General features: G+C 50.0%; 51 protein-coding genes, 1 tRNA gene and 2 pseudogenes (2 of these 54 running past the window's edge). 22 read left to right on the top strand and 32 right to left on the bottom strand.

The genetic code is table 11. The features are described 5' to 3' along the window. From Q320_RS0106245 to Q320_RS20660, 5 genes are all read left to right on the top strand, one after another. A protein-coding gene (locus Q320_RS0106245; protein WP_027468293.1) for a c-type cytochrome crosses the window boundary here: on the top strand, positions 1 to 456 show its 3' portion. The gene continues 159 nt to the left of window position 1, outside the view; 456 of the gene's 615 nt are visible here — the last part of the coding sequence; the start codon falls outside the window, past its left edge; its stop codon occupies positions 454 to 456. Positions 457 to 542: 86 nt separating this feature from the next. Next, positions 543 to 2,573, top strand: coding sequence for a cytochrome c biogenesis protein ResB (locus Q320_RS0106240; RefSeq protein ID WP_027468292.1), 2,031 nt, complete (start codon positions 543 to 545; stop codon positions 2,571 to 2,573). A gap of 1 nt (position 2,574) precedes the next feature. Then, the gene (gene ccsB / locus Q320_RS0106235) at positions 2,575 to 3,702 is read left to right on the top strand and encodes a c-type cytochrome biogenesis protein CcsB (protein ID WP_027468291.1); all 1,128 of its coding nucleotides are present in this window, start codon (positions 2,575 to 2,577) and stop codon (positions 3,700 to 3,702) included. Between the two features lie 103 nt (positions 3,703 to 3,805). After that, the gene (locus Q320_RS20665; protein WP_027468290.1) at positions 3,806 to 4,285 is read left to right on the top strand and encodes a hypothetical protein; all 480 of its coding nucleotides are present in this window, start codon (positions 3,806 to 3,808) and stop codon (positions 4,283 to 4,285) included. Positions 4,286 to 4,384: 99 nt separating this feature from the next. Continuing rightward, complete coding sequence (locus Q320_RS20660; RefSeq protein ID WP_027468289.1) at positions 4,385 to 4,945, top strand: hypothetical protein; 561 nt, start codon at positions 4,385 to 4,387, stop codon at positions 4,943 to 4,945. Between the two features lie 55 nt (positions 4,946 to 5,000). Here Q320_RS20660 and Q320_RS0106220 read toward each other — a convergent pair whose 3' ends face one another. Both Q320_RS0106220 and pth read right to left on the bottom strand, forming a co-directional pair. Continuing rightward, the gene (locus Q320_RS0106220) at positions 5,001 to 6,077 is read right to left on the bottom strand and encodes a CobW family GTP-binding protein (RefSeq protein ID WP_027468288.1); all 1,077 of its coding nucleotides are present in this window, start codon (positions 6,075 to 6,077) and stop codon (positions 5,001 to 5,003) included. A 61-nt stretch (positions 6,078 to 6,138) separates the two neighbouring features. Beyond that, positions 6,139 to 6,753 (bottom strand): aminoacyl-tRNA hydrolase, encoded by a 615-nt coding sequence (gene pth, locus Q320_RS0106215; protein WP_027468287.1) that lies wholly within the window; start codon positions 6,751 to 6,753, stop codon positions 6,139 to 6,141. A gap of 373 nt (positions 6,754 to 7,126) precedes the next feature. Between pth and Q320_RS20655 the strand changes: the two genes are divergently transcribed. Continuing rightward, positions 7,127 to 9,445 (top strand): extracellular solute-binding protein, encoded by a 2,319-nt coding sequence (locus Q320_RS20655; protein ID WP_051534523.1) that lies wholly within the window; start codon positions 7,127 to 7,129, stop codon positions 9,443 to 9,445. Between the two features lie 174 nt (positions 9,446 to 9,619). Here the strand turns inward: Q320_RS20655 and Q320_RS0106200 are convergent, their stop codons facing one another. From Q320_RS0106200 to Q320_RS0106175, 6 genes are all read right to left on the bottom strand, one after another. Beyond that, positions 9,620 to 10,198 (bottom strand): 50S ribosomal protein L25/general stress protein Ctc, encoded by a 579-nt coding sequence (locus Q320_RS0106200; protein ID WP_027468286.1) that lies wholly within the window; start codon positions 10,196 to 10,198, stop codon positions 9,620 to 9,622. 126 nt (positions 10,199 to 10,324) lie between these two features. After that, complete coding sequence (locus Q320_RS0106195) at positions 10,325 to 11,275, bottom strand: ribose-phosphate pyrophosphokinase (protein ID WP_027468285.1); 951 nt, start codon at positions 11,273 to 11,275, stop codon at positions 10,325 to 10,327. A gap of 63 nt (positions 11,276 to 11,338) precedes the next feature. Then, a tRNA-Gln gene (locus tag Q320_RS0106190) sits at positions 11,339 to 11,415 on the bottom strand. Between the two features lie 20 nt (positions 11,416 to 11,435). After that, positions 11,436 to 12,296 (bottom strand): 4-(cytidine 5'-diphospho)-2-C-methyl-D-erythritol kinase, encoded by an 861-nt coding sequence (gene ispE / locus Q320_RS0106185; RefSeq protein ID WP_051534522.1) that lies wholly within the window; start codon positions 12,294 to 12,296, stop codon positions 11,436 to 11,438. Continuing rightward, positions 12,293 to 12,826 carry a lipoprotein insertase outer membrane protein LolB gene (gene lolB / locus Q320_RS0106180; RefSeq protein ID WP_027468283.1) on the bottom strand — a complete coding sequence of 178 codons (534 nt, stop codon included), beginning with the start codon at positions 12,824 to 12,826 and terminating at the stop codon, positions 12,293 to 12,295. Before lolB ends, ispE begins: the two co-directional genes overlap by 4 nt. Then, entirely contained in the window at positions 12,827 to 14,569 is a 1,743-nt protein-coding gene (locus Q320_RS0106175; RefSeq protein ID WP_027468282.1) for a tetratricopeptide repeat protein, read from the bottom strand. A 199-nt stretch (positions 14,570 to 14,768) separates the two neighbouring features. On the opposite strand from Q320_RS0106175, the gene mutM reads away from it, so the two are divergent. Beyond that, positions 14,769 to 15,584: a bifunctional DNA-formamidopyrimidine glycosylase/DNA-(apurinic or apyrimidinic site) lyase gene (gene mutM, locus Q320_RS0106170; RefSeq protein WP_027468281.1), complete on the top strand. Its 816-nt coding sequence runs from the start codon at positions 14,769 to 14,771 to the stop codon at positions 15,582 to 15,584. A 78-nt stretch (positions 15,585 to 15,662) separates the two neighbouring features. Then, entirely contained in the window at positions 15,663 to 17,666 is a 2,004-nt protein-coding gene (locus tag Q320_RS0106165; RefSeq protein WP_051534521.1) for a dynamin family protein, read from the top strand. A 98-nt stretch (positions 17,667 to 17,764) separates the two neighbouring features. Here Q320_RS0106165 and Q320_RS18720 read toward each other — a convergent pair whose 3' ends face one another. The 5 genes from Q320_RS18720 to Q320_RS0106140 form a co-directional block, all read right to left on the bottom strand. After that, a complete protein-coding gene (locus Q320_RS18720) occupies positions 17,765 to 18,790 on the bottom strand; it encodes an alpha/beta hydrolase family protein (RefSeq protein WP_051534520.1) in 1,026 nt (341 codons plus the stop codon). 1 nt (position 18,791) lies between these two features. Beyond that, positions 18,792 to 19,640, bottom strand: a complete 849-nt coding sequence (locus Q320_RS0106155; protein WP_027468279.1) for an AraC family transcriptional regulator — start codon at positions 19,638 to 19,640, stop codon at positions 18,792 to 18,794. A 272-nt stretch (positions 19,641 to 19,912) separates the two neighbouring features. Continuing rightward, entirely contained in the window at positions 19,913 to 20,263 is a 351-nt protein-coding gene (locus tag Q320_RS18715) for a VOC family protein (protein ID WP_035852724.1), read from the bottom strand. 816 nt (positions 20,264 to 21,079) lie between these two features. Then, positions 21,080 to 22,249 (bottom strand): PIN domain-containing protein, encoded by a 1,170-nt coding sequence (locus Q320_RS0106145; protein ID WP_027468278.1) that lies wholly within the window; start codon positions 22,247 to 22,249, stop codon positions 21,080 to 21,082. Positions 22,250 to 22,320: 71 nt separating this feature from the next. Continuing rightward, positions 22,321 to 23,616 carry a tryptophan--tRNA ligase gene (locus tag Q320_RS0106140; RefSeq protein WP_211251188.1) on the bottom strand — a complete coding sequence of 432 codons (1,296 nt, stop codon included), beginning with the start codon at positions 23,614 to 23,616 and terminating at the stop codon, positions 22,321 to 22,323. A gap of 264 nt (positions 23,617 to 23,880) precedes the next feature. Between Q320_RS0106140 and Q320_RS0106130 the strand changes: the two genes are divergently transcribed. From Q320_RS0106130 to Q320_RS0106120, 3 genes are all read left to right on the top strand, one after another. Next, positions 23,881 to 24,654, top strand: a complete 774-nt coding sequence (locus Q320_RS0106130) for a copper homeostasis protein CutC (RefSeq protein WP_035852722.1) — start codon at positions 23,881 to 23,883, stop codon at positions 24,652 to 24,654. A 109-nt stretch (positions 24,655 to 24,763) separates the two neighbouring features. Beyond that, entirely contained in the window at positions 24,764 to 25,549 is a 786-nt protein-coding gene (locus Q320_RS0106125; RefSeq protein WP_027468275.1) for a 3-hydroxybutyrate dehydrogenase, read from the top strand. Between the two features lie 141 nt (positions 25,550 to 25,690). Further along, the gene (locus tag Q320_RS0106120) at positions 25,691 to 26,797 is read left to right on the top strand and encodes a patatin-like phospholipase family protein (protein WP_035852715.1); all 1,107 of its coding nucleotides are present in this window, start codon (positions 25,691 to 25,693) and stop codon (positions 26,795 to 26,797) included. A gap of 40 nt (positions 26,798 to 26,837) precedes the next feature. Here the strand turns inward: Q320_RS0106120 and Q320_RS0106115 are convergent, their stop codons facing one another. The 9 genes from Q320_RS0106115 to Q320_RS0106070 form a co-directional block, all read right to left on the bottom strand. Then, positions 26,838 to 27,884 (bottom strand): oxidoreductase, encoded by a 1,047-nt coding sequence (locus tag Q320_RS0106115; protein ID WP_035852711.1) that lies wholly within the window; start codon positions 27,882 to 27,884, stop codon positions 26,838 to 26,840. Positions 27,885 to 28,134: 250 nt separating this feature from the next. Then, positions 28,135 to 28,605, bottom strand: coding sequence for a GNAT family N-acetyltransferase (locus Q320_RS0106110; RefSeq protein WP_027468272.1), 471 nt, complete (start codon positions 28,603 to 28,605; stop codon positions 28,135 to 28,137). A gap of 57 nt (positions 28,606 to 28,662) precedes the next feature. Continuing rightward, complete coding sequence (locus Q320_RS20650) at positions 28,663 to 30,879, bottom strand: sensor histidine kinase (protein ID WP_051534519.1); 2,217 nt, start codon at positions 30,877 to 30,879, stop codon at positions 28,663 to 28,665. 110 nt (positions 30,880 to 30,989) lie between these two features. Further along, entirely contained in the window at positions 30,990 to 32,378 is a 1,389-nt protein-coding gene (gene argH, locus Q320_RS0106100; protein WP_027468271.1) for an argininosuccinate lyase, read from the bottom strand. Between the two features lie 355 nt (positions 32,379 to 32,733). Next, positions 32,734 to 33,198, bottom strand: a complete 465-nt coding sequence (locus tag Q320_RS0106090) for a YehS family protein (RefSeq protein WP_027468269.1) — start codon at positions 33,196 to 33,198, stop codon at positions 32,734 to 32,736. 82 nt (positions 33,199 to 33,280) lie between these two features. Beyond that, the gene (locus tag Q320_RS20645) at positions 33,281 to 34,357 is read right to left on the bottom strand and encodes a DUF1513 domain-containing protein (RefSeq protein ID WP_051534518.1); all 1,077 of its coding nucleotides are present in this window, start codon (positions 34,355 to 34,357) and stop codon (positions 33,281 to 33,283) included. Continuing rightward, the gene (locus Q320_RS0106080) at positions 34,357 to 35,322 is read right to left on the bottom strand and encodes an imelysin family protein (RefSeq protein WP_027468268.1); all 966 of its coding nucleotides are present in this window, start codon (positions 35,320 to 35,322) and stop codon (positions 34,357 to 34,359) included. Before Q320_RS0106080 ends, Q320_RS20645 begins: the two co-directional genes overlap by 1 nt. Positions 35,323 to 35,481: 159 nt before the next feature. Further along, positions 35,482 to 36,888 carry a di-heme oxidoreductase family protein gene (locus Q320_RS0106075; RefSeq protein WP_027468267.1) on the bottom strand — a complete coding sequence of 469 codons (1,407 nt, stop codon included), beginning with the start codon at positions 36,886 to 36,888 and terminating at the stop codon, positions 35,482 to 35,484. 85 nt (positions 36,889 to 36,973) lie between these two features. Beyond that, positions 36,974 to 38,044, bottom strand: a complete 1,071-nt coding sequence (locus tag Q320_RS0106070; protein ID WP_245590974.1) for an imelysin family protein — start codon at positions 38,042 to 38,044, stop codon at positions 36,974 to 36,976. A gap of 389 nt (positions 38,045 to 38,433) precedes the next feature. On the opposite strand from Q320_RS0106070, the gene Q320_RS0106065 reads away from it, so the two are divergent. From Q320_RS0106065 to Q320_RS22215, 7 genes and pseudogenes are all read left to right on the top strand, one after another. Further along, complete coding sequence (locus Q320_RS0106065) at positions 38,434 to 39,153, top strand: SPOR domain-containing protein (RefSeq protein ID WP_051534517.1); 720 nt, start codon at positions 38,434 to 38,436, stop codon at positions 39,151 to 39,153. A gap of 14 nt (positions 39,154 to 39,167) precedes the next feature. Continuing rightward, positions 39,168 to 39,818, top strand: a complete 651-nt coding sequence (locus Q320_RS0106060) for a thiol:disulfide interchange protein DsbA/DsbL (protein ID WP_027468264.1) — start codon at positions 39,168 to 39,170, stop codon at positions 39,816 to 39,818. 376 nt (positions 39,819 to 40,194) lie between these two features. Then, on the top strand, positions 40,195 to 42,126 hold the full coding sequence (locus Q320_RS0106055) for a RecQ family ATP-dependent DNA helicase (RefSeq protein WP_027468263.1): 1,932 nt from the start codon (positions 40,195 to 40,197) through the stop codon (positions 42,124 to 42,126). 699 nt (positions 42,127 to 42,825) lie between these two features. Next, entirely contained in the window at positions 42,826 to 44,454 is a 1,629-nt protein-coding gene (locus Q320_RS0106050) for an NAD(P)/FAD-dependent oxidoreductase (RefSeq protein WP_027468262.1), read from the top strand. A gap of 196 nt (positions 44,455 to 44,650) precedes the next feature. Beyond that, positions 44,651 to 45,055, top strand: coding sequence for a DUF3597 domain-containing protein (locus tag Q320_RS0106045; RefSeq protein ID WP_027468261.1), 405 nt, complete (start codon positions 44,651 to 44,653; stop codon positions 45,053 to 45,055). A gap of 205 nt (positions 45,056 to 45,260) precedes the next feature. Then, positions 45,261 to 46,151: pseudogene (locus Q320_RS21940) on the top strand (collagen-binding domain-containing protein); the annotation flags it as partial. A 24-nt stretch (positions 46,152 to 46,175) separates the two neighbouring features. Further along, positions 46,176 to 46,268, top strand: a pseudogene (locus tag Q320_RS22215) (PEP-CTERM sorting domain-containing protein); the annotation flags it as partial. 113 nt (positions 46,269 to 46,381) lie between these two features. On the opposite strand, the gene Q320_RS0106035 reads toward Q320_RS22215, so the two are convergent. The 6 genes from Q320_RS0106035 to Q320_RS20640 all read right to left on the bottom strand — a co-directional run bounded on the left by Q320_RS0106035 (position 46,382) and on the right by Q320_RS20640 (position 51,571). Continuing rightward, positions 46,382 to 46,786, bottom strand: coding sequence for a hypothetical protein (locus Q320_RS0106035; protein ID WP_027468259.1), 405 nt, complete (start codon positions 46,784 to 46,786; stop codon positions 46,382 to 46,384). Positions 46,787 to 46,984: 198 nt separating this feature from the next. Next, positions 46,985 to 47,683, bottom strand: a complete 699-nt coding sequence (aqpZ, locus tag Q320_RS0106030) for an aquaporin Z (protein ID WP_027468258.1) — start codon at positions 47,681 to 47,683, stop codon at positions 46,985 to 46,987. 123 nt (positions 47,684 to 47,806) lie between these two features. After that, positions 47,807 to 49,066, bottom strand: coding sequence for an ABC transporter permease (locus tag Q320_RS0106025; RefSeq protein ID WP_027468257.1), 1,260 nt, complete (start codon positions 49,064 to 49,066; stop codon positions 47,807 to 47,809). 317 nt (positions 49,067 to 49,383) lie between these two features. Then, a complete protein-coding gene (locus Q320_RS0106020; protein ID WP_211251181.1) occupies positions 49,384 to 50,199 on the bottom strand; it encodes an ABC transporter ATP-binding protein in 816 nt (271 codons plus the stop codon). Between the two features lie 26 nt (positions 50,200 to 50,225). After that, complete coding sequence (locus Q320_RS0106015; RefSeq protein WP_169734437.1) at positions 50,226 to 50,690, bottom strand: ZrgA family zinc uptake protein; 465 nt, start codon at positions 50,688 to 50,690, stop codon at positions 50,226 to 50,228. A gap of 227 nt (positions 50,691 to 50,917) precedes the next feature. After that, positions 50,918 to 51,571 (bottom strand): DUF3299 domain-containing protein, encoded by a 654-nt coding sequence (locus Q320_RS20640; protein WP_156938998.1) that lies wholly within the window; start codon positions 51,569 to 51,571, stop codon positions 50,918 to 50,920. A gap of 334 nt (positions 51,572 to 51,905) precedes the next feature. Here Q320_RS20640 and Q320_RS21505 point away from each other — a divergent pair, with 334 nt between their 5' ends. After that, on the top strand, positions 51,906 to 52,052 hold the full coding sequence (locus Q320_RS21505; protein WP_156938997.1) for a hypothetical protein: 147 nt from the start codon (positions 51,906 to 51,908) through the stop codon (positions 52,050 to 52,052). Positions 52,053 to 52,176: 124 nt separating this feature from the next. On the opposite strand, the gene Q320_RS0106000 is transcribed toward Q320_RS21505, so the two are convergent. Together Q320_RS0106000 and Q320_RS0105995 are read right to left on the bottom strand one after the other, a co-directional pair. Beyond that, positions 52,177 to 52,998 (bottom strand): DsbA family protein, encoded by an 822-nt coding sequence (locus Q320_RS0106000; protein ID WP_245590973.1) that lies wholly within the window; start codon positions 52,996 to 52,998, stop codon positions 52,177 to 52,179. Beyond that, positions 52,992 to 53,864 carry an MBL fold metallo-hydrolase gene (locus Q320_RS0105995; protein WP_027468253.1) on the bottom strand — a complete coding sequence of 291 codons (873 nt, stop codon included), beginning with the start codon at positions 53,862 to 53,864 and terminating at the stop codon, positions 52,992 to 52,994. The genes Q320_RS0106000 and Q320_RS0105995 overlap by 7 nt, the downstream gene beginning before the upstream one ends. Before the next feature lie 385 nt (positions 53,865 to 54,249). On the opposite strand from Q320_RS0105995, the gene Q320_RS0105990 reads away from it, so the two are divergent. Continuing rightward, on the top strand, positions 54,250 to 55,140 hold the full coding sequence (locus Q320_RS0105990; RefSeq protein ID WP_027468252.1) for a LysR family transcriptional regulator: 891 nt from the start codon (positions 54,250 to 54,252) through the stop codon (positions 55,138 to 55,140). Positions 55,141 to 55,183: 43 nt separating this feature from the next. Here Q320_RS0105990 and Q320_RS0105985 read toward each other — a convergent pair whose 3' ends face one another. Continuing rightward, entirely contained in the window at positions 55,184 to 56,131 is a 948-nt protein-coding gene (locus Q320_RS0105985) for a hypothetical protein (RefSeq protein WP_027468251.1), read from the bottom strand. 424 nt (positions 56,132 to 56,555) lie between these two features. Between Q320_RS0105985 and Q320_RS0105980 the strand changes: the two genes are divergently transcribed. Both Q320_RS0105980 and Q320_RS18690 read left to right on the top strand, forming a co-directional pair. Continuing rightward, complete coding sequence (locus tag Q320_RS0105980) at positions 56,556 to 56,798, top strand: type II toxin-antitoxin system Phd/YefM family antitoxin (protein WP_027468250.1); 243 nt, start codon at positions 56,556 to 56,558, stop codon at positions 56,796 to 56,798. After that, positions 56,795 to 57,154, top strand: coding sequence for a type II toxin-antitoxin system RelE/ParE family toxin (locus Q320_RS18690; RefSeq protein WP_211251180.1), 360 nt, complete (start codon positions 56,795 to 56,797; stop codon positions 57,152 to 57,154). Before Q320_RS0105980 ends, Q320_RS18690 begins: the two co-directional genes overlap by 4 nt. Here the strand turns inward: Q320_RS18690 and Q320_RS0105970 are convergent. Then, positions 57,151 to 57,671, bottom strand: the end of a protein-coding gene (locus Q320_RS0105970; RefSeq protein WP_027468249.1) for an acetate/propionate family kinase. 667 nt of this gene lie beyond the right edge of the window; 521 of the gene's 1,188 nt are visible here — the last part of the coding sequence; its start codon lies beyond the right edge, outside the window; its stop codon occupies positions 57,151 to 57,153. The genes Q320_RS18690 and Q320_RS0105970 overlap by 4 nt on opposite strands.

Genomic DNA, 57,671 nt, shown 5'->3' with positions numbered 1-57,671 from the left:
GCAAACCCGAGCTTAGCTGGACAACACCCAGAATATATTGTTAAGCAATTGCAAGAATTCAAGAGTCAAAAACGTAAAAACCCAATCATGCTCGGAATGGCAACGCCTTTGACCGATGCAGATATGGCCAATGTAGCCGCTTTCTTTAGCCAGCAAACGCCGAAACAGCGTGGCGCGTCAGACAAAGCCCTGATCGAAGCCGGTAAGAAAATCTATCGCGGCGGTATTGCAGCCAAGAGCGTTCCCGCCTGTATGGCCTGTCACGGCCCAGCTGGCGCAGGGATTCCGACGCAATACCCACTAATGAGCGGCCAACACGGTGCCTATACGATTGCTCAACTCAAAGCCTTCCGCGATGGCGAACGTACTAACAATCAACCGATGATGGATATCGCTGCGAAACTATCCGACGCTGAAATTAAAGCTGTCGCTGAATTTATCCAATCGATTCACTAATCTAATCGATTCACCAAGTGTCAACCGGAACTCATTCCGGTTTTCGCGTACTAAAGGGGGCGATTCGCCCCTTTTTTGATTTTAAAATGACCTCACACACTGTTCCATTTCGCCGCGCTGTATACGATTTATTATCGTCGATGCGCTTTGCGATTAGTTTACTGACGCTGCTTGCGATCGCCTCCATCATCGGCACTGTGCTCAAACAAAATGAGCCTTACGTCAATTATCGTGTTGAGTTTGGTGATTTCTGGTTTAGCATTTTTCAGCCACTCGGTCTTTTTGACGTCTATCACGCCATTTGGTTTTTGCTGATCCTCGCCTTTTTGGTTGCTTCGACCTGTTTGTGCATTTGGCGTCACTTTCCCGGCGTCATTCGCGAAATTCGCGGCTACCGTGAAAAAGCCAGTCAAAACTCGCTACGCCTCATGTCGCATCACCATGAAACCAGCGCCCCACTCGATCAAAGCCAAGTTCTGACGCACCTGACTGAACACGGCTATCGCTATCGCTTGCGTACTGACGGCGATGCAACCGTAGTCGCAGCCAAGAAAGGTAGTTGGCAGCGTCTCGGTTATTTATTCACGCACTCGGCGATTGTGGTGATCTGTATTGGCGGCCTGATGGATGGCAATTTGCCACTCAAAGTTATGGAGATGCTGAATATCAAAACCTCGGAAACACGCAATATTCCGCAAAGCCAAATTCCAGCGCAATCTCGTTTAAGCTCAAATAATTTATCGTTTCGTGGCAATGTCAATTTAAGCGAAGGCAGCTCGGCCAGCGTCGTGTTCCTCAATTCGGGTAATGGTTATTTTGTCCAAGAACTGCCTTTCGTACTCAAACTCAAAAAATTCCATATCGAGCACTATTCGACTGGAATGCCCAAGCTTTTCGCCAGCGATGTAGATGTGCTGGATATTAAAACCGGCGCCTTGTTGCAAAGTGGTACGGTGAAAGTAAACCATCCTCTAGTCGTTAACGGCATGGCAATTTATCAAGCCAGCTTTGGCGATGGCGGCTCAGGTTTAGACTTTATTCAATGGGATCTCAACACTCACACGCAATCGAAATTAGCCGCACAATCGCAAAGTGAACTCGATTTGCAAGCCAGCACAGAGCGCTATCGCCTCGAAATTGGCGATTTACGTCCATTCAATATTGAAACCATAGCCAAGCCAGCCGGTGACACCTCGGCGGTGGCAGTCAATCAATTCCAAACCGCACTCGCGTCGGCACAATCAGTAAAAAGCGAGCGCAATTTACGCAATTTAGGGCCGATGATTCAATTCAAAGTGCGTGATAACACCGGCCAAGCGGTTGAATATCAAAACTATATGCAACCCTTTGTTGAAGGCGATGCAAGTTACTTCATAACAGGTATGCGCCGAGAAGTAGCTACACCTTTTGCTTTCACGCGAATACCCCTTAATGAAGATATGCAGCTCGATACTTATATGCGCTTTAGAGCCGCAATTCTTGATCCTAAATTGCATGCTGAAATCGCCAAAAATACGGCAGCCAAAGCACTCAAAGCAGGAGGCGTTTCCAAAGGCGGCGAAGCGCAGTTTGCTGAAATTACCCAAGGTGTGCTGAGTCAATTCAGCCAAGGTGGCTTCCCGGCGATTGAGCGTTTTCTGGATGAAAAAGTCCCGAAAGAGCAGCGCCAAACCGTCGCGCAGACTTATCTGAAAGTGCTGCAAAGCGCCGCAATTGATGTGATGGATGTCGCGCAAACTCAAGCGGGCTTAGCGCCGATTCCTGTTAGCGACACCCAATATCGCTTTTTAATGGATAGTTTGGTCGCGACCAGCAGCTTATTTGACTATGGTTCGCCCAAGCTTTTGGTGCTTAATGGCTTCTCAGAAGTAAAATCGAGCGGTTTCCAACTGACGCGCTCGCCGGGTAAAAATATTGTCTATCTCGGCTCTTTGTTGCTGATTATGGGAATTTTCTGCATGTTTTATATTCGTGAAAATCGAATCTGGGTGCGTCTCGCACCGAACAAAACTTTAATTGCGATGAGCAGCAACCGAAAAACCGCTGATTTAGACCGTGAGTTTGACGCACATATTGCTGCACTCACCCAGCCCATCACCCCTGAAGAGCCGCGCTAAAATGAATACGCTGAGTTTGAAAAATCGCCGCTTTAATTTACTCGACTGGCTCTTTGCCATCGTGATTTGCGGCTCTGCGCTGTTTGCATGGCAGCAATATCACAATTACCTCGATTATTACGAGCAAGGCATTCTGATCGGCACCGTCGCCGGTTTATGTTGGTTCGGTTGGTTTTGGCCAGCGATGCGCGTGTTCTTTCCTGTGTGCGCAGCCATTTCGCTATTGGCGATCAATCTGTATGCAGGCGATCTGAGCCGAGGGCAAAGCGCATTTTGGCTCAAATACGTGCTCGCCAGCCAATCGGCGGTCATGTGGATGTGCGTGCTATTTTTCCTCGCTACGCTGATGTACTGGGTCGGTTTATTACGTAAATCAGCAAGTGCGCTCAGCATTGCATCGGGCTTAACTTGGGCAGCTGCGGGCGCCGCAATGATTTCCAAATTGGTTCGCTGGTATGAAAGCTATCTGATCGGTACAGACGTTGGGCATATTCCGGTGTCGAATCTGTATGAAGTCTTTATTTTATTCTGCCTGATCACCGCTTTAATGTATCTGTATTACGAAGGCCGCTTTGCCGCCAAGCAAATGGGCGCTTTTGTCTTGCTAGTCATTTCTGCTGCGGTGGGTTTTATTCTTTGGTATTCGCTGGATAAGCAAGCGCATGAAATCCAGCCGCTGATTCCGGCCTTGCAATCGTGGTGGATGAAGATCCACGTACCGGCTAACTTTGTCGGTTATGGTAGTTTTGCGATTGCCTCTATGCTCGGTATCGCACAGCTTTTATCAGCACGCGGCATTTTGACAGACAAACTGCCCAGCTACGACACACTGGGCGAAGTGATGTACAAGGCCATCGCAGTTGGCTTTTTGTTCTTCACGATTGCGACGGTACTCGGTGCAATGTGGGCCGCCGATGCTTGGGGCGGTTACTGGAGCTGGGATCCAAAAGAAACTTGGGCTCTAATTGTGTGGCTTAACTATGCCGCTTGGCTGCATGTGCGCCTCATTAAAGGCTGGCGCGGCGATATTCTGGCGTGGTGGGCGGTGATTGGCTTGTTGGTCACAACGTTCGCCTTTATCGGCGTGAATATGTTTTTATCTGGTCTACACTCCTACGGCGGCCTGTAAGTGTCGCAGCCCCAAAGAAAGCCGCTCATCTTAATGAGCGGCTTTTTTATTGTGCCAATGCTGCGCCAGAGTCTTGAATAAAGAAACTCTAAGCGAGAACATCATGGACTCCACCTATTTCGCAAAAACTACGGCAGGATTCAAAGAAATTACGGCGCGCAGTGCCAATCTCAGTTTTCGTGAGCGGCAACTCTTAATTGTAATTGATGGGCAAATGAGCGTAGAAGCGCTGACTCAGCTGATGCCGCTCGCTGATCTACTCATTCGTCTGGAAAAACTCCAAGCCGCAGGGCTGATCCATGCCGTGGATACAAACTTAAACCCCACACTCTCCAATCTTCAGCCACTCCCCGCCGCAGAAGCGCTGGCGGAGATTCGTAGCATATTACAGCAAGGCAACATGCTGTATTTAGGTGGTAGTTTTACAACAATTTTACAAGCGCAATTCGATCATGCACAAACACCGCAAGAGCTAGAAGATGTGATTGAGACTTGGCACACAGAGCTACTAAACCAAGGAAAAATGCGCTATGCCGAGCAACAAGCTGCGCAGATCAAGTTGCTTTTTGCGATGAGAACCTAGTGCACTGCAACATATTTTTACATTACATAAGGAATAAGCCCGATACTATCAAACGCTTATTTTATGTACGCTGAATCAAAGATGTTTAGAAGGCAGGTCATGAATCAAAATACCATTTTTAGCAAAACTGAAGCTGGGCTTCGTGAAGTCCAAACCCGTAGTGCCGGATTTCCGATTCGACTACGCCAAATTCTCATCATGATTGATGGGCACAAACGCTTTGATGACTTACTCGCCTTGCAGCCAGATGCGACCGAGCTAGAAAAACAACTCAATCAATTGATGGAATTACTGCTGATTATTGATAGTGGCGCAGATGACTTACGCCCGCCCGTAGCACGGCCAGCGCCCGCTCCAATCTCCGTGGCACCGACAATTGCCACGGCTACCGCACCCGTTGCTGCCGCGACGAGCAATGGCACTCGCCCTATGCCCAGCGCTAATGCACGACAAAAAATTCGCCGCATTATCGCGATGACCGATCAAGCCTACTTATCGAATAAATTAGAATTTATGCTGACCGATGTGTTCGATGCGATGTCGAGTGCTGAAGATCTGAGCTTTTGTATTGATCGCTGGCAAAAAGCGATGAAAGACGCCGGCCATGGCGATATGGTCGACGCCTATCTATTTCAAATCAAATCGGCGATGGCGGGTTAAACACCAAAAATTCCCGCGCAGCCTTGCTTTGGCTTGCGTGAGAACTTTTGCCCCATTACTTAATCTGCGTAGCCAACAAAACCTCAGTCAGCAAGCGCCAATCAGGAGCTTGCTCAGCCTCAACAATCACCTCAAAACGACTATCGCGCCGATATGCAGCAGGCGCGGCACTCGTCATACCATCGACCCAATCAAAACGATACCAATCGCGTTCGGTATTGAAAATTCCCTTCCCGCGCGAAATCCCCTGTACGCCTAAGGTTTCAGCTTGCGACATCGCGGCAAATAAATCCGCCACTTTGCTGCTGCTAAACAAAGTCTCTGGCGAGAAAATCCAGCCACAGCTGTGCGAGCCCAAGCTCGATTGCGTTTTGCAAATCGGCCACACGACGGGTTCAGATTCCCGCGCGGCAGCTGCGCTTTGCAGCATCGGACTGCGCTGCGCGGTTGGCGAATACGCGCCATGCGCACGGGCATGCGTGTTTTCTAGCGCGGCAGAGTCAATTGTCGGCCAGCGTTCGGGATGCAATTCCAGTTCTAGAAGTTCTGGCGCAAAGCGCCCTTTAATCGCGCGGACCACGGCGAGCTTGGGCGGAAATAGCGCCACGCCCATTGCTTCTGCGCGAGCGATTTGCTCTTCATCGGCAATATCGCATTTATTAATCACCAACACATCGGCCAATTGCAGCTGATCGCGCCAGGTTTCATGCAAGGTATAGCGCTGATCTTCTAAATGGCGCGGATCGAGCAAACTCACCACAGCACGCACATCAAACGCACTCGCCAACATCGGATCACGCAGCAAATCGACAATACCTGCTGGGTGTCCCAAGCCAGAAGGCTCGATTAATAAGCGATCTGGGCGTATACCCCTTGCTAATTTCCCCAGCGTAACGCGCAACATCGGGCTGGTCGTACAGCAAATACAACCGCCGGGCACTTCAGCCACTTGCAAGCCATCACCGGCAGACGCCAAGGTCGCACCATCAATGCCCACTTCACCAAATTCATTGACGACAATCGCCCAGTATTCATCGGCGGGTTTATCTGCCAATAAATTCATCAAGGCGGTAGTTTTCCCTACGCCTAAAAAGCCAGTAATCAGATTGACTGGGATTACTTTTTTATTCATTCATCATCTCAATGGGTATATAACGCTAGGTCATATTAATAAATATCTAGATGGCAATACCCTATGCTTTATTCGGATCAGGTTTATGCTCACGTTTTTTAGAATCATCGGTATGCAATAAGCTCATCGCAGCGCCTGTTTCGCCAGCGATAATTTTTGGTATAACGACTAGCGATTTCAAAATGGCATCGTCAATCAGCTCTTGCTCTTCACGCCGTGGCGGTTTGAGTACGAAGTTGGCGACTTCATTTTTATTACCCGGATGACCAATTCCCAACCGCAAACGCCAAAAATTCGGCGTCGATAAATGCGCTTGAATGTCTTTCAAGCCATTGTGCCCACCATTACCGCCGCCTTGCTTAAGCTTCACTAAGCCCGGCGCAATATCCAGCTCATCGTGCACGACCAAAATCTCATCCGGCAGAATTTTATAAAATTGTGCCAAAGCTACGACCGACAAGCCGCTGCGATTCATAAACGTTTGCGGCTGCAAAAGCCACACATCCTGCCCAGCGATTTTCACCTTGCCGCAAAGCCCATGAAATTTACTGTCGTGACGCAGAAAAATTTGCCCATCGCGCGCCAAATGATCGACTAGCCAAAATCCAGCGTTATGCCGCGTTGCTTCATACTCGGCACCGGGATTACCCAAGCCCACAATCAATTTAATTGCCATCGTTCTCTCGTCTGTCGTTCACAAACATTTTATTGCATCGTCCTACCGTATGAATCGGGGCTGACTGCCGCTTCGACGATTTACCATAAAACATTTATCTCAAAATAAGATCGCTATGATACCCGTGACCGCACTCTTTCTGCATTGCAATACCACGCACGTTCATCCACGCCAAACAGACTTATCCGCACAGATTGTGCAATGCATGCAAAACCATCCAAACTCACGCCATTTTTAACCCAATTTTTCAACCAAAAACGAATAATTACAGCGTATCCCTAGTTATGTACGATACTGAGTGAGGCTATATTTTCTACTCAACTCACACAGCTTTAACGCGCTCAAATTCCATGAGCGGGTCTAGGAGATCGGCATGTCGCTCAGTCAGCGCTTATTATCCCTCTGCATTGCCATCAATATCATCTGCCTAGTGGCTATCCTCAGCGCCAGCCAATTTTTCGCTTCAATCTGGCTGCCTTGCCTGCTTGGAATCCCAATCACCGCAGCGCTACTCTATTTTGCCGTGCAATCACAATTAGCTCCGTTGCAAAAACTCCGCAACACGATGCAAGCCCTTGCGGCCAGCGGAGGGGACCTTAATACGCGGATTGAAATCAACACACAGGATGAATTCGGCGACATTGCACGTGGGTTTAACCAATACAGCCAAAATTTACAAAGCACTTTTCGCGAAGTGCAGCGTGATATGGAAGGGCTCTCATTGGGGCTGCGTGAACTCAGCTCAGTGACTGGGCAGCTAGTCAAAGACAGTCACACACAATCAGATTACGCCGCAGCCACTGCCGCGGCCGTGGAAGAAATCACCGTCAGCATCACGCATATTGCCGACAATGCCAACGATGTCGATCAAACCGTCGGCGAAACACAGAACTTATCCAGCATCAGCGCAACGGCGGTGCAAGGCGTTGCCGATGAAGTTGGGCAGATGACTGAATCATTCCAATTGCTCGGCGTCACGATGGATACGTTGAGCAAACATTCACAAGAAATCGGCACCATTGTTAGCGTCATTAAAGACATAGCGCAGCAAACTAACTTATTGGCACTCAATGCCGCGATTGAAGCTGCGCGCGCCGGTGAACAAGGCCGTGGCTTTGCAGTTGTTGCTGATGAAGTTCGCAAACTCGCCGAGCGTAGCGCCAATGCCACCGTCGAAATTACGCAGCGCATTGAAACTGTGGATCGCGAAACGCAAAATGTGGTCACCTCAATGAATAGCACCGCAGGGCGGATTGCCGGTAGTGCCGAACGCGCCGAAGATGCACGCCAACAAATGCTCACGATTGGCGAACGGATGGCGACTGTTGTGAGCGTCGTTAAAGAAATTGCCGATTCAACGCGCGAACAAACCGCAGCCAGCAGCACGATGGCACGCTCAGTTGAGCAAATTAATACGATGAGCCAATCCAGCGATTCGGCTTTGCAGCAAGCCAAACGCGCACTCGAACAGCTCGATGGCCGCGCTCGCGATTTGATGGAAGCAGTGGGTAAATTTCAGCTGGGCGATATTGAAGTGCTGCATAGCTGGTTTGCCGCCAGCGGCTTTCGCGCCGTGGCCGATATCAAAGCGCGCCTAAATAAAATTAACCATCATTGGTCGGATAATCACAGCGGTAAAGACGTGCCCGGCATGCTCAAAAAAGCCGTTGAAGCAGGTAAATTACCCACTGCGGTGGCGATTGGTGGCGTAAAAATCCAAAACTGGACAGGGCGCGATATTTTCGCCAATCTGGATTCCTTAGCGCACGCTCAGCAATGGAATCAAATTCTACCCAAAGTGCTGGACGATCAAATGCACGCTGAAGGGCATTATGTCGCCGTGCCGCTCGGCGTTGCTCGTGTCAACGTCTTGTGGGTGAATGCCAATATCATGCGCCGTGTCAGCCAAACTCGCGCGCCTGCAACATGGGATGAATTCTTCAACCTGTGTGATCGCCTCGTTGCCGCAGGCATTACGCCCTTGGCGCACAGTGAAGTGAAATGGCAAGTGGCGACGCTGTTTGAAGCTGTCACGCTGGGTGTCTGCGGTGCGAGCCATTATCTCAACGCCTTTAGCAAACTCGATCAGGCAGCGCTATCTGGCCCACAAACGATCAAAGCGCTAGAAACATTCCGCCGCCTTAAACCCTATTGTTCAGCTGACCCAGTCGGGCGTGAATGGAATTTAGTCACCGCCGACATCATCAATGGCCGCGCAGCCATGCAACTCATGGGCGACTGGGTGAAAGGTGAGTTTGATATGGCGAATAAACAAGCCAATAGCGATTACCTGTTCTGGGCTTCGCCAACGCAAAATGGCGAATACAGTTTTGCCGCTGATACTTTGACCTTCTTTAAACAAACCGACCCAGCACGCCAACAAGCACAAACCGATTTTGCGACCTTGCTGATGACGCCAGAAGTACAAATTGCCTACAACAAGCACAAAGGTAGTATTCCAGCTCGAACCGATATCGATTTGAACCAGCTTGATGCCTACGGCAAAGCATCGGCGCAAGACTTCGCGCAAGCATCAAGCAAAAATACGCTAGTGCCATCTTGGGCGCACAATATGGCGGTGCAAGATGATTTGAAGAAAGCGTGGATTGAAGTGGTGTTTGAATACTGGAATAACAGCAGTCTGAGCGCCAGTGCAACCGCCAGCAAACTCGCTGCATTAGCGAGAAAATAAGCAAAATCTTTCTTGCTACGTTGTCTCGTCTTGCCGTACTTCACGTACTGTCTGCGACTTCGACGCCTTGCCATAAAGCTTTTGCGCTATTCACACGAAAATAAGCTTTAGCAGACGTAAAAAAACCCACAGAAACTCTGTGGGTTTTTTCATTGAAAGCCAAAAAGTTAAAAATTAACCTTTTGCGCCGTTCAACATAGAAACCGCCAAATCTGCACCGCGCAATAGCGATACCAATTGAACGCCTTCTGGCATTACGATGTCTGACAAATGCACTGACAAGTTACCAACGGCCAATTTAGATTGGTCAACAGTAATGAATTCTGGCAGTTTCGAAGCAACGCAACGAACCATAACTTCTTTCAATACATTGCTGATTGCGCCGCCTTGCATTTTCACGCCGAGGCAAGCATCGCCATCAACGAAGTGCAATGGAACACGCAATTCAATCAGTGTTTCAGCATTTACACGTTGGAAGTCAATGTGCAAAACTTGTTGCTTGAACGGATGGTATTGAACTGCACGTACAACAACTTGTTCCGCAGCTGCGCCATCAACTGACAATTGAATCAATGCAGTGTGGAATTTTTCGTCTTGCAGCGTGTAGTACATGCTGTTGTGATCCAAGTTCACAGATACAGCAGCAGCAGCGCCACCGTAAACGATACCTGGCAAGTGACCGGCTTTACGCAGGCGGCGGCTCGCACCAGTGCCCTGAATTGCGCGGCTTGTAGCTTTTAATTCGAAAGTCATAAAGTACTCCAGTACTAGAAAATACATACGCCCCCCGCGACCAGAGAAGCATACGATTCGAGGGAAAATCCCTCTGAATTTATTGGTGGATTACGCTAAAAGCCAACCTACCTTAATCTATTGTCATCAATCGACAAATAAACTTGAAACCGATTCTTCGTTATTAATGCGGCGCATGGTTTCAGCCAATAGACCCGCAATCGATACCACACGCACGCGACCACTGGCTTGAGCCAGCTCGCTCACTGGAATGGTGTCAGTCACAACGACTTCATCCAACTCAGACTGCATAATACGATCCACTGCAGCACCGGAAAACACTGCATGCGTGGCATACGCCATCACGCGTTTTGCGCCAAATTTCTTCAAAGCTTCAGCTGCTTTGCACAGTGTATTGGCAGTATCGATCATGTCATCGATAATCACGCAATCACGGTCTTTTACATCACCAATGATGTGCATCACTTCGGCCACATTGGCTTTCGGACGACGTTTGTCGATAATCGCCATATCCACGCCAAGCTGTTTCGCCATCGCCCGAGCGCGCAATACGCCGCCAACGTCAGGAGAAACAATCATCAGATTTTCGTAATTTTTCGCACGAATATCTGAGAGCAACACTGGTGTCGAGTAGATGTTATCGACCGGAATATCAAAGAAGCCCTGGATTTGGTCAGCATGGACATCGACAGTCAACACGCGATCAACGCCCGCAACTTGCAACATATTGGCAATCACTTTGGCCGAAATCGGCACACGCGCAGAACGCGGACGGCGATCTTGGCGCGCATAGCCAAAGTAAGGAATCGCTGCCGTAATCCGCCCCGCCGAAGCGCGTTTGAGCGCATCGACCATCAACATCATTTCCATAATGTTGTCGTTGGTCGGCACACAGGTCGATTGCAGAACAAAGACATCACGACCGCGCACGTTTTCCAGTAGCTCAACCGTCACTTCGCCATCAGAGAAACGGCCAACGGTGGCGCGCCCTAATGAGATGTCCAGATGATTCACTACACGTTCAGCAAGGCGCGGGTTGGCGTTGCCGGTAAATACCATGAGGCTGTCGTAAGCCATTTCCGAATCCTGAAAAAACGAAAAGCGTGTAATTGATGTAATTACACGCTTTCTTTTTATAGGTGGCAGGGGAAGAAGGATTCGAACCTTCGCATGCTGGAATCAAAATCCAGTGCCTTAACCAACTTGGCGACTCCCCTAGCGAATTATTTGCTGACTCTTAATCAGCGTACTCGTATAACGGATGACGAGCTAGAGCCTGAACTACAAATCCGTTGATACTTTCAAGAAGGCCGAATAATACAGCATCTGCGGCGGATTGTGAAGCAATTTCTGCAAACACACAGCTACCCGATCCGGTCATTCTGGCTGGTGCAAATTGATTTAGCAAATCCAAATGCCGCGCAATTTCAGGATACTTCTGCACGGCGCAAGCTTCTAAATCATTTCGCGTTACCGCGCCTTCAAGGTCGCGAACTTTAATAGAGGGAGTGTCTCTTGTCAAGTTAGGGTCTTGGAAAATTTCTGGTGTAGAAACATGCACCTGTGGGTGTAAAACGATGAAATGCCGCGCTGGCGTGTCGATTTCAGTCATGATTTCGCCGATGCCTTCGACAAAGGCATTGCGACCAAAAATAAAGAACGGCACATCCGCGCCAAGCTGCAAGCCCAACGCCATTAAATCGCTACGTGATAAATTTGTATTCCACAGTCGGTTGAGCGCTAATAACACCGTCGCGGCATCGGAACTACCGCCCCCCATCCCCCCGCCCATCGGCAAGCGTTTCTCGACGCGAATATCCACACCCAAGTTCGGCGCCATTTGCTGCAATAAACGCGCCGCGCGCACCGTTAAATCGCTTTCCGCCGGAACGCCTGGCATTGGATTGTGATGCACGACTTGCCCATCATCACGCACGCGTAAATAAATCGTATCCTGCGCATCGACCAACTGAAATACCGATTGCAGTAAATGATAGCCATCGGCACGGCGGCCAACGATATGTAAAAACAGGTTTAATTTGGCGGGTGCAGGAAATGCAGCAAAGCCTTGCTCGTCGAGCACAGCAGTAAAACTCATGGTGCAGCGCTACTCCATTCATTAATCATCACGCGAACGCGCAGGTCGTCCCGCGTCAGCTCAATTTTATACGGCAGCATGCCGGCGCGAAAATCAGTGGCGCTAATCAGCCAGCCGCTTTGCGTAAACGCCTCGCCAGTTCGCGTAAATGGCAGTTGCGGATCAGGCTGGCCGCGCAACCACCAGCGCATTCCTGATACCGGCAGCGCTAAGCCCGACATTTTCAGCAATAAAGATTCAGGATCAGCAGCCACATCAGTCGTTTGCCCATGCTTGAGTGTCGCCGACACGATTTCACCATATTGATAGGCAATTGTTAGCTCAGCCAAAGTCGTACCCAACGGCGTTGCCAAGGATAGAACATCACGATCCGGCGTCGCCAACCAATCAAACGATGCGGTATTGGCGTCGTTTTGACTGCGAATATTCACTCGGCCTTGCGCAGCAAAACCTTCAGTCGGCGGTTTGAGCGGCTGCTGAGCGCAAGCCGTCAACAGCAAGGCCGCGCAACAAACGATCAGTTTGCGCACTTATAAACCCATTTTCTTACGTAGCGCCAGCAAGGCCTCATCTTCAGCATCGAGCTGACTCGCCGCTTCGATCACCGCCAAGGCCTGCGCTTGATCGCCTTTCTTCCACAACACTTCAGCATAATGCGCGGCGATTTCTGGATCCGGCATTTGTGTGTACGCACGTTTAAGCAACGCCAACGCTTCATTCAGCTTGCCCTGTTTAAAGCGCAACCAACCCATACTATCCAAAATCACTGGATTATCGGGGTCTTTTGCAAGGGCCTTCGTAAGGTAGGTATCTGCCTCTGCGTAGCGATCAGTACGGTTTGCAATGATATACCCCAGCGCATTTAAACCTTGGACATGATCGGAATTTAATTCCAAATAATGACGTAAATCAGCTTCCGCACCGGCAATATCACCCAACAAGTCCAAATAGAGCGAGCGATCGTAATACAGCTCGGCTTCATTAGGATGCTGTGCAATCGCAGCGGTCATCACATCACGTGATTGCGCTAAGTTTTTACGCTCGCGCCAAACTTGCGCTTCGATTTGTGCTTTATCAATTTGTTGCTCCGGCGTCACCACGGGCAAAGCAGCCAATGCCGCATCAGCGGCCTTTTGATTACCCGTTCGTGCGTATAAACGCGGCAAGCGGGTTTTCACTCGCGCGCTTTGCTCAGGACTCACTTGCAAATACCATTGAATCGCATCTTGATCGCGGTGCTGCTGCTCGGCAATTTGACCCAAATAAATCCCCAATTGGGCGACTGTTTTTGGGCTCATCGTCACGGCGCGCTCAAGATAACTTTGCGCCTTATCTAAATCCCGTAATTCTAGCGCGACCAAACCCGCGCCAACCAGCGCTTCAAGCTGCTGTGGATCTTGCGCTAAAGCCGCTTCATATTGTTGTTGAGCCAAGGTGTAATTTTGGGTTTCGGCCAAATTCCGCGCCTGCGCCAATGAAATCGCCGCCGATTTTGGATGCGCTTTGGCGGCATTCTGCAAAAGTTTAGTCACTGCTGCGTTATCTTTACCGGCCAATAGCTGCGCTTTATAGAGTACCGCAGGCTCCCACGATGGGCGCAGCGCTAAAGCCGCATCCAGTTCTAGCAAGGCCAGTTGATCTTGATTGGCATTACTTTGCGCCACAGCGCGCGCAAAGTGCGCCTCGGGCATTTTGAGATAGGTTTCGGTTAATTCCTCAGTGACCAAAATCACCGCAGCACGGTCAGTGTCTTTATCCCACAGCAAATGCATTTGCATAAAAAACGGTGCCATTTCTGCTGGCTTGGCATTTAACATCACACGTAAATGCGGCTCGACTTGATCCATGCGTTTACTACGAATCAGTAAACTCACCAAAATTTGTCGTGCCTGAATCGAATACGGCGCGCCCGCCACCCACAGTTGCGCAGCTTCCTGTGCCAGCGCGAGTTGCCCCGCCGATAAAGCCAGCTGGGTTGCACGTTGTGCAGTGCGCGGGTCTTGCGTGCGCTTGGCGACATCTAACCAAGCTTGCGCCGCCAAAGCTGAATTACCGCGCTGGGCAGCAATATCACCGACCAAAAAGCGCATCATCAGTTCATCACTGAGTGCGATTTTAGGCAACATCGCTGGATCATAACCATCCAACTTCTCAATCTCAGGTTCGGCCACCGGTGCAGACGCGCTCGCTGCAGGATTCACTGGCGCAACTGCGGCACACCCCGACAAGCCCGCCAAAAAGACGGCCATCAAAGAATAAATGCGCAAGGACATAGACGGTTCCAAGATTAAGATTTGAAAGGTTAAGACACGATACAAAGTACTAGTGCAAACGTTTTATGGCAAGGCGGGCAAGCCGCAGGCAGTACATTTTAGTACGACTCGGGAAACTACGATGCAAGAAAACTTTTGCTGGCCTACTTTAGGTAAACTGGGGGCGAAAGTCCAAACTCGCAAGTAGAGAGCCCGCACCATGCCCGAATTACCCGAAGTAGAAACCACGCGCCGTGGCATTCACGATCACTTGCTCAATGCCAAAGTTACCGAGCTGATTATCCGCAACCCCCGCCTACGCTGGCCTGTTCCTGCCGATTTGCCTGAACTACTCAGTGGCAAAACAATATACAGCATAGCTCGCAGAGCCAAATATTTACTACTGGGATTTGAGCACGGCACGCTGATTATTCATTTGGGCATGTCGGGGCATTTGCGAATTTTGACCGAAGCGTTTCCAGCCGAAAAACACGATCATATTGATTTGATTTTGGATAACGGCAAAAGATTAAGGTATCACGACCCACGCCGCTTTGGGTCTTGGCTGTGGTGTAATACCCCAACAAATGAGCATCCATTGCTGAAAGACTTAGGCCCTGAGCCTTTGTCATTAACGTTTGATAGCGCTAACTTGGCGCAAAAACTAAGCACGCGGCGCACCGCGATTAAACAATTGATTATGGATAATCATGTCGTCGTCGGTGTTGGTAATATTTATGCGTCAGAATCGCTGTTTCGCGCGCGAATTGCGCCCACCCGATCAGGCCTTAGCCTCAACGACGCCGAAATTAGCTTACTGGTCGCTACCATAAAAGAAACACTCAACGAAGCGATTGCTGCAGGCGGTAGCACTTTAAAGGATTATGTCGATAGTGACGGGCGCAGCGGCTATTTTATGCTCAATAGCTATGTGTATGGTCGAGCCGATCAGCCTTGTCGGCTATGCGGCACAATAATAAAAACAATTCGACAAGGCCAGCGAGCGACTTTTTATTGCCCGCAATGTCAACAATGACAATGGCAAAATTCACTAACACGCACTAATATTAGGCGGAAAGCAAATCCGCACCGCGCGACAGCGCAAGGGGAAAGTATGAGTACCGACTACCTACATCAAGAAGAAGTAGCAGCCAACGATCATTTGGTTGCCGATTTTCAAGCCTACAGCGCTTGGCGCGGCTCATTAACGCAATCGATTGCCCAATTATCCCGCTGGCTTTCCGAACAAGACTTGAACGATTCGCAAACCACATTGCGGATTCAAGGCTTGGTGGATCGCCTCAAAGAAGACAAACTCAATATCGCCTTTGTCGCTGAATTTTCGCGCGGCAAATCAGAACTGATTAACGCGATTTTCTTCGCGCATTACGGCAAACGCATTCTGCCATCCAGCGCGGGCCGCACGACGATGTGCCCGACCGAATTACTGCACGATGGTTCGCGCGCACCGTGCCTGCAATTGCTGCCGATCGAAACCCGTGGCGACAATGTCACCACCGTTGAATATCGCCGTTACCAAGACGAATGGCACAATATCCCGCTGAATATCGACGACGCTGATTCGATGCAAGAAGCGTTCAAAGAAATTGGCCGCACTCAGCGCGTCAACGCTGAAACGGCGAAAAAATTCGGCCTCTACGACGAAAGCGATCCCGATCAAGTTGTGGCGCTGGATAAAAATGGCGAAGTCGAAATCCCATGCTGGCGTCATGCCATCATCAACTTCCCGCACCCGCTGCTGGAACAAGGCTTGGTGATTCTGGATACGCCAGGTTTGAATGCGATTGGTACCGAGCCTGAATTGACGCTCAATTTGCTACCGAACGCCCACGCGATTTTGTTTATTTTGGCCGCCGACACCGGCGTGACCAAATCGGACATCGAAGTATGGCGCAATCATATCGTGCGCAACCAAAGCGGCAAACGCGGCCGTCTGGTCGTCCTCAATAAAATTGACGGTTTGTGGGACGATTTGCGCAGCAGCGCGGAAATCGAAGCCGAAATCGCCAAACAAGTGAAAACCACTGCTGATTTATTGGCGATGCCAAGCTCACAAATTTATCCAGTTTCAGCGCAAAAAGCCTTGCTCGCCAAAGTGCAAAACGACGATGCGCTGCTGACTAAATCTTGCCTGCTTTCGTTAGAGCGTGCGCTATCGGATGATTTGCTACCGGGCAAACAAGACATCGTGCGCGATGCGACGCAATCGGAAGTGGAAGACGTCGTGTCGTCGATCCGCTCGATTCTGCAAGCGCGTCAAGACGGCGTGAAAGAGCAACTGACTGAACTCACTGGCCTGCGCGGTAAAAACCAAGACGTGATCGCGCAAATGATGGAAAAAGTGCAAGAAGACAAAAAGCACTTTGAACAAGGTTTAGTGCGCTTCCAAGCGCTGCGCTCGGTGTTTACGCAGCAAACCAATAAACTGTTTTCTCTGCTCGGCAAAGACGCACTGAAAGCTGAAATCGAACGCATCCGCGACCAAATGGATCGCAGCCTGTTCTCATTTGGCGAAACCGGCCTGCGCTCAACGATGGATAAATTCTTTGTTGACGTGAATGGCTCGATTGCCAAATCGGCCGAGCAAGTCGCTGAAATTCAAGCGATGATGGCGGCGATGTACAAGAAATTCAGCGAAGAACACGGCCTAGGCCAAGTGACGCCACCGCCGTTTTCTACGTTGAAATATCACAAAGAACTCGCGCGCTTGGAGAAATCATTCCGCGAACATTTCAACACCATCGGCAATCTGCTCACCACCAGCCAAGGCCGATTAACACGCAAATTCTTCGAAACCGTCGCCAGCCGCGTGGTTTACGTATTTGAAGTCGCCAACCGCGACGTTGAAAACTGGCTCAAAGCCGTGATGGCACCGATGGAAACGCAAGTGCGCGAACATCAATTGCAATTGCGCCGCCGCCTAGAAAGCATCAAACGCATTCATAACGCGACCAATACCTTGGAAGATCGTATCCAAGAATTGGAAGAAATGAACCGCCAGCTCACCGAACAAATCGCCGAGCTGAACGGCAAATTGCGCCAAGTCTACGGCGCACTGCATGCAGAAATGCAGGAATTTGCAGCGAAAGCCGCTTAAAGTTTTTTAGCCCGAAACAAAAAACGCAGCTCATCGAGCTGCGTTTTTTACTTCACAAATACATGCGGTATTCAACCGTAGTCCTTCATGAATAAAGACTACAAACCAATACCCGAAGACCGAAAGAATTCCACCGCCAGCGCCGCCGTTTGTTGATGAATTAAACGCCGATCTACCCTAGCATCATCGCAACACAATTCTGGCAAGTATTGCTTCCCCGCAGGCGTCGCTTCGCACAGATAAACATAATGATTGACCGCCTCATCCAGCACGGTCAACTTGGCCTCTGGCATCAGCTGCGCCAGATACATACCATTACTCTTTGCTGGCGCAATTTGATCGCCCGCCGCGACCACGATATGCAGCGGAATATCAATCTGGGCGACACCATCCGAAGTAAACGCACGACCTAAAGCAGGACTCAGCAACAAGGCGGCGCGGACTCGTGAATCTTTATACGACACAGCATGTCGCTGCAACGCCGAATTAAACGCGGGATCACTCGCGATCAGTTGCTCTCGCATCGCCAGTAAACTGGAAAATTCTGGCGGTGCATCGCATGAAGCATCGCGCTCATCGCTGCCGCAAAAGTCATACAATGCCGATAAATCACAAATGCCACCCGCCACCGCCAACGCGGTGTACCCGCCCAGTGAAAAACCCGCAGCCGCGATCTTTTCTGCAGCAATCACCGCGCCAAAGTCGCTATGAGCGAGCATAAAATCAATCACACGGCTCAAGTCCGTCGCCCGCTCCCACCATAATAAAAATCCCTGCGGCAGATAAGGCTCAATACACGTATTGCCATGATGCGAAATAGCGACAGCGACAAAGCCGTGCGACGCCAAATACCGACCCAACCAGCCCATTTGCAAGCCCGAACCGCCAGTGCCATGCGAAAGCACAATCAGCGGCCATTGCCCGACCAATAAAGGTGCATCCTTAGCGATGCCCTCAATCTGAAACAACGGTTCGTCGCCGCCAAAATAATGTGTTTGCTCTACCGCGCTATCGACTGCCGGATACCACACGTCAAGCAACATCGGCCTCGCCCCCTCGCCAGCCCAACTGAGCCTGCTCGCATCGACAAAATATAAAGTTTGACTGCCCACTCTATAAGTCATCTCAATCCGCCAGCGCCAGCCAAATCTCGGTGCGTAAATCTTTCGGCGCCGTATTGGCTGGATCATTCAAATACGACTCTATCATCGGCACCGCCAGCGCTTGCTCGCCACTCGCAGGCAACCAAACACCAAATAACCAATGATAAGCAGGCTCCAATTCACTATACGGGCCGCGATGCTCAATCACCGCGTAGCGCCCTGCGGAGATTTGCACTCTTTGCAAATCGGCTGGCAAATCACCTTCGGCAAGGATCTCAACACACGCATCCGAGCGCAATTGCTCTGGCGCGATCGTTTGCGGATCATCGTGGTACAAACCCAGCCAACGCGGCTCTGGCAATAGTGGCAGTGCGGTCTCAGCCAATTGCAGCAAGCTAAATGCCTCGCCAATATCCAAATACGGGCCAATATGCCGCCGCGCCGCCAGATGGATAGGTGCAGAAATAGAACGAAATTCAATGTTATACATAGCAAGCTCCTGATGGATTCGAGATTGGAGGAGAGATAAACGCTGCCGACGATAAGCCCCTGGCGTTACACCATGCGTAGCCGCAAACGAGCGCACAAACGCCGCGCTACTTTGATAACCCGCCCGCTGCGCAACGCGAATCAATGGCAAATCAACCTGCGCCAAATCACGCGATGCATAATGCAAACGCAAGCGCTGCTGTGTCGCCACCACCGTTTCGCCCATCATTTCCCGATAAATCCGGTGAAAATGAAACGGCGAAAAATGCGCAACGGCGGCCAATTGCTCAGTCGTATACACCCGCGTCGGGTCTTGCCACAAAGTTTGCACCACCCGCATCAAACGCCGCGAATAGGCATCAATCGTACTGACTTTATTCATCCGTCCTCCAAGCCCAACAATAGGCCGAGCGCATTGATTTAGGTTGCGAAGTTTGGGGGGAATGTAGGTTGGCGCTGAGCGAAGCGAAGCCCAACATTCGAGGTGCACACGCCCAACGTTCCGAGGAGCCAAAAACGTTATCCAAATGCTGATGGGAAACTTGATACCAGAAGTTCATTTCAACGCGGGGTCGCGCTAATGCCGCACGGCACTTACTTTTCTTGAACGGCCAAGATGGGTAAAAAGAAGGTCGCCCTAGCGGTCTGCATACGCTACTTAACTTGGTGCAAGCCTATTGTGCAGCCAAAAGGGTCAAGCATAATTGCTGCGTGATCGCCCAAATCCGTTTGAATTGGCCCGCGATACAAAACTGCGCCATTCTTTTCAAGAATCTTGATGCTCTGCTCAAGGTCATCGACTTTCCAATATGCCGTCGTTCCGCCCACACCTCCCGGGCATTTGGCATCTGCGGGATGGAAACCAATCGAGATGCTACCGCGCTGAATAAAGGCATATTGCGGATTTTCGTATTGCACCTCAGTCGCAAGCAATTGAGCGTACCAATTCGCCGCAGCATGAATGTCTGCGACGAAAAATACGATGGCTTCTAGGCGATTAAACACGTTTTCTCCAGCGATCTGTTTAATTGAATCATTTATTCACATTGGCATTTGGGGCGACGTAGGATGTGAAATTCCCGCAGGGAATTGCGCACAGAACAGCGGATCAAGTTAGCATTGCCGTGAATCGAAACACAGTCGGCGTGAACACGATTCAACAACCGAAGAGCGCTATGCCAAAAGAGGGCTTCGACTCAAGCTGCAATGATCTTTCAACGCTGAGTCGCGCTAATGCCGCTTGGCACTTACTTTCTTGAACGGCCAAGAAAGTAAGCAAAGAAGGCCGCCCTAGTATCTGCGTCCGGCTTCGTCGGATTCCCTCGCTGCGGACAATCGAGGCGGTTGCGCTCAAAACTCGTTCGGCCTCAAAGGCAAAAGCATCGGCCTCACTCAAACATTGATCGCAAAAACCCCGCCCCGCTTTTCCTCGCTCGGCTTGACACAAGGGATCTCGCGCAGCTCGACGAGATTTGAAATAAAGTCGATGTATTGCCATCTAAGCATTGAAAATAAAAGGCTGCAAGTAAATACATCTATACCGTAGGGCGTCAATGAGCACAGCGAATTGCGCCGAGCAGTCCGTTGGGCAAGCCCCATTCGATTTGATTCATGCATCATGGCGGAATGGGAATGATGTATCCCCATGCGGTGCAATTCGCAAAGCTCATTGCCCCCTACGATTGCGGCTTACGAGTTTGCACAGCCCGCGCCCCAAAACCTACGCGGCACAGCCGCATAAAAAACAAAACCGCCTGAATTTCTGGCGGTTATTTATCACGGTAAACGTTGGGCTGCGCAAGCTTAGCCCAACCTACAGTGCTAGCATTCGAGTATTTCTGCAGCATCAATTTCTAAATCTATTTCAAAAGCATTTAAAACCAAGCTGAAATGATCAGCTATGCTTGCAATGCTGTCTTTAGTCACAATTTCATCTCTTGATTTAAACTCAACAAAACCAGTCAGAGTAACCAAAACTAATTCACTTACATCGCAAATACCATCACCATTCATGCTGGTAATTTCCAGTGATTTCTTTCTTGCTAAAGGAAGACTTTGATAGTCATAATATTCAACACAATAGCTTAAAGAAGCAGCAGCCTCTAAACTTACCGCCAAAGAAAAAACTCCATCTGAAATATAACTAACATCGCCAAAGTTAATTTGGCTTTCACGATCATAAAAGTTGTCATCAACAACCCCATTAATGCTCATACCAAAGAAATCAATACCTAGTTTCTCTGAACCAGGAATTTCATCACTTTCTATGTATATGCTACCTAATCCGATACCCTCTTTAAGATAAGCATTCAAGTTTACTAGAAAGCCTTGAGTATAAATGAGATTTTTAAAGGCCTGAATACCATCTTGAAGAGAGTCCAGTTCATCAAGAGTCTGTACTACACTTTCATCTTTTAAAAAATCGCCTAGTTCGTTAAATGTCTTAACATTAGCTAATGTAGCTAGATGTTTACTAAAAACCTTATCCTGAACAATGACATTAACATTTGTTTTTTCAAATGCAAATAACTCGATGCATTTACCAATAAAAGAATCTGGAATATCTGATCTATTTTTTACAGACTTAAATGCACCTAAGCCAGAAAAATAATCATTAAAAACATCTGACACGCATGACAGCTCAAAATCAATTAGCTCCCCATTGTTTTTAACGAACCAATCATCAAAATCCTTTTCTAATTGGCTCGATACTTTACTGGTAAGAATGTCGATTAATTTTTCAGCCGCAACCAATTCACCATTCAACTCTTCATTTGCCGAAAATCTTTTAGCACTTTCCAATCCTGACTTAGATTTCTTTATATGCTCTAAAAAATCACACTGCCTTTTTGATAGATACTCTCGCTTTACTAATGTCGGTAAAATAATTTTTGCCTTGCTTTCTGATACCAATCGCCCCAATCTCAACATATCATGAGAAACATAACCCTCTTTATGAAGTGCATTTGAATCTAAAATAACAAGGAACATAGTCTTAACGCCTGATATAAAATTTCAATAAGTACGAATACCCTGCACTTCTAAAAATTCAATTATTAAAGTCACTCCACCGTCAACGCCACCAGCGCCGCAGCCACATCATCTGAACTCACGCCTTCCGCCAACGCCACTGGCGTATCACCCGTCAACGCCGCAACGCCTTCTTTCTTCAACTTCCCAACCCATTGCCCCGCATCTTTACCCGAAGCAAAGCCTGAACTGGTCAACAACAAACGCCCTGCTGCATCGCTAAAGTTGAAGTAGAACTGACCGTCTTCCAAACGGAATTGCTTGAAGCTTGGCAAGGCGATTTTGATGGCTTTTTCTTTGACTGCTGGTAGCGCGTTCATGCGGCGTAGGCCGACGGATTCGCGCACGGTTTTGAGCAGCGGAGCAGCAATAGCGCGGGCTTTGGCTGCGCCGATTTGTAGCAATTCTTCAATTTGCTCTGGATGCGCCATTAATTCTTGGTATTTCTCGCGCATCGGGCCAACGTGCGCGTCGATGAGTTCAACCAATTGCTTTTTCGCATCGCCCCAGCCTAGACCTGCGACTAAATCAGCGCGGAATTTCGCCGCTTGCTCTGGCGTCGCAAACGCTTCATAAATCGTCACTAAATGGCATTCTGGATCTTTCGGTTCGCCCGGCAATAGGCTATTGGTGACAATTTTGGCGACCGCGTCTTTCAAGGCTTTTGCGCCGCCTTCAAACAGCGGAATCGTGTTGTCGTACGATTTACTCATTTTTCGGCCATCCAAACCCGGTAGCGTGGCGACTTGCTCTTCGATGTGCGCTTCGGGCAACACGAAGAAATCCTTGCCTTGGCCGAATAAATGATTGAAACGCGCCGCAACATCACGCGTCATTTCGATGTGCTGAATTTGATCGCGGCCGACTGGCACTTTATGCGGATTAAACAGCAAAATATCGGCGGCCATCAAAATCGGGTAGCAGAACAAGCCCATCGTGATGCCGGCATCGGGATCTTCGCCCGCTGCTTCGTTGGCGTCGGTACTGCCTTTGTAGGCGTGAGCACGGTTCATTTGGCCTTTGGCGGTGACGCAAGTCAGCAGCCAATTGAGTTCGGTGACTTCTGGCACGTCGGATTGGCGATAGAAGGTCACGCGTTCTGGGTCGAGCCCTGCGGCGAGCCACGTCGCGGCGATTTCAAGGCGCGAGCGCTCGATGCGGCTCGGGTCGTCACATTTAATCAGCGCGTGATAGTCGGCCATAAAAAAGAAACAGTCGCTATTGGGCTGTTGGCTGGCGACAATCGCCGGGCGAATCGCGCCCACATAATTGCCCAAATGCGGCGTACCCGTCGTGGTAATGCCCGTTAAAACACGCAAACTCATCACAAATCCTTTAAAAAACGCGTAACACAATGGCGGCAAGTCTAGCAGGCAGCGCGCCATCGTGTCAGCAGAATGCTACGGGCTAAAATCAACACATCAGAACCTAATAGGTATATCAATGAAGCTATTGTTTAATAATGGATACAGAGCAATACCCAGATCATTCGATGCGTTATTTTTGTTAATGAATTTGATAGGTATTCTTGCTGATTACAAACGCCAAGCGCTGGCCGATAATCAAGCCTTCAACGCACAGGACAGCCCGCCATGACACAAACTCCACAGCCCAGCATCACCCTCGAAATTTGCGCCGGTTCGGTGACCTCTTGCCTTGCGGCGCAGGAAGGCGGCGCGCAGCGCGTTGAGTTTTGCGACAACTTGCTCGAAGGCGGCACGACGCCATCTTACGGCCAACTCGCCGCAGCGCGTGATCGCCTGTGGATTACGTTAAACGTGATCATCCGCCCGCGCGGTGGCGATTTTCTGTATAGCGACGTGGAATTTGAGGTGATGGAACGCGATGTGCTGGCGTGCAAAAAAATTGGCGTCGATGGTATTGTCATCGGGCTATTGACCAGCGATGGCCACATCGATATACCCCGCACTAAACGCTTGGTTGAGCTGGCCGCACCAATGCCAGTGACTTTCCACCGTGCGTTTGATGTGGCTTGTAATGCTGAACAAGCACTCGAAGACATTATCGCGACGGGTTGCAATCGCTTGCTATCCAGCGGCCAAGCGGCGACGGCGCTAGAAGGCGCTGCGCTGCTTAAAAAACTGCAAGAACAAGCTGGAGATCGACTCGTTGTGATGCCGGGCGCGGGTGTGCGTGGCCACAATATTGCGCAGCTAGTGTCTGAAACCGGTTGCCGCGAGTTTCACAGTTCAGGCCGCGCGCCCTTCCCTAGCGGCATGACTTACCGCAATCCGAACGTCAAAATGGGCGCGCCGGGGCAGGATGAATACAGCATCGTCGAAACCAACGCCGATTTGGTTCGCGAATTGCTGGCCAATGCACAAGGCGCTGTAGCGAATTCGTAATTTCACACAAACATATTACGACTAGCTTTCTTTATCATTTATATTAAACCCCAGCCATTCGTGCATTTTTTCGAAAAATTCGTCACACAACGAAAGACAGGGGAAATAAATGAAATTAAAAGATAAAGTTGCGCTGATTACCGGCTCAACCAGTGGAATTGGTTTGGGCATTGCCAAAGCTCTCGCTGCGCAAGGTGCCAGCATCGTACTCAATGGCCTTGGCGAACCTAGCGCCATTGAGAAAATTCGCGCCGATTTAGCTGCCGAATTTGGCGTGGCAGTGCATTTTATCGGTGCCGACCTCACCCAAGTCGCCGCCGTTGAAGCGATGATTCGTGAAGTGGAAACGACGTTTGGCCGTCTCGATATTTTGGTCAACAATGCCGGCATGCAGCATGTTTGCCCGATTGAAGACTTCCCGCCTGAAAAATACGATCTAATTATTGCGCTGAATTTATCAGCAGCGTTCCACGCAATCCGTCTGGCTGTGCCGGGCATGAAAGCGCGCGGTTGGGGGCGAATTATCAATATCGCGTCGGCGCACGCGCTGGTCGCCTCACCATTCAAATCGGCGTATGTCGCCTCCAAACATGCGATTTTAGGGCTGACCAAAACGGTGGCGCTTGAAGTCGCCGAGCACGGCATCACCGCGAACGCGATTTGCCCCGGCTATGTGATGACGCCGCTGGTACAAAAACAAATCCCCGACACCGCCAAAGCGCGCGGCATTTCTGAAGAAGAAGTAGTCCGTGACGTATTGCTCTGCGCGCAATCAACCAAGAAATTTGTCGAAGTCGAAGAGCTAGGTGCGCTGGCGGCCTTCCTCTGCTCGGACGGCGCGCGCTCGATGACTGGCACTGCGCTGCCAGTCGATGGCTGCTGGACTGCGCATTAAAAACCTTTAGTCCACGAAAAGCACGAAAGACACGAAAGTAAACCCAGATTGAGTACGCTCACGCGGTAACGTTATAAAGCGTGTAAATGGGGATTTTTCGTGCTTTTCTTGGACATCTTTTGTATTTAAAAGGAATTCATCATGGCTGTTAAAAAAAGAAAAATTGCGATCACTTGCCAAGGCGGCGGTAGTCAAACTGCGTTTACTGCTGGCGCACTCAAAGCACTGTACGACAATGGCTTTAGCGATCATTACGAGCTGGTGAGTATTACTGGCACCTCAGGCGGCGCGCTGTGCGCAACGCTGATTTGGTATGCGATGCTGAAAAAAGACGCCTACATTCCACAACGCATGCTGGATTTGTGGGCCGACAATACGGCGCAATCGGATGCCGAATTGCGCTTTAACGATTACCTGATTGACTCAATGCGCAAAGTGAATAGCGGCAAAATGCCGCAATTCAATATCAGCCCCTACTCGCCGCTGATGCAAATGATGAGCACGATGACCAACAAGCAATTTCGCCCAAACTTTACTGATTTTCGTGGCCTGCTTGAAGCGCATATCGACTTTGCCGAGCTCAAAGCGATGGGCGCCAATACCGAGCTGCCCGCTTTAATTTTGGGTGCAGCCGAAGTGCTGACCGGCCAATTAGCGAAATTTAATTCACGCACTGAAGCGATTCGCGTCGAGCATATTTTGTCGTCGTGCGCGGTGCCGAATATTTTTGAAGCGGTTGAGTTTGATGGCAAAGCGTATTGGGACGGCTTGTTCTCGGATAATCCGCCAGTTGATGAAGTGATTATGCCGATGTATGTGGGCGAGAATAATCTCCCCGACGAAATTTGGGTGATTAAAATCAATCCAAACGGCTGCAAAGAAGTGCCAAGATCGCCCGAAGCCATTTCAGATCGGCGCAATGAAATGATAGGCAATATGTCCTTATTTCAGCAGCTCAATAACATTCGCACCTTGAATGAATTGCTGCTCAATAATGCGTTTACGCCGGAGTTTTTAGAGAAAAATGGCGTTAAAGCCGCCATCAATATGCCGCGCGGCCTAAGCAATGAAGTGGAAGAGCGCGCTTATCACATCCCGTTTATTGAAATGTCTGAAGCGCTGCAAAGTAAGCTCGATTGCGAAAGCAAACTGGATCGCAGCCCAAAAAACATTCAGCCATTGATGAATGATGGTGAGGTGCAAGCGACGGCCTTTATCAAAGCGCGAATCGCGGCTCTGAAAGCCTAAATAGCAAAAGGAGAAGCGCAAAGCACTTCTCCTCTCAACACTAAATCAATGGAATTCGCCGACCTTCGGCATCGCTGATTCGGGCTAAATCTAAAATCCGCATCACATTTCTCGCCTGTGCGGCAGTCACTGGGTTTTGCCCTTTACCGAGCAATGCATCACAAATTCCCGCGTAATATGCCGCGTAATTGCCTTGCGGCAACAGACAATCGGTGGCGCTGATTTGATCATTTTCACTACGAAATAATTGCGCCTGTCTTGGATCAACACCCCAGCCAACTTGGCCCGGCAATAATCCAGCTTTCAAGCAAGACTCTTGCACATCCAAGCCCGAGACCGACCAAGCACCTTCAGTGCCTTGCACCAAAAAGCGCGGCGTGCCGCCACTCACCAAAGTGCTCGCGGCCAACACCGCGCGCATGGTTGGGTAATGCAAGACCACATGGAAATCATCAACCGCCTGCGCACCAGCACGGCGTAACACCAAATCGGCGGTAATCGCGCTGGGCATGCCGAATAATTGCAAAGCTTGGTCAATCAAATGCGGGCCGAGGTCGTACCACAAGCCAGCACCCGCGACATTCGCTTCGCGCCAGCGGGTTTTGACTTCAGGGCGATAGCGATCAAAGCGCGACGTAAATTCAACCACGCGCCCCAAAGTGCCACTGCGCACGGTTTCACACAGCGCAATAAAATCATTATCCCAACGGCGATTATGAAATACCGATAAGAGTAATCCCGCTTGCTCAGCGCGGACCCAAAGGTCTTCGGCTTCACGCAAATCCAGCGTAAATGGCTTATCAATCACCACATGTTTGCCCGCCGCAATCGCGGCGCGCGCCAAGGGGTGATGCGTGTCGTTTGGCGATGCAATGACGACCAAATCAAGCCCAGGATGTGCCAATAGACGATCCGGTTCAGTTTTCACGACGATGTCTGGCCAATCGGCCAATACATCAGCAGGGCGTGAGCTGGCAATCGCCACCAAACTTAAACCGGGTGTGGCATTAATTAGCGGGGCGTGAAAAGTTTTACCGGCATAGCCGTAGCCAATCAGGCCAACACGTAAATTCGATGTTTTCGGCATACAGTGCAATAAAAAGAGATTAAGGATTGCTTATAACGTAAATTAAATAAAATGTCGCTAGGTTAAATCCGCCATCATTCAATTTATAAAGAAAAATAAAAGCGTAACAATATAAAGCTGAAATCTGCTGACAAATTATAGTTAATAATTATTCATTAACTATTAAATCAAAATGCCGATTATCTTTCCGGCAGTGAAATCACCAAGAATGAATTTGCGTGCATTGTCTTGTTTCTTGGCAAACTGGCGATCAAATAACGCTCGCAGATTGATCCGCGCGCCACAGCATATCCACATGCAAAATCCCGTCTTCATCATATTCATCCGAGACGGTGATAAAACCATGCCGCGCATAAAAAGACTGCAAATGCGCTTGAGCACCGATCCGATTATTCATAGCAGGGTATTGCCCTGCAGCGCCTTTTAAACCAGTAGCTATCAACTGATACCCAAGGCCTGTGCCACGCTGCTCGGGCACCGCAATGACGCGCCCCAAAGAAGGCTCAGCATATTTTAATCCCGGCGGGACAAGGCGTAGGCAAGCAACAAGCGCATCGCCCGACCAACCAAGCAAATGCGTAGAAACCAGATCTAAATCATCGATATCGGGATAAGCGCAAGCCTGCTCAACGACAAACACTTGCTGGCGCAAGCGCAAATATTGAAATAAGGTGGGCGTATCAAACTCAGAAAATGTATACCAGCGCCAAATCAGTGACATCGAAAACTCAAAATCGCAATAAAGAACACGATTATAAATCGAACTACGGCCACGTCGCTAAACTTGCGTCGGGCTCACTTTTCGCGGCGCTTCCAAAGGAAATTGCAGGGTAAATGTGGTGCCCACATCGATTTGACTGCGCACATCGATCTTGCCACCTAAGATCGACGTCACTAAGTTATAAACAATGCTGAGCCCCAAGCCTGAGCCGCCTTGACCTAATTTGGTCGTAAAAAACGGCTCAAAAATATGCGCTAAATGCTCTGAGTCTATTCCTCGCCCATCATCAGTGACGATAAGCTTGACCTGATCATCGCCAATCGCTTCAGCAGCAATCGTTACTTTGCCGTGCTCACGCCCGACAAAACCATGTGCCTCCGCATTGGCAATCAAATTATTGAGCACTTGTACCAAGGCACCCGGATAGCTATCCAACAGAAATCCACTCGGCACCAACGACACTAGCTCGATATGCGAATCATATAAAACCTGCATGGTTTGAATTACATCATGAACGGTTTCGGCTAAATCAAAGTCACGCCGCTGATCACTCGCTTGATCGACAGCGACCTTTTTAAAGCTGCTGACCAAGTTGGCCGCTTGCGCCAAGTTGCGGCTTAAAATGTCTAAGCCCTGCTGATTTTCGCTCACATATTCAGCCAGCACTGATTTACGTAAAGTTTGCTCTTCTAATTGCTGCACCAGCGCTTGATTCTTTTCTAATAAGGTCGAGCTAATCGTCACGCCCACCCCAATCGGCGTATTGAGTTCATGCGCCACCCCTGCAACCAAAGCGCCCAGCGCGGCCATTTTTTCCGATTCAACGAGCATTTTTTGCGTGCTTTTGAGTTGCTCAATCGAAGCAAGCAAAGCCGTATTTGCATGACTAAGTTGCTCAGTCCTTTGCGCAACGGTTTTTTCCAAACCTTCAGCTTGTGCTTCAATGGCCAGCAAATAGGTATGCCGCTCTTGCGAAGTGGCGGCAACTTGTTCAAATGACGGCTGCCACGCCTTGGGTACGGGTGGAATCGACTGCGCTGGATTACTAATCAATTTATTCAGGAAGTCGACTAAACGCAACGCAGGGAACGCAAAGTAATGCGACATCAGCCATGTTGCAATCGCCAAAATACTAATCAATCCAAGTAAAATCCAAAGTGTACTTTTGGCTTCTTTATCCGCCAGTAAACTCAACTCCAGTGCGGAAAAATACACCAGCAAATCCCATTCGCTGCCTTTAAGCGGCACACTCAACCAATACCAATCACCGGCATGGTGAATAACGTTTTTCTCCATTTTATTACGAGCCAATAGCAACTGAGCCAATTCACTCGGCAATGCTTTTTCTAGTTTGAGAATGTCTTTATTGCTTTGCACCAAACCCACATCGTCGGCAATCACATTACCCACGCGATCAAGCACCACTGCATGCCCTAAATGACGCTGTGCGCCTTGCAATACTTCACCAAACATCCGCAAGGTCACATCCGTACCGATGACGCCGACAAATTCTTTCTGCAAATATTGTGGGCTCAGCAAACTCACCATCGCCCCTTTGCCACCTGCATCATAATAAGGCGCAGTCCATTGCGATTGATGCTGTGGATTTCGATTGGGGCCTATCATTTGCACAGGCTTGGTGCCACCCGCATCAAAAATCACTTTCAGTGCATCTTCAATCGAACGACTGCCCGTCGCCTGCAATATATCTGTTTCAGGAACATAGGGATAAAGCGAAGAAAAATCCTCGCGCGGGGAGTAAAAATAAGTCCACTGAAAAAAAGGATAGGCATGATGCGCGGCTTTAATCGCGGGGAAAATCGCCATCGCAGCAGCAATTTCTTTGTCTAGCTGTGCCTTACCCACCGCCTTGGGGCTCACATAGAGTGCGCCATAACGCTCTCGCGTCTCTGCGTCTAACTGAGATCCAGTCAATTCGCCACTGCCTTGGCGACGCACACCCATGTCATTTAAAGACTGCCACTGGCGTTCATTCAAGGACAATTCAGGATTGGCAAATGCATCCATTAATTGCACACCCAAGCGCTGCAAATGTGAAGTTGCAATCTGAATGACTTGGGTCAGCGCCAATTGCTGCTGCTGAGTGTGTGCGATGACTTCGGCAAAAATACGCTCTTGTAACGCGGTTTCAGTATGCTTTTTATACAGCCACATCACCCCCGCAATCGGGATGGCAATCGACAATAAGAACAGCACAAAATGCCGCTGCAATTGGCGTAATTGCAAGACAGATGCTTGAGAGCTTGAATTCATCGTGAATACAGCCACAGCAGACGGGGAAGATTCACTATAGTTAAAAATATCCACAGAAAGCACAAAAAAACCCAGCCTAGGCTGGGTTTTCGTCACTCACGCTGGCTCTATTAGCAGCCCAAACGTTCACGCCATTTGGCAACTTGCACCAAGACTTGGAACGGCGCAGTACCGCCCACGTGATTGCGCGCATCAAGGCTACCTTGCAAAGTCAGTACATGGCGTACGTCATCTTCGATCAATGGCGAGAAGCTTTTCAATTCAACCAAAGTCAAATCAGATAAGTCCTGTTTTTTCTGCTCGGCATAACGCACCGCCAAAGCCACCGCTTCGTGCGCATCGCGGAATGGCAGGCCGCGTTTAACGAGGTAATCGGCCAAATCAGTCGCGGTCGCAAAACCTTGCTTAGCTGCGCGCTCCATCGCATCGGTTTTCACCGTGATGCCACGCATCATATCGGCATAAATCCGCAGCGTGTCCGTCAGCGTATCGACGGTATCAAACAGCGGCTCTTTGTCTTCTTGATTATCTTTGTTATACGCCAGCGGTTGGCCTTTCATCAGAGTCAGCAAAGAAATCAAGCTGCCATTCACTCGGCCAGTTTTACCGCGTACCAATTCAGGAACGTCTGGATTTTTCTTTTGCGGCATGATTGAGCTGCCGGTACAGAAACGATCGGCAATATCAATAAAGCCAAAGCGCGGGCTCATCCACAGAATCAGCTCTTCAGATAGACGCGATAAATGCGTCATGATCAAAGCGCCAGCGGCAGTAAATTCAATCGCGAAATCACGATCCGAAACCGCATCGAGTGAGTTTTCGCAAATGCCTTCAAAACCCAATAACTTCGCCGTAATACTGCGATCAATCGGGAACGTCGTACCCGCCAATGCAGCAGAACCGAGCGGCATACGATTCACACGTTTGCGCGTATCAATCAAACGCTCGGCATCACGGCCCAGCATTTCAACGTAAGCCAGCATATGGTGACCAAACGTCACGGGCTGCGCCACTTGCAAATGCGTGAAGCCTGGCATCACGGTGCTGGCGTTTTTCTCGGCCAAATCGATCAGCGAATGCTGCAATTCGCGCACCAAAGCCAGCAACAAATCAATAGCGCCGCGCAAATACAGACGAATATCAGTCGCAACTTGGTCGTTACGTGAACGACCAGTGTGCAAACGTTTACCCGCGTCGCCGATTTTATCGGTGAGGCGGCGCTCGATATTCATGTGCACGTCTTCGAGATCGAGGCTCCATTCAAAACGCCCTGCGCGAATATCATCCAGAATATCGGCCATACCACTTTGGATTGAACGCAAATCTTCATCGCACAACACGCCGACTTGATTGAGCATACCGGCGTGGGCTAAGGAACCTTGAATATCCACTTCGGCCATACGGTTATCAAAAAACACCGAGGCGGTATAGCGTTTAACCAATTCAGAAACCGGCTCGTTAAAACGGCCAGACCAGGCTTTGCTTGTAGATTCGGACATGCGAGAAATCCAGAAATAGTTGGAACAATGACCCGATTATACGGGTCTAGCCGCAATGCTGCACGACCTTAGGCAAGGGCAAAAACGTCGGATCACGAAAGGCACGAAAAAAGCCGAAAAAAAGCTGAAACCTATTTTGGTTCTTCGTGGGAGCGGGCTTGCCCGCGAAAGCGATCTAATTAGCAGCGCATTCGCGGGCAAGCCCGCTCCCACGAGTTCCAATCTTGTGGCTATTAAAGGCCACGAAAATAAGAACGCATTCAAAGGCTCGAAAATCTATATAACTCACAGTGCTTTTGTTCATCGTTCTATTGCTTTTTTCGGCCTTTTTTCGTGCCTTTCGTGATCCTAAGTTTTAGTTTTTACGCACGCGCAGCGTTAAGCCTTTAAGGAAGTTGCGCAAGAATTGGTCGCCGCAGGGGCGGAAGTGTTTGTGGTCTTTTTTGCGGAACAGTGCCGATAATTCCGGTTTAGACACTTCAAAACCTGCATCGGCCAGCATCGCGTAGATGTCATCGTCTTTGAGTTCAAACGCGACGCGCAGTTTTTTCAGCACCAGATTATTCGTCACCGGCAATTCAATTTCTTGCGCTGGGCGCGATTCATCTTTGCCACGGCGGAAATACACCAAACCATCGAGGAAATTTGCCATCGTGATGTCGTCGCATTCAGCGTAATCGACTTCGTCTTCTTTTTTTAGAAACGACGCCATCGTCGCTTTATCAACCTTATGATCGGTCAACTGCACGATATCAACGAGCTTGGCATCGCTCAAATCCAGCATATAGCGCACGCTACGCAGTACGTCATTATTCAACATGGTGGAATCCTTTAAGGCTTTATTTGTATTAAGGCGCGGTGCCAATGGCACGAGTCCGCGTATTGTACCCGTAGCGGCGCGCTTAGCCTTGCGCGATCACCAGATGATTATCCCAACGGTGCGCTGCAACGTGTGGCAATGGCGTGAGGTTTGCGCTTTTAGGGTCAAAATGCGCCAACGCACCAGTTTCACTACTGACCCATGCTTGTTGACCATCACTGGCAATGCCAGCGGCGCGCTCAAACGGCAATGCAGGCAAAGCGTCACCTTCGCTAGTCCAACGCGCCAGCGCATTACCTTGCAATGCGGTGACCAAAAACTGATTACCCACCGTAGCAATGCTCGCGCCATAGCCGCGTAAACCTGCTTGCGTTGCGGCCAGTTTCAATTGGCCATCGCGAAAAATCGCCAAGAGCGGCGCATCTTGATTCGCACTGGCATCCAGATATTCAGCCTGCAAAGCAATGCCCAGCGCACCGTCACTGCTGCGCGCCAAATGCCGCATGCTCAAACTGGCATCGTCCAAGCGATATTCATTCAGTAATTGTCCCGAAGGCCAAGCGATCAAAGACAGTACCGATTGAATCGCTCCGGCATTGAGTTTTCGCCGCCCAGTTTCGGGTAAAGTCAAAACGCCACCATTCGCCACTGCCAGTATCTTACCGTCAGCCAACCACAGCAATTCATGCGGGCCAATACCATGGCTAGGTATTTCGCCCAGCCTTTTTAGTGTTGTCGCTGAATACAAACCCAAAATACCTTGCCCGGTTTCGCCATCGTTTTCAGTGGTGATCAGCGTTTTGCCATCAGGGGTCAATAGCGCGTGACCGAAAAATTGCCGATCAAATTCAGCTTCGACCATTTGTAGCACTTTACCTTGCCGCCAATCGATTTTCGCCAACCACGAACCTAAGCGCCGACTGACGATAATCGCTTGGCCGTTTGATAATGGCAAAATACTATGCCCACGCCCCGGCAAAGCAATCGGCGGTGCGATACTGGCATCGGTGGGGCGCAAAAAGCCTTGCGGCGCACCCGAAGCGTCGGCATCCCAACTGGCGCTGAGCAAAACCCGCCCACCCTCACCGCTCGCAGCCCAAGCCGGTAAGGGCAGAGCTAAGGCCGCCAGCTGCAATAAAAATTGCCTACGTGGCAGCATCAATCGCCATCGCCTTCGGTAAAGCCCAAGGTCAAATCAAATTGCTCACCGACTTTACTTTCAATATTCGCCTTTAAAGTCGCCAAGGATTTACTGCACGACATCCGCGCTGCGACACTGCTTTGCGCCAAATTCGCTGGCAAGCTTTGGCAGTTTTGCTGCACTTTCGCTAAATCAGCCTGAACTTGTTTTGCAATCGGCTCAGCCCCATCGTCACGCAAGCGTTGCAATACCGCTTGCAGCGCCAAACTCATACCGCCCAATTGCGCCATAAATTGCGCATGGCTGCTGCCGCTGCGCCATTCAACAAATTGCTCTGGCTTGACGCCATCCGCCGTTGGCATTCGTTTGCTCAAGCTGGTCATGCTCGCCAACAATAAATTGATATGTTCCGACAGCAGATTTTCGCGGAAGAAGGGATTCTCTGCCGCCAACTCAGTGCGGTAAACAGACCAAGGTTGATCGAGCAAATGCGTATTGCTCGCCACTTGTGTGGCGATTTGGCTCAGATACGCACAGCGCTCGGGCTGCTTGAGTTTGGCCAATTGCAATTTGGGCTGCGCATTGCCCCACAGCAGATATTCCATCGCAGGCAGGCCACGCGTCGCGGCATTGCTTGCGTCAGGCGCATTCATCGCCGCTTCAATATCATCCGGTCGAGTCGGCCGAAAATCGATTTTTCGCCCCATGCGCTCTAGCACCATAGGCCCTGCTGGTGCGCCATCCATCGAGCGCCATGCTTGACTCGCTAGCAACCATTTTTGTCGTGTCTGTTCCAAGCCCTGCACACTCGGCTGCGCGCAAAATGCCTTTGTTGCCGCAACCAAAGCATCTGCCGACTGCGTTAGCGCAGCATGCCGTGGCAAATAGGCTTGATCCAACCACGCTTGCGACCACGCCGCATCGGGAACCGTTGTTTCCGCCTGCGCTAAACCCGCAGCAAGTAGTAAAACAATCCAACGCATATTTATTCCTTTTTTATGCCGCTACTTATATAAAAATCCGTGGGAGCGGGCTTGCCCGCGAATGCACCCTTGATTCAGCGCCCTTTCGCGACCAAGGTCGCTCCCACAAAACCCGATTTTTTACCTTTTCTGAACAAGAGTCATAATCAGGACTATTTATTACAAGGAATTGAGGAATTTCAGCAGATGCTCTCTATCATCAGCGCTCAATTTCAGCACAGCTTGCTTGCTGGCCTCGGCCTCGCCGCCATGCCACAACACGGCTTCCAGCATATTGCGCGCACGACCATCGTGTAGATAATTAGTGTGGCCATTCACTGTTTTAATCAAACCCAAACCCCACAATGGCGGCGTTTTCCATTGCTTGCCATTGGCGCGCCCATCAGGTCGGTTATCGGCCAATCCCTCGCCCATATCGTGCAAGAGCAAGTCGGTGTACGGGTAAATCGTCTGATTGGCAAGCTGCGGAATCGCCGCGAATTCGCCGGTTTTATAGCTCGGCGTATGGCAGCTCACGCAGTTGGCATCGCTAAAAATCTGCTTGCCACGCAATACATCGCTGGCATCGGCATCACGGCGCGATGGCACGGCCAAAGTGCGCGAATACAAAATGACTTGATTCAGCGTTTTATCGCTAATTTCTGGCTTACCGCCCGATGGCGATTGCAGGCAGTCTTTTTGCTTGAGCGTGCATTCTTCATGCGGATGAATTCGCGATGTAATGCCAATATCGCCAATAAAAGCGCCCGCCGTTTGCTGCGCAATACTAGCGACATTGGCTTTCCAGCCAAAACGCCCCAGCATTTCTTTGCCCACAAATGGATCGAGCACATAATTAGGCTCGCCCGCAATCCCCTTTCCTTCTTGCCGCTGACGTGCCGCATTGGCCAGAATACTCGCCTCAGGTATTGCCTCAAGCAGCCCTAAACCTATCATCTGCGGGGCAATACGGGGGGAGATCATAATGTTTTTATGCAGAGGGCCGTAATTCAATTGCGTGAGCTGGTAAGTCGGTTTTTGCAAACTATACGGCGTACCATCGGCAAATTGACCGGCGATTTCTTCATAGCGAATCGCCACTTGGCCTTCAGGTTTAATACCGGGAATACTGCGATTATTAAACTGCCCACCGTAGACGGGATCGGGCTTCGGTTCCGGTTGCCCTGGAATCGACAAACGCATCAGCAGCGCCATCGGCTGCTCCTGCTGAACTCCATTAGCAAAATCCGGCGGCGCGCCACGGCCATCCAAGGAATGGCAGGCAGCACAAGATTGCGCAATAAAGTGGGGGCCTAGGCCATCACGCGCCTTGGTCGATGAGGGTGCTTCAACCCAGGCCTTTTTAAAAAATGAATTCCCTACGACAAAATCGGTTTTCTGCTGATCAGTCAGCCCTGGATACGGCAGAGAAAACGCGTTCTTGCCATGGTCATCAATGGTGCCAACTTCACCCGCAGGCAAAGCTTCACTCGGCTCGTACAGCGCCAACACCGCCGTACCCGCATACGCCAACATGCCTGTCGTCAATAGACCAGTAAGCGCTAATAATTTAAATTTCGACGTCATCAATAAATTCCATCAAAGACAAAACCCCAGCCCGTGGGCTGAGGTTTTTATTGCACTACGGCAAACGGCAGCAACTGCTTAGAATTTAACCGCCAGTATTCAGGCGTTTGATGCCCAATACTTTAGCGGCTTCGACCAAGCTTTTTGACTGCGCTTTCAATGATTCCACAAAAGCTTGCAGACGTTTACGGCCTGGCGCGTCTTTTTTACCGACAATTTCACGATCAAACGGCGCTTGTACTGCTTCAGCCAATTTCACCGTTTGCGCGATATCACGGCTTACCGCTTCGGCAACGGCTGGATTTTTCTGCGCTACTAAGGCTTTCAAACTCGCGCCTTCGACCACTTCACCCGAACGACGCACGAAACGCGCTTCCCACACATTTTGAATGCCTTTGGCGTTGTTCAGCAAATCGCGATGCGTGTTATCCGAAAAGCAAGAGTGCTCGTCTTCTTGGTTTTGCGTATCCAGCGCGACTTCGGTGCGCTCACCCGCCAATTCGCCACGGCTTAAAGAACCCAAGCCAGTCAGCATTTTTTTGATGCCATCATCACCACTGTTTTCAAACTGCGAACGATAGTTTTTCGCACCCGCTTGCCATTGTTTTTCAACACTGGCCAAATCCGCCACCAACATATCGGTGACTAATTTCAAATATTGCTTACGACGCTCGGCATTGGGCGCTGTGGTGTAATCGGTGTAGGCACGTTGACCGGGGCCATCTTTATAAAAATCTTGTCCCCAAAGCAAAAACTCAATCGCGTGCCAGCCGGTCGCAATATTTTCCTCACCACCGCGCTCGTTCAAGCTGCGTAATTTGGCCTCGGTAATTGGCGTTTTGCTATTAATAATGCCTGACTTAGGCTTGCCTTTCACACCATCGATATACGCTTCATCTAAAGGCCACGCATTGATAAAACCTTCGGGGCCAGTTTCAGAATCAATCGGGCCGCCATAAAAACGGAAAGCTTCAGTTTGGCCGTACCATTCACGTGCTTCTAACCATGCCGCCTGCGCTGCTTTCAGGCTTTCGCTACTCGGCTGTGCCGCAAAGGCATTCACTTTAGTTTGCAAATCGCGCGCGCTAGCAAGACTGTCTTGATAATTTGCCAAAACGATTACCGAGTATTGCTCTAGCACGGCTTTCTGGCTCACTTCCGCTGCGGCAACAAAATGTGAACATAGTAAAAACAATGAAATCAAAAAGCTTCGAATCAGCAACATCATTCACACCAATGTAATTAAGAATGATTCGCACTATAATACAGTTTCAAAATGAATAGAAATTTCTCTGATTCAAGCCCCTTCATTTCGCACTGCCCCATTTTTAGCAAAGCGCTCAGTCAATCGGCAGTGCCTTGTCGTTTTTCTGCTGCATGGCCAGCACAATCCCATTTGTTGTAGATAATGCGCTGCCTCATCACCCAAAGCACGGTAGAATCCTATGATTCAGATTGATTTAATCGCGCTGTACGCACACCAAGCACTGCGGCACGAGCAAAAGGCGTCATCCGCCGGAGATAAAGTAAGCCATGAGTCGTGACATGAAATCCAGCCGCACTAATCGCAGCGCGAGTTCAAATTCCAGTAGTACAAAGAAACACGGCGGTAGCTCGCTGATTACGGGTCTTTTGCTGGGCTTGTTTGTCGGTATCGCCATTGCCGTGGTCGTGGCGCTATTTTTAAACCGCAGTGGTAATCCATTTAAAATGGATAAAACCACGCCACCTGATGCCATTGGCTCTGCACCTGAAACTGCCGTTGCGCCGCCTGAAGTCTTGCATCCTGGCAATGGTAAAGAATTGCCCAATCAAGTCACGTCAACTGCTGCGGCCAGCGCTGCTGCGAGTAAACCTGCAGCAGCCAATGCCAGCGAAGAGCGCTTTGATTTTTATAAAGTGCTGCCCGAATTGAACGATAAGCCCGCAGCCGAGACTAAACCCGTTGATGCCAAACCTGTCGCCCCCAAAGCGTCGGCAGTGAAAGCTTCTGCGCCCAAACCAACCAGCAGTGCAGAGCCCAAAGCAATGACACCCGCATGGTTGCAAGTGGGCGCGTTTAAAGAAGAAGGCGATGCTGATAATCTAAAAGCAAAATTGGCCTTGCTGGGCATTGAATCCAAAATCCTCACTTCGGATGTACCGGACAAAGGAATTTGGCATCGTGTTCGCGTTGGCCCATTTAATTCTGCTGCCGATATCGATAAAGTACGTGGACAACTCAAAACCAATGGCATCGACAGTGCTGTCGTTAAAGCCAATTAATTCAAGGATCAATGATGTTAAAAAAATGGATTAAAACCGTCGTCTTGGCCGCCTCATTACTGAGCACATCGGCAGCGTTTGCCTTTACCGAAGGCAAAGACTTCAAAGCACTTTCTAAACCCATGCCGGTTGCCGTTGCTGGCAAACAAGAAGTGATCGAATTTTTCTGGTATGGCTGCCCGCATTGCTTCTCGGTTGAACCGTATGTAGAAAGCTGGGCAGCAAAATTGCCAAAAGACGTGAATTTCCGCCGTGTGCATGTGATGTGGGATGGCCGCAATGATATGGAAGGCCACGCGAAGATTTTCCTCGCTTTGCAAGCAATGGGCTTGGATGGCAAGCATCAAAAAGCCGTGATGAAAGCGATCCAAACAGACCGCATCGAGCTGCGTGATGAAGCCAAATTGCTGGATTGGGTTAAAAAACAAGGCATCGACGTCGCGAAATTTAAAGCCAACTACAATGGTTTTTCGACCAATGTGCAGCTGAAAAACCTCGCGACGATGACGCGTGATTATCAAGTCGATGGCGTACCGATGTTTATTGTTAACGGCAAATGGGTCACTAGCCCATCTATGGTCGGTGCAGAGGATGCCACTCTGACTAAAATGCTGGACGAGCTAATCGCTAAAGGCCGCCAAGCAGCGCCAGCGAAAAAGAAATAATTCGCCGCAAATATATCAGCGCCATGATGTGAATACATCATGGCGCTTTTTGTTGCGCGATGTATATTGATGTAGATCTTATTTAACAATGGCTAGAGAGAAATACCCATCAAAACTGGGTTTATTCAAACTTGGTGTCGATACGTTAAAAAGATGGGGCATATTGAGTAGATCACATCCGCTTGATTGGAACTGCTGTAGCCCCTTCCCCCTTGACGGGGGAAGGCTGGGATGGGGGTGTTGAGCCTATAAATGCACTCAGTAAGATCACCCTCACCCTAGCCCTCTCCCGTCAAGGGAGAGGGGACAAAAGCGCAAATCCAAACCTCAGTACGCCATCTGAACATCACCTAAAAATTAACCTAGGACGCCGCCCATGCCCAATCTCAACGCCCAACTGCAGCAGTATTTCGGTTTTAATGAGTTTCGTGGTGGGCAGCGTGAGGTGGTTGAGGCGCTGGTCGGCGGGCATTCGGCGATGGCGATTTTTCCAACGGGATCGGGCAAATCACTGTGTTATCAGCTCGCCGCGCTGCAATTGCCGCATCTGACTTTGGTGATTTCACCGTTATTGGCGCTAATGCGCGACCAGCTCGATTTTCTGGCGAAAAAAGGTATTGCCGCCGCTGCGATCGATTCCAGCCAGAGCCGCGACGAAGCGCAAGACGTGATGGCGCGGGCAAAAAATGGCGAACTCAAAATCTTGATGATTTCAGTCGAGCGGCTGAAAAACGAGCGTTTTCGGCGCTTTATCGCGCAAGTGCCGGTCTCTTTACTGGTCGTCGATGAAGCGCATTGTATTTCTGAATGGGGGCATAATTTTCGCCCCGATTATTTGAAATTGCCGCAAGCCAAAGCGCAGCTCAATATTCCGCAAGCGTTACTACTCACCGCAACCGCCACTCCGACTGTCGTCGCCGATATGGCAGCCAAATTCGCGATTGCGCCCGAGCACATCACCGTGACGGGTTTTTATCGCTCTAATTTACATTTGCACATTCGCCCTGTCGCGACTCAAGATAAACACGCCGCGCTGCTTAAATTACTGCAACGCACGCCCGATGCGCCGTGCGTCGTTTACGTCACGCAGCAAGACACCGCCGAGCGCGTCGCGAACGCCTTGCAAGCCGCAGGGCTCAACGCCACGGCCTACCACGCCGGGATTGAAAACGAGCGCCGCCAGCAGATTCAAGATGATTTTATGCACGGCCGCAGCCTGATTATTGTTGCGACGATTGCCTTTGGCATGGGCATTGATAAAAGCAATATTCGCCAAGTGATTCATTACGATCTGCCCAAATCGATTGAAAATTACAGCCAAGAAATCGGCCGCGCCGGCCGCGATGGCGAGCAATCTTTGTGTACTTTGCTGGGCAATCGCGAAGGCTTGGCGGTGCTGGAAAATTTTGTTTACGGCGATACGCCCGAACTTGCCGCCATTGCGCAAGTGCTAACGCGAATTCAGTCTGAGACCCAAAATTCCGAATGGGAAATGACGATTTATGATGTGTCGGCGCAGAGCAATATTCGCCAACTACCGCTCAAAACGCTGCTGGTGTATTTGGAAATCCAAGGCCTGATCGAGCCGTTGTATAGCTATTACAGCGATTATCGTTTTGCGCTGAATATCGAGCTGGATGAGCTGCTCGGCCACTTTAAAGACGAGCGGCAAGACTTCGTGCGCGGGATTTTTCGCAATGCAAAATTCGGCCGCAGCTGGTATCAATTTGATTTCGCCAGTTTTCAACACGAATTCCCCGAGCAACGCGCCCGCGCCGTTACTGCGCTGGAATACATGGACGAAAAAGGCTGGCTGCGACTGGAGGTCAAACAAATGACTGAGGTGTATCGCGTGCTGAATACGCAGTTTGATTCCGCGACACTGGCAGCCCAGCTCCACGCACAATTTGCGCAAAAAGAGCACAGCGAATTGCAGCGCTTAAATCAAATGCTGGCGCTATTTGAAACGACGACGTGCCTCAGCCACACGCTGGCCGCGCATTTTGGCGACACACAAGCACCGACGCAGTGTGGGCATTGTTTGGTCTGCCGTGGCAAACCCGCGCAACTACCCGCCGCAGATTCACTCGCGCCAATATCGAATTACAGCGCGTTTGAGCTCACCGCCGAGCTACGAGGTAAAGCCCCCAACGCCAGCGTGCATGTGCTGAGCTGCTTTCTCTGCGGCATCACGCTCCCCGTATTGAGCCGCGTCAAAGCCAGCAAAATGCCGCAATTCGGCCAGCTATCCGCTCACCCATTTGCCGAGGTACGGGCATGGCTGTCTGAGGCGTTTGCGGTACAATAGGCGCCGGAATTAATTTGCAGCGTTGGCATCGAAGCGAATGATTTTAAGTGCCTGCGGCACGGTGTTTTACAGTCGCAATCCGCGACGGGGACTCACTTTCTTTGCTTCGCCAAAGAAAGTAAGCAAAGAAAGGCGACCCGAGGCGAACCCGGCTCCGCCGTTCCCTTGCTCGTCGTGAGCCAAACAAAAACCCGTTTGTCTCTCTCCTCTCGCGGTGTCCGCTTTAACGGGGGAAGCCCCAATGCCACCTGCACAGTACTAATTAAAGCGAGGCGAGACTCAAAAACATAGTGAGAAACCAAACAGCTTTTTCGTATTTTTCGTGGACTCTAGCTTTTGACTTAGTAGTTAATGAAAGCGATGTTCAGATTTGATGTTGATGCCGTGCCGCAATGGTCGATCTGGGGCTTAAATCCCCGTCCAAGCACACCGAGCACGAAGAAAGACAAACAGCCTCATCGTTTGGCTTTCGCCACGCGAGGGTATCGGGGACCGATGTGCGCCTCGGGTCGCCTTTCTTTGCTTCTTTCTTTGGCGACGCAAAGAAAGAAGTCCCCGTCGCGGATTGCGACTGTAAAACACCGTGCCGTAGGCACTTAAAACTCAATAGATATCAACGTATATCAATGTAGCCATTACAAATAAATAGCTGCATAGCAATACCCTGTTGAATAAACCTCAACCTTGAAGGAAAGAACCATGCTTCGTATTACCGAACTCAAACTCCCGCTCGACCATAGCGACGAGCATCTTAAAACCGCCATTGCTGCTTATTTAGGCATCACCGAGACGGCCATCGCGAGCTACACCGTATTCAAACGCAGCTACGATGCGCGCAAAGGGCAGATGATGTTGGCCTACATCATCGATCTGGATGTTGGCGGCTTAGAGAAAAAATTACTCGCGCAATTCAAAGCCGATACGCATGTCATGGTGAGCCCCGACACCAGCTATCACTTTGTCGGCCAAGCGCCTGCGCAAATCAATTTGCGCCCCATCGTCGTCGGTTTTGGCCCCTGTGGCATCTTTGCCGCGCTCTTGCTGGCGCAAATGGGCTTTAAGCCGATTGTGCTCGAACGTGGTAAAAAAGTACGTGAGCGCACTAAAGACACTTGGGATTTATGGCGCAAAAGCACGCTGCATCCCGAATCGAATGTGCAATTTGGTGAAGGCGGCGCAGGCACGTTTTCCGACGGTAAGCTCTACAGCCAGATCAAAGATCCGCGTCATCTCGGCCGCAAAGTGCTGAATGAATTTGTGAAAGCCGGTGCGCCGGATGAGATTCTCTACGTTGCCAAGCCGCATATCGGTACGTTTAAACTGGTCGGCATGGTCGAAAAAATGCGTGCCGATATTGAAGCGCTCGGTGGCGAAATTCGCTTCCAGCAACGCGTTGACGATTTGATTTTGGAAAATACTCCCGATGGGAACAAACAAGTTCGTGGCGTTCGCGTTACCGATTTAGTTGACGGCAGCAGCAGTGAGTTGCTCAGCGAGCACGTCGTTATTGCGCTCGGTCACAGCGCGCGCGATAGCTTTGAAATGATGCATGAACGCGGCGTGTTTATGGAAGCCAAACCGTTTGCCGTCGGTTTCCGTATCGAGCATCCGCAATCCTTGATCGACGCCGCGCGTTGGGGCAAATTCGCTGGTCATCCCTTACTCGGCGCAGCGGACTATAAACTGGTACATCACGCCGCCAATGGCCGCGCCGTATATAGCTTCTGTATGTGCCCGGGCGGCACGGTGGTTGCTGCCACGTCCGAGGTTGGCCGCGTTGTCACCAACGGCATGAGCCAGTATTCGCGCAACGAGCGCAACGCCAACTCCGGCATGGTCGTCAGCATCAATCCGAGCGACTATCCCGGCGGCGCGATGGCGGGGATTGAATTTCAACGCCAGCTTGAAAGCCACGCTTACGTACTCGGCGGCGAAAACTACAACGCGCCAGCGCAATTGGTCGGCGATTTTCTCGCCGCCCGTGGGTCCAAAGACGTTGGCTCGGTCGAGCCATCGTATAAACCCGGTGTGAACTGGACTGATCTGGCCAGCGCGCTACCCGATTACGCGATCACCGCAATGCGCGAAGCACTGCCCGAATTCGGTAAAAAAATCCGTGGCTACGATATGCACGATGCAGTGCTGACTGGCGTGGAAACCCGAACCAGCTCGCCACTGCGCATCACGCGCGGTGACGATTGCCAATCGCTAAACGTACGCGGCCTGTATCCAGCTGGCGAAGGCGCCGGTTACGCGGGTGGAATTTTATCGGCGGGTGTGGACGGGATTAAAGTAGCGGAAGCTTTGGCGCTGGATATCCTGAAGTAGAGGTATTGCCTTGTAGAGTATAAGAATCAAACCACGCACGGCAATACGGCGGCAGCGATCAAGCTGCCGCTTTTTTATCGCGAATCCAACGCCTGCCGTGCCAGCATGCAAATTGACTCCAGCATCAAACTGCAACAATCCCAGCCTATGCTCATCGCTTGCAGCACCCATCATCCCCTCCACAAGGATTCAAGCTATGAGCATTTTTTCGAGTATTAAAAACGCGATTTTTGGGCATAAAGAAGAAGTGGCAGTGGCAGCGGCACCGGCTGCGCCAGTCGAAATCGCAGCAGCGGCGGTTGAAGCGGCACCGACATCAGCGCCTGAAGCTGCACCAATGATCGAAATCGACGTCATTGCTGTCGTTGGCCAAATGGCGGCGCAGCACGACGAAGACCTTAATTGGGATACGTCGATTGTTGATTTGATGAAAGTGCTGAAACTCGATTCGAGTCTCGCCAATCGCAAAGAATTGGCAGAAGAGCTAGGCTATGCAGGCGAGCTGAATGGCAGCGCCGATATGAATTTGTGGCTGCACAAACAAGTAATGACTGAACTCGCGCAGCACGGCGGCAAAGTGCCAGCTGAATTGCAGCATTAAGTTTTACAGCGCTTCAAAATAGCAAAACCCGCTTTGGCGGGTTTTGCTGTTTTTACTCAAGCCAGAACGGCAAACAATGACGATGCATCGCAAAACTGAGCTGACAATTGTTGACATTTAAATACGTCAGTTTTGATTGTACATCCCCGCCCTCAACCTTAAAATGCCATCGGAATGAAAGACAATTTTTAATAACTATTCAAAGATGGATTACACAATGCGCGTTTCACATTTAGCAGCAGCACTGGCACTCGCCTTCACCGGCTACGCACAAGCGGCCGTCATTGATTTGGGCGTTGCCAATCAGTACAGCGGTTTCTTTTTTGGCGATGTAAATGGCGGCAATGACGTTGAAGGCCGCTTGGCAGTTGGTGGTAATTTAAATGCCAATAGCCTGAAATCAATCGGCTTTCGCGGCAATTTTGATGCAAATAACAGCACGCCATCGTTAGTCGTCGGCGGCAATATTGTCAGCGCCAAAATTGATATTTTCAATGGCTCAACCAGCGCCAGCACCGATACCAATGCCACAAAAGGCCCAGCCGCTGCGGCCAGTTATCAATGGAAAACAGGCTTTGGCGTTTATGGCGGCACGGTAGGCCAAGCTGGCTGGGCTGATTTGCGCCAAGGCAATGTCGCTAGCTATGTCGACTTTAACCAAGCCCAACAAGACCTCACCGCCTTGTCGAATCAACTCAGCCAAAGCGCTGCCAACGGTACATTGATTGCTGAAAACGGCGGCTGGACTTTAAAAGGCGACAATACCGCCACTGCGCAAATTTTTAATTTCAGTAACAATCAATTAAAAAATCTAACGCTGAGCAATATCCATAAAGATGCCACGGTGATTATTAATTACACCGGCACGGGCGCAGCTAGCTTTAGCGATGTGGTGATCTCAGGCGGTCAAGACGGGCAATTTAATACCTTCCGCGACCGTATTTTGTTTAATTTTGCTAATGCCAGCCAACTCACCGTCGGCACTGAAGTTTTCGGTAGCATTTTGGCGCCAAAAGCCAGCGTATTTGGCAATGCGCACGTCGAAGGCACCTTGGTTGCCAACTCGCTCAATAGCAATTTAGAACTCGGCTACGAGCCCTTCAAAGGCAATTTGACGACTGTGGCACCAGTACCTGAGCCAGAAACCTACGCTTTGATGGGCATCGGCTTGATCGGACTATTGGCTACACGCCGCCGTCAACGCCGCGCTTAATTACGCAGCACAGCCACAGCCCACTTGAAACACCTCTATTTCAAGTGGGCTGTGGCTATTTTGATTACATCAAATGGCGCGAAAGTGGGTACTCAATCCTGCGCGGCGCTCCATCACGAACGACTCTTTGGCATCCACTGAATCACGCTAATCGCTTGCTCTAAACGCAGCAAAGCCGTGTTTTTCTTCGTCAATTCGATATTCAAAGCCGCCGCCAGCGGTACGATATGCGCGATCTCGCCTTTGGCATTTTTGATCGCCCGCGCAATCATTTGCGCATCTTCTTCCGCAAAGCGCGTCGCCCATTGCGCAGGTACTGTCGTCGCCTGCTTTGCTTTACGGCCTTCCATGACAAACTGCAAAGCCGCCTCACCGATCATCACAATAAATTGTGTCGTGCGCTGATCCAGCGCGCTTTTTGCCGCTTCAATATCAGCGATTTGCTGGCGGAGTTCTTCGGCGGGGGTCATATCGGCGTCCTGATTGCTTGGCGCGGGGTGAACGGCATTTTTCATCATTTTATACGTGCAAAAAAGGTGGCGAACAATAGCACGCGCGACCTAAATCCATCTGCAAAAGTTTGACGGCAAGGGTATAAGACAGAAGACTTACTCAGCGCAACAAAACAATGATGCAAAAAAACTTTTGCTAAAGGATTTAACAAAAAGCAAAAGCCCCACGACTGTGGGGCTTTTGCTAGGGTCAAAACGTAAGAATTATTTCTTTTCGCAAGCCATGATTTTATAAACCACACCGGCCAAAGCCGCGCCAATCAATGGGGCAACCCAGAACAACCAAACTTGGCTCAATGCGCCAGTTTGCGCAAATACCGCAGCAGCCAACGAGCGCGCTGGATTCACTGAGGTGTTGCTCACAGGAATCGAGATCAAGTGAATCAAGGTTAAGCCAAAACCAATCGCAATCGGCGCAAAACCGGCTGGAGCACGCTTATCGGTTGCGCCCAAGATGATGATTAGGAACATAAAGGTCATGACGATTTCGCAGATTAGCACCGCAGTCATCGAGTAGCCGCCAGGAGACAATGCGTCAAAACCGTTGCTCGCAAAACCACCAGCAACGAAACCCGCTTTACCGCTGGCAATCGCATACAACACCGCCGCACCTGCAATACCACCCAAGACTTGTGCGCCCACATACGGTAGAAAATCTTTAGCTGCAAAACGTCCGCCAACCAATAAACCCAATGAAACCGCAGGATTCAAATGGCAACCCGAAATATGACCAATCGCGTACGCCATCGTCAACACGGTCAAACCAAACGCCAATGACACACCTACAAAACCAATTCCTAGCTCAGGGAAAGCCGCAGCCAAAACCGCGCTACCGCAACCCCCGAGCACCAACCAGAACGTACCAATAAACTCGGCCATCAAACGACTATTCAATGAATACATGACGTAATCCCAAAGCTATTTGCAAAAGAGCCCACATTATAATCACAGATCTATTGTAAGAATATGAATTGTAGCTAAGGTAGGCAGACCGAATCCAGCAGCCCCAAGCCACAATGACATGCATTACTGCTGTTGACTTAATCCATCGCTGAGCGACATTCGATACGCCCGCCAAGCCGGCACAATGCCGATCAAAGCACCTGCCAGCAAAGTCGCAACAATCAGCGCCCACTCCACTGCCGTTGGCGCATTGATTGTCAAATTAAAACTATACATTTCACGCAGTATTGGCCTGCAAACCATGATAAGTAAGTACAGCAGAGCAATACCCGATGCAATGCCAATACTCACTAAGAGCAGCGTTTCACCCATAACCAGCACGAAAATCTGCCAAGCGCGTGCGCCGACAGAGCGCAAGATCGCCATTTCGCGGCGACGTTCATTTAATCCTGTGAGCAAGGCCGTCAACATGCCGAGCAGCCCAATCACCATGACAAAAGCCGACACAACCAACAGCGCTTGCTCGGCAATTTTCATCAGCGCCCACAATTCCGACAGCGCCACGCCGGGCATAATCGCCATCAGCGTTTCGCCTTTGAATTGATTTGTTGCGCGCTGAAAACTGAATATCGACGTGCGCGATTTAAGACCAACATAAAACGCCGTAATCGTTGCGGGTGGCGGCACAGCGCGGTTTTCATCGGCGGCCAACACGCCGCTGCTGGATAAAAGCGAAGCACTACCCGATTCCCAACCTTCATGAATCGCCGTCAAGCCATCGAGGCTCACATGCACCGTATCGTCAATCGGCGTTCCGGTCGCAGCCAAAATACCGACAATGGTAAACGGCTGATCGGCGTGCTCCGTCAAAGCGCCATCACCGCTACCGTGCGCCAAGGTGATTTTCTGCCCTAGTCGATAAGCTAGCCGCTGCGCGACATTGCTGCCGAGCACCGCGTCATGCGTCTTAGCAAAGGCCTGCCCTTGGTTGAAAGCAAGAGCTTGATTATCGCCGAAGCGTAGGTGTTTAAAGTAATCCGTCGTCGTACCCAACACCGCAAATCCGTGATGGCTATCACCCAGCGACACCGGAATCGTCCACGCCACGCGCGGATCTTTACTCAGCGCTTGGTAGCTATCCCAGCCGATATTATTGGTCGCATTGCCAACGCGAAACACGCTGTACAGCAGCAATTGCACCGAGCCCGTGCGTGCGCCGACGATCAAATCAGTACCGCTCACCGTATTGGCAAAGCTATTTCTTGCCTCTGTCCGTAGGCGCTCAACGCCAACCAGCAGCAAGACCGACAAGGCGACCGTCAACACCGCCAGCGCGACCGTTAAACGGCGATTGAGCAAACTTTTCAGTGCAATTTTAAACATCAAGACTCATCCAAAAACTTTAAAAGCGGGGATCACGAAAAGCACGAAAAAATTCAAAATTGAAATTCAAAAAAACTTAAAACATGAGCTGATTAGCCAGCCTTCTCAGCAAGCCCATTGCATCATTCCGAAGAGGACCGAAATCTAGCGTAACGCTGATTTGACTATCGCTCTGGATACCGGCCTTCGCCGGTATGACGATTTACTGAGGTGGCTACATCTAACTCACCAAATCAAGCTTAATTACTAAGCTTGCAGGGTTCTTTTGCCCTTTTTTGCCTTTCGTTCGTGCCTTTCGTGATCCTAGGTTTTGATTTTTATTCTTGATTGACCAAGGCGGCGAGGTTGATTTCGCTTAGGCTGATGCTGCGATCAAACTGCACCGCCAATTGCGGATCGTGGCTGACTAAGAGCACGGCGGTTTGGTGCTCGTCGGCGCATTCGAAGAGTAATTTGATAAACGCCGCACGGCGATCTGCATCGAGCGCTGAAGTCGGCTCATCCGCAATCAAGATTTCTGGCGCACCGATGAGCGCCCGCGCCAAGGCGACGCGCTGCTGCTGGCCGACCGACAGTGAATTGACGGGTTGATGCAGATGCGAAGTGAGATCAAGCCTATCCAGCAAATGCAGCGCTTGCGCCTTGGGATTGCCCGCACGTTGGCGGCGGATTTTGGAAAACTGGCACGATAGCAGTACGTTATCGAGTACCGATAGATACGTCAGCAGATTAAATTGCTGGAACACATAGCCCAGATGATCGGCGCGAAATCGGTCGCGCTGCGGGTTTGAGAGCGCCGCTAGGTTTTGCCCCAGTATCGTCACTTGGCCGCGTTGTGGCGTATGAATGCCAGTCAAGATCGACAGCAGCGTACTTTTGCCGCTGCCGCTAGCCCCATGCAAAAACAGCCGCTCACCCTTGGCTAAACTAAACGCCGGAATATCTAAAGTAGGCTGCGCGGCGCGCGGCCATGTGAATTGCAAATCGACCAGCTCAATTAGCACCACGATCATCCTTGAAGAAAATTGAGCGCCCCACGCGCATTCGTCATTCCGGCGTAGGCCGGAATCCAGTAACACTGCATAAACATCGTGCTGGATACCGCCCTTGCCTTTAGGTACGCAGAGCGCCACCGGTATGACGATTTCAAGTCAATCGATCACTTCAAATCCAGTACTTGACCGGGTTTAAGTTTGAGCTGTTTCTGGCCTTTGTCCGTCACCAAATTCACCGTTAGGCCTTTAAAACCTGCAAAATTTTTCCACAGCGGAAGTTTGATTTGCGTTGGCATATTGCTGCATTCAAAAGCGTATTCAGCACTAATATCGCTGTGCTCGCCCTTGCTAAACGTTGGCATCGTTACAACTGGCTTGCTGCTTTTGCATTCGGCATTCGGCGCAAACAGATTGGCCGCAAATTGCAATTGCGCAGCGACATCTTTGACTTTGTTTTTCTCATAATCGCTTTTCGGCGCGCGCTCAAAACCCAGCAAATTATCCGCAGGGCTTTCTAACGTAATCAGCACTTTTTTGCCATCGACCACGACATCTATTTCAGCAGCACCGTGTACATGCGCACCATGATCCGCAGCGATACTCAGCGTATGTATTGACATAGCTGCCATAAAAAATAAAGCCTTCATTAAAATACCTCTTATTAATTTTTTATCAGATTCGGTGTTGCTAAATAAAATGCTGAGCCTGACTTGAGAGTCATTGATTTTCTGCTCACCATGGTCGCGCTAATGCCGCGCGGCACGGCATCAACACGTAATCCGAACAAGCCCTATTCAATTCATTATTAAAATAGCAATCGCTCTAAGCGAGCAACCTAAGCTCTAGTCCTTATGACTTATTTCGCCGCTTTATATTCCCGCACTTCGCTCGCCAGCATTTGATAGCCCACTTCCACATCGCTCGCGCCATCGGCTAGCGCTAAATTGGCTTTACTTGATTTAATCGCCAATTTGCCCGTCACCGTCACTGGCGTAAATAATTCGCCCTGCGGGAAACCATTAGGATATTGCACAACAATCATTTGATTCGGTGGCGGCGCTGGCACATGAATACACGCACCGATCACGGGCACGAGCAGAAATTCAGTCACTTTTTTTCCCTTGAGTTTCAGTGGCAATACATAGCCGCTTAGCTCAACGACTTGGCCGTTCAAACTCGGAATCATTTCTGTAACGCGTTTTTTCTCAAACGCTTCAATCTCGCCAATCAGAGGTTTAAGATCTTTGAAATCTTCTTTCAGTAATGTCGTGTCAGCACTGGTTAAGTTGCTGGCTTTCACTTTGCCGCCATCGACTTGCTGCTTGAGATCCAACTGCTGAATCGCGCGCATCAAACGGCTTTTTTGCTCTTGGCTCATACTCGCAATCGTTTTACGCAATACCGGCGCATCAGGCTGTAATTCCGGCCATTTCAACACCTTGGCATCCGCCGCAAACACCGAGCAAGTCAGAATACTCAACACAATCAGGCTCAATAAACGTGCAATCATCAGGGCTGCCCCACTATCAATAAGTGGCTGATTGTAACGAGCTTCGCCGTACAGATTCAAATATCTTTTGTGACGATTGCCATGCCGCGCCAAATCAGACCAGGCCACTGAATTTGCGCTGCGGCAATTTGCAATACTACTGAAACATTCAGAGATTACGATCAGCAATAAGTTGATTAGTTCAAAGACCAGCGATCAAACAAGCCTCATCATTGACAATCAATGTCACCAAAGCATGCAGTTTATCGATAAATACTTGCGGATATCGATAACTACTTAGTCAATTTTGTAAGGCGTAGAATATGACATCCAATTTGATTCTAAGGAAATATCCATGACCCGTCCTGAGAATGCTGAGAAAAAAACCGCCCATTCCAAAGTCAAGAAATCAAGCAAGAAAAAGCCCCTTGCCGAGCGCATGGCCGGCAAAAAGCCATTTGATTGGCTAAAAGTCGATAGCGCCGAAGCCGCCGCAAAATAATGCCGATAAAAAAGCCAGCATTGGCATCCCAAGCTGGCTTTAAAAATCAAGGCACCACAACACTCATTCTTTGCTCTAAAAACTATCCCAGATACACTTGGGATAGACTCTCTTTAGCCCAAAATTAAACCGTGCAACCCTCTGGCGTACAAAACGCCGCGCCTTCCGTTGCGGCATTCGCACTGGCTTGCGTAAGCTGGCTGCGAATAAATTGCACAAACTCAGCGGGTTTGCCCAAGTACGGCGAGATATCAATCACTTGCTGCACGCCTTGATTTTCCAGCACCAGCGATGGGAAACCGCGTAACTGCTGGCGATTCATTGCGGTTCGCGTCGCAGTGAAATGCGCATCGACTTTTGCGGCTTGTTCAGTCATTGCTTGCGCAAACGCCGCGCTTTCGAAACCCAACTCCACCGCCAAACTCAATAACACAGTGCCATCGGCAATGCGTTGCCCTTCGGCATAATGCGCATGTTGAATCCGCGCCAGCATCGCCAATCCGCGCTGCCCGATGCCTTCATCACCGCCGACATTCCAATCCATACCCGCAGCAGCTAAAATGGCCAAAGTCGGTGGCGTTGAATCAAATACGGCGCTTTCATCGAGCAACAAGCCATTAAAGTAGCCGTCGCCAAACGGCTGCCCAGTCAACGCAGCGATGCGTTGATCATGCGGCATCACGTAGTTGCGCAATGCGGGCGTCACAGTTTGCCGATTATCGCCGCTCATCATGCCACCAGCGTGTAATTGAATCGCCAACTCATTGCACTCGGCTGCCGCATGAATCAAGGGAGCAGCGGCATAGCACCAGCCGCAAAGCGGATCAAAGTAGTAATTAAGCAAAGGCTTTCTTGCTGCGTTGTCTCGCCTTGCCGTACTTGATGTACTGTCTGCGGCTTCGACGCCTTGCCATAAACCCTTTGCAGAAGTAGCAATTTTTACCATTTCATTTCACCTTTATTCACTTTCGCGCCAATATCCAGCGCCATACCCAAACCCGCATCCGGATAGGCTTTTTTCATGCTGGCGATCAGCTCAACGCTGTCTTTGGCCGCAGCAGCATTTTTCTCAAACGTTTGCAGATATTGCTTGGTATACGCAATATTACTCGCATCCAGTTTGCTACCCGCTTGCATATGACCCGGCACGACGACTTCAGGTTTCAGCGCCGCCATTTCATCGAGTTGAGCGATCCACAAGTTGCGTTCAGCTGCATTTTGCGTATCCGCCGTCCACACATGCAGACCGCCAAACACGCCGATATTGCCAGCGATGGTTTTGAGCGAAGGAATCCACACATACGGGCGGTGCGCCAACGGGCCTTTAGTACCGCGAATCTCGATTTTCTCACCATCCACCATCAAGGTGTCGCCCTTCAAAGCCGTTGGCAAAACAGGGGTTTTAGGTGCATTGGCGCCCATTTTCGGCCCCCAAAATGCCACTTTGCCGTCGAGCTTGCTGCTGATTTTTGCTAACACTGCAGGCGTAGCCACCACTTCAGCATTCGGGAACATTTGTTTTAAGACTTCAACGCCGAAGTAATAATCAGGGTCAGCTTGGCTGATAAAAATCGTTTTCAATTGCTTTCCGCTATCGAGCACATTTGCGCCAATTCGCAGCGCATCAGCGCGAGTAAAGCCCGCATCGATGACGATGGCTTCTTTTTCACCGTAGATCAGCGTTGAATTGGCATGAAAACTATTTCCATCGGCGTTATACACTTTCATTTGGAGCGGTTTAACTGCGGTTTCTGCTTGAGCATTAGCAAAAGTCAAAGCAAGGGTAGCAGCGAGTAAAGTAGTGCGAAACATGGTGTAACTCCGTTCGGTGTTTGATTAAAGTGACGCTAGTGTAGTTGCATGAAACGAACGGATAAATAGACTAAACTGCGCATGATTGTTGCAATATTCGAGCATATAGATAAAAAGCTCCTTTGCATGAATTGGGGTTGATGCTGTGCTGCGATGATTGAGCTGGGGCTTAAAAACCCCGTCCAAGCACACCGAGCACGAAGAAAGACAAACAGTTTCATCGTTTGGCTTTCGCCACGCGAGGGAACCGCGGAGCGGGGTGCGCCTCGGGTCGCCTTTCTTTGCTTCTTTCTTTGGCGACGCAAAGAAAGAAGTCCCCGTCGCGGATTGCGACACCAAAACACCGTGCCGCAGGCACTTATAAACACAGAGCATAGGCAACAACATGGATCGACTCACTGCAATGCGGGTATTTAGCGAAGTGGCGCACAGCGGCAGCTTTAGCGCCAGTGCGGATAAGCTCGATATGTCGCGCGCGATGGTGACGCGCTATATCGCCGAGCTAGAGCAATGGTTGGGCGCTCGCCTGCTGCAACGTACGACGCGGCGCGTAACGCTGACCGACGCTGGGGAGAACTGCCTGCGGCGTTGCCAGCAAATGTTGGCGCTGATGGAAAACGTCGAGGAAGAAACCGCCAGTCACGATGGCGAGTTGCGCGGCCAATTGCGCCTCACCAGCAGCATGTCCTTCGGCCATGCCCATCTTGCGGCAGCGATTAGCGATTTTTTGGCGCTGCATCCGCAGCTCAAAATTGATCTCAATGTCAGCGACGCTGCGGTGAATTTGGTTGAGGCGCGGATTGATTTGGCGATCCGCATTAGCAGCGAACCTGATCCGATGCTGATTGCCCGCCCTTTGGCGCGCTGCGATTCCGTACTGGTCGCATCAAGCGAGTATTTGGCTGCAAGCGGCGCACCAAAAGATCCAGCCGCGCTTACCCAGCATAGGTGTCTGAGTTACGCTAATTTTGGTAAAAGCGTTTGGCGCTTTTCGCGCGGCGATGAGGCCACACAAGTCGGCGTCACCAGCCGTTTCAGCGCCAATGAAGCCACCGTATTACTACACGCGGCGCTCGCAGGCGGCGGCATCGCACTGCAACCGACTTACCTTGCCAATCCCTACATCCAAAGCGGCGCACTGCAAATCGTACTGCCTGATTGGCAAGTCCCCGCAATGACCATCTACGCCCTCTACCCCTCCCGCCGCCACCTCTCCCCAGCGGTACGCGCGCTGCTGGATTTCTTGGTGGGGCGGTTTGCGGGGGTGGCGTGGTAAAAGCAAATCAAAATAATTAGGCTCTTATGGCATAAATAAAAAACTACATTCCAAGTACGCTTTGGCCAAAATTAACTCTAAGGTCAATTTTGAAATGGATAAAAATCAATGCAAGCGCATTCTCAATTGACCTTTTGGAGTCGACTGAGCTGATGCATGTGGACATGGTTGCGTGAGCAATATCATTTCGTTTTTTTCGTGTTTTTTCTACTTCATTAAAAAGAGTAGGCTTGATCTTTCCGCGTTTCTTCAACTCATTTATTTTGTCACAAGCATAATCACGCTTATTTCTTTTTAATTGATTCGTATAAATATCACTCACAATCGACTCAGTAACGAACCACGACAAAACCAAAGAGTGATCTAGCGCCGAGTTCTTATATTCCGCTAGAGATTTTGCCAGAAATGAAAGATAAATAATTGTAGATTTATTCTTTACAGCATTTGAAAACAGCACCTGAACTGCAAGTAAAGCATCTCTAGAAACGATCCTTCGCATTATAAACCTAGGATCAAACTCTATTGGGCACGCTACTGAATGCATATTCTTATAACGGCATTCAAATAAATTTGAAGCGCCACTTTTAGGTAGATAGCCAATTAATAACTTTCCGCACTGAAGTTCATCAACAAACAAATCTCGATTATTTACTATCTGCAAATGAAAGTAGCTAAATTGATCCACTCTATCCGCCTCACAACAAAAAATTAAATTCAATGCATTGATGTAATTAAGGATTAACTTCAACTTCTGAATTGTATCTTCAAACTCAGGCCGCAATTGATTCGTACTATATTTTTCATCACGGCTAATGCTGATCAAGCCATCTCGTGAAAATTCTACTGTGTATTCATCCTGATTAAATGAATACACAATTTCTGACATTGAAGCAGAAAACTCTTCCGAAGTAAGGGAAAGATCAACCGCATTAATCGCCCAGTATGGCTGAGCTGGGTAAAAGCTATATTTTACTGTTTGCATAGTGGCCATAAATTTTTTATTTATTTCTGCATCATACCTTAAGAAATACGGCACAAATTAATGAACACCCTTGCTCAGCTTACTAAGTTGAACTGAATGAAATGAATCCAAACGTTTACTGCGGTTTTTTTGATCGCTTGAATCTCGTACGTTGGGCTTCGCTTCGCTCAACGCCAACCTACCACTGCCGCTTTTCTAGAATTATAGGTTGGCGCTGAGGTACGAAGCCCAACAAGCCACAGCGCAGTGGGTATAGTCATAAATAGCCTATTGAATGAGGCCTGCATCAATATACCTAAATTAACACGTTGAAATATCCACCAGCGCTACCCACCAATACGCTACGCCAACATAGCCCAGCGGCGATACACCCGCTTGTAAAGACGTACCAATTAGCGTACGCCACCTCTAGCCACTCTAAGAGGGAATCATCATGCAAATGCTCAGTGCCAGCGAGGCGCGTGCGAATCTTTATCGGCTGATCGATGAAGCAGCGGACAGCCACGAGCCGGTCGTGATTACTGGCAAACGCAATAATGCGATCTTAATTTCTGAGGAAGACTGGTCGGCGATTCAAGAAACGATGTTTCTGCTGTCGGCACCCAATATGCGCGAGTCGATTCGTGAAGGCTTGGCGACGCCGCTTGAGCAGTGCCGCACAGAATTAGGCTGGTGACTTGGGCGCTGATTTATACCAAGGCGGCGCAAAAAGATGCGCTAAAAATTGCCGCCTACGGCTTAAAAGAAAACGCCAAAATGCTGTTGGCGGCGCTTGCTGAAAACCCGCTGCAAAACCCGCCACCGGATAAAAAACTGGTCGGCGATCTAGATGGTGCGTATTCCCGTCGGATTACATCGTTTGGTGTATCAAGTGCTCACAGAAGCGCGCACCGTCAAAGTATTAAGAATGTGGTCGCATTACGAATAAATGCAGAACCAGTATGGGTCTCATATTCTATGCAAAAAAGCCTTGAAAAACACCTTAGAAATCGAGGCTATTCTCAAGGCGGCGGATGGATCAACGGCGTTTAAGCTTGCGCATTCAAAATACGCTGCGTGTGTCGAGCGATCATTAACTCTTCATTAGTCGGAATCACCCAGACTGATGTCCGGCTGTTTGCGGTGCTGATGCGCGGTGCGCCCGCAAGATTGGCGGCGGTATCAAGCTCGACGCCCTGCCACGCTGCGGCTCGGCAAACTCGCTCGCGAATCGCGGCAGAGTGCTCGCCAATACCGGCGGTAAATACCAACGCATCCAGTCCGCCCATCGCAGCAGCGAGTGAACCTAACTCACGAGCAATGCGATAAATAAACAACTCAACTGCAAATTGTGCTTTGGGATCAGCAGAATCGAGTAGCGTACGCATATCGCTGGAAATCCCCGAAACCCCGAGCAAACCTGACTGTTGGTACAGCATTTTCTCGATCGCGCGGGTGTCCATTTTCAGTTCGTCCATCAAATAGAGAACGACACCGGGATCCAAATTGCCGCAGCGCGTTCCCATCGGCAGGCCGTCAACAGCAGTGAAGCCCATTGTACTGGCCACGC

The sequence above is a fragment of the Deefgea rivuli DSM 18356 genome, assembly GCF_000620145.1.
Classification (GTDB): Bacteria; Pseudomonadota; Gammaproteobacteria; order Burkholderiales; family Chitinibacteraceae; genus Deefgea; species Deefgea rivuli.
This window is presented reverse-complemented; position numbering and strand designations above follow the sequence as displayed.

What these genes read in the sequence shown, in the direction of transcription:
- Q320_RS0106195 (WP_027468285.1), bottom strand. Translation starts at nt 11,275, where the DNA reads ATGGCTTACGACAGCCTCATGGTATTTACCGGCAACGCCAACCCGCGC.
- Q320_RS20650 (WP_051534519.1), bottom strand. Translation starts at nt 30,879, where the DNA reads ATGAATTCAAGCTCTCAAGCATCTGTCTTGCAATTACGCCAATTGCAG.
- Q320_RS0106045 (WP_027468261.1), top strand. Translation starts at nt 44,651, where the DNA reads ATGAGCATTTTTTCGAGTATTAAAAACGCGATTTTTGGGCATAAAGAA.
- pth (WP_027468287.1), bottom strand. Translation starts at nt 6,753, where the DNA reads ATGGCAATTAAATTGATTGTGGGCTTGGGTAATCCCGGTGCCGAGTAT.
- Q320_RS0106090 (WP_027468269.1), bottom strand. Translation starts at nt 33,198, where the DNA reads ATGTTGAATAATGACGTACTGCGTAGCGTGCGCTATATGCTGGATTTG.
- Q320_RS0106080 (WP_027468268.1), bottom strand. Translation starts at nt 35,322, where the DNA reads ATGCGTTGGATTGTTTTACTACTTGCTGCGGGTTTAGCGCAGGCGGAA.
- Q320_RS20660 (WP_027468289.1), top strand. Translation starts at nt 4,385, where the DNA reads ATGAATCAAAATACCATTTTTAGCAAAACTGAAGCTGGGCTTCGTGAA.
- Q320_RS0106000 (WP_245590973.1), bottom strand. Translation starts at nt 52,998, where the DNA reads ATGGTAAAAATTGCTACTTCTGCAAAGGGTTTATGGCAAGGCGTCGAA.
- Q320_RS0105990 (WP_027468252.1), top strand. Translation starts at nt 54,250, where the DNA reads ATGGATCGACTCACTGCAATGCGGGTATTTAGCGAAGTGGCGCACAGC.
- Q320_RS20665 (WP_027468290.1), top strand. Translation starts at nt 3,806, where the DNA reads ATGGACTCCACCTATTTCGCAAAAACTACGGCAGGATTCAAAGAAATT.
- Q320_RS20645 (WP_051534518.1), bottom strand. Translation starts at nt 34,357, where the DNA reads ATGCTGCCACGTAGGCAATTTTTATTGCAGCTGGCGGCCTTAGCTCTG.
- Q320_RS0106165 (WP_051534521.1), top strand. Translation starts at nt 15,663, where the DNA reads ATGAGTACCGACTACCTACATCAAGAAGAAGTAGCAGCCAACGATCAT.
- Q320_RS0106065 (WP_051534517.1), top strand. Translation starts at nt 38,434, where the DNA reads ATGAAATCCAGCCGCACTAATCGCAGCGCGAGTTCAAATTCCAGTAGT.
- Q320_RS18720 (WP_051534520.1), bottom strand. Translation starts at nt 18,790, where the DNA reads ATGACTTATAGAGTGGGCAGTCAAACTTTATATTTTGTCGATGCGAGC.
- Q320_RS0106015 (WP_169734437.1), bottom strand. Translation starts at nt 50,690, where the DNA reads ATGGCAGCTATGTCAATACATACGCTGAGTATCGCTGCGGATCATGGT.
- Q320_RS0106175 (WP_027468282.1), bottom strand. Translation starts at nt 14,569, where the DNA reads ATGTCCTTGCGCATTTATTCTTTGATGGCCGTCTTTTTGGCGGGCTTG.
- Q320_RS0106120 (WP_035852715.1), top strand. Translation starts at nt 25,691, where the DNA reads ATGGCTGTTAAAAAAAGAAAAATTGCGATCACTTGCCAAGGCGGCGGT.
- ccsB (WP_027468291.1), top strand. Translation starts at nt 2,575, where the DNA reads ATGAATACGCTGAGTTTGAAAAATCGCCGCTTTAATTTACTCGACTGG.
- Q320_RS0106115 (WP_035852711.1), bottom strand. Translation starts at nt 27,884, where the DNA reads ATGCCGAAAACATCGAATTTACGTGTTGGCCTGATTGGCTACGGCTAT.
- Q320_RS0105985 (WP_027468251.1), bottom strand. Translation starts at nt 56,131, where the DNA reads ATGGCCACTATGCAAACAGTAAAATATAGCTTTTACCCAGCTCAGCCA.
- Q320_RS0106025 (WP_027468257.1), bottom strand. Translation starts at nt 49,066, where the DNA reads ATGTTTAAAATTGCACTGAAAAGTTTGCTCAATCGCCGTTTAACGGTC.
- Q320_RS0105995 (WP_027468253.1), bottom strand. Translation starts at nt 53,864, where the DNA reads ATGTTTCGCACTACTTTACTCGCTGCTACCCTTGCTTTGACTTTTGCT.
- Q320_RS0106075 (WP_027468267.1), bottom strand. Translation starts at nt 36,888, where the DNA reads ATGACGTCGAAATTTAAATTATTAGCGCTTACTGGTCTATTGACGACA.
- Q320_RS20640 (WP_156938998.1), bottom strand. Translation starts at nt 51,571, where the DNA reads ATGATTGCACGTTTATTGAGCCTGATTGTGTTGAGTATTCTGACTTGC.
- Q320_RS0106200 (WP_027468286.1), bottom strand. Translation starts at nt 10,198, where the DNA reads ATGACTTTCGAATTAAAAGCTACAAGCCGCGCAATTCAGGGCACTGGT.
- Q320_RS0106155 (WP_027468279.1), bottom strand. Translation starts at nt 19,640, where the DNA reads ATGAATAAAGTCAGTACGATTGATGCCTATTCGCGGCGTTTGATGCGG.
- Q320_RS0106060 (WP_027468264.1), top strand. Translation starts at nt 39,168, where the DNA reads ATGTTAAAAAAATGGATTAAAACCGTCGTCTTGGCCGCCTCATTACTG.
- Q320_RS21505 (WP_156938997.1), top strand. Translation starts at nt 51,906, where the DNA reads ATGACCCGTCCTGAGAATGCTGAGAAAAAAACCGCCCATTCCAAAGTC.
- Q320_RS0105980 (WP_027468250.1), top strand. Translation starts at nt 56,556, where the DNA reads ATGCAAATGCTCAGTGCCAGCGAGGCGCGTGCGAATCTTTATCGGCTG.
- aqpZ (WP_027468258.1), bottom strand. Translation starts at nt 47,683, where the DNA reads ATGTATTCATTGAATAGTCGTTTGATGGCCGAGTTTATTGGTACGTTC.
- mutM (WP_027468281.1), top strand. Translation starts at nt 14,769, where the DNA reads ATGCCCGAATTACCCGAAGTAGAAACCACGCGCCGTGGCATTCACGAT.
- ispE (WP_051534522.1), bottom strand. Translation starts at nt 12,296, where the DNA reads ATGAGTTTTACTGCTGTGCTCGACGAGCAAGGCTTTGCTGCATTTCCT.
- Q320_RS0106240 (WP_027468292.1), top strand. Translation starts at nt 543, where the DNA reads ATGACCTCACACACTGTTCCATTTCGCCGCGCTGTATACGATTTATTA.
- Q320_RS0106220 (WP_027468288.1), bottom strand. Translation starts at nt 6,077, where the DNA reads ATGAATAAAAAAGTAATCCCAGTCAATCTGATTACTGGCTTTTTAGGC.
- Q320_RS0106055 (WP_027468263.1), top strand. Translation starts at nt 40,195, where the DNA reads ATGCCCAATCTCAACGCCCAACTGCAGCAGTATTTCGGTTTTAATGAG.
- Q320_RS0106130 (WP_035852722.1), top strand. Translation starts at nt 23,881, where the DNA reads ATGACACAAACTCCACAGCCCAGCATCACCCTCGAAATTTGCGCCGGT.
- Q320_RS0106050 (WP_027468262.1), top strand. Translation starts at nt 42,826, where the DNA reads ATGCTTCGTATTACCGAACTCAAACTCCCGCTCGACCATAGCGACGAG.
- Q320_RS0106145 (WP_027468278.1), bottom strand. Translation starts at nt 22,249, where the DNA reads ATGTTCCTTGTTATTTTAGATTCAAATGCACTTCATAAAGAGGGTTAT.
- Q320_RS0106125 (WP_027468275.1), top strand. Translation starts at nt 24,764, where the DNA reads ATGAAATTAAAAGATAAAGTTGCGCTGATTACCGGCTCAACCAGTGGA.
- Q320_RS20655 (WP_051534523.1), top strand. Translation starts at nt 7,127, where the DNA reads ATGTCGCTCAGTCAGCGCTTATTATCCCTCTGCATTGCCATCAATATC.
- argH (WP_027468271.1), bottom strand. Translation starts at nt 32,378, where the DNA reads ATGTCCGAATCTACAAGCAAAGCCTGGTCTGGCCGTTTTAACGAGCCG.
- Q320_RS0106110 (WP_027468272.1), bottom strand. Translation starts at nt 28,605, where the DNA reads ATGTCACTGATTTGGCGCTGGTATACATTTTCTGAGTTTGATACGCCC.
- Q320_RS0106035 (WP_027468259.1), bottom strand. Translation starts at nt 46,786, where the DNA reads ATGATGAAAAATGCCGTTCACCCCGCGCCAAGCAATCAGGACGCCGAT.